Below are 56639 nucleotides of genomic sequence, written 5' to 3' on the forward strand. Positions count from 1 at the left end.
TCCCCCCCCCCCCCAAAACCCGCCCCCCTTTTTTTCCCCCCCCCCCCCCCCCCCGACCCACCGCCCCCCCCCCCCCCCCCCCCCCCCCCCCCCCCCCCCCCCCCGCCCGCGGCCCCCCCCCCCCCCCCCCCGGGCGGCGGGCCCCCCCCCCCCCCCCCCCCCCCCCCCCCCGCCCCCCCCCCCCACGGCGGAGTTTGTGGCACGAACGCCGAGATGTAGCTGGAAGGCCTGTCCACGTGGTCACCCATGCAAGAGTGCCGTCCTACTTCACCAACCAGCCCTGCTCGCCCGCGACCTGCTTGACGTGCTCGAGGTCCTCCTTGATGAACTTATCGAGCTCGGCGCCAGTCAGGAACGTGTCGACCTGGGAGGTTTTCTCGATGTAGTCCTTCCAGTCCGGCGTCGCCTGCACCTTCTTCATCAGGTCGACATAGAACGCGGCCTGGTCCTGCGTGACCTTGCCGGGGAGCCACACTGTCCGCGGCTGCTCATATTGCTTGATGTCGAGGCCCTGCTCGACGCAGGTCGGAACATCACCCCAACCTTCGGTCGCGGTGACCTTGGTGCCCTGCGGCAGCCGCTTCGGGCTGAAAACGCAAAGCGGTCGTTGCGTTCCACCGCGCCATTGCCCGAGACTTTCGCTGGGATTGTTGACGTGAGAGTCGAGGTGTCCGCCGGCGAGCTGCACGGCAGTCTCTGCGCCGCTCTTGAAGGGAATGTAGGTCAACTTAATGTGGCCGGCCTTCTCGATCATGCGGGTCAGCACCTCGTCGGTGTCCTTTGACTGCGCGCCGCCCATCTTGAATTCGCCCGATGCGGCTGCCTTCAGATAGTCGCCCGCCGTTTTGTAGGGCGCGTCCTGCTTGACCCAGAGCAGAAACTCGTCCTGCGCCATCGCCGCGATCGCAGTGAGATCGGTGTAGTTGAAGGCGACCTTGGAGACGAGCGGCTGCTGCCAGGCATTCGACGTGCCGAAGATCACCTTGTAGGGATCGCCGGCGGACGCCTTGCCGTAGACATAGCCTTCCGCGCCGCTGCCGCCACCCTTGTTGACGACGACGATCGGCTGCTCCACCAGCTTGTGCTTGGTGATGATGTTCTGCACGGCACGCGCGAGATTATCGGTGCCGCCGCCGGGCCCGGCGGTCGCCACGAACTCGATCGGCTTTTGCGGTTGCCAGGCGCTGAGCGCCGGCATCGTGCCGGCGAGCACGGTTGCGGCTGCGGAGAGCAGAAGTGTTGACGTCCGACCCATGATGTCCTCCAGCTGATTTTTGTCTCTTGTTCTTGTTTTTCTCGACGTCCGGTCAGGCGACGCGTTCCTCGCGTCTTCCTGAGGCCGTGACGATCGCGCCTTCTTTTTCGAGCGCTTCGATCTGCTTCTGGTCGAACCCGTGCTCGACCAGCACCTCGCTTGTATGCTCACCGTAGACCGGCGCGCCGGTGCGCACTTTGCCTGGGGTCTCCGAAAACTTGACCGGCAAGCCGATGGTCTTCACCGGACCGAGCGTGGAATGCTCGACCTCGACCACCATCTCGCGCGCCAGCGTCTGCGGATCGCGAAGCGCCTCCAGCATGTCGTGCACGGGTCCGCACGGCACGCCCTTCTCGTCCAGCGCCGCGAGCCAGTGCGCCCGCGTGCGGGTGCGGAAGCGCTCGCTCAGGACGGCTTCGAGCTCCTTCAGATTGGCCATGCGGTCGGCCCCGGTGACGAAGCGCGGATCGGAGGCGAGCTCACTCGCGCCGAGCGCCTCCAGCATCAACAGCCAGTGCTTCTTGTTGGCGCCGCCGACCACCAGCCAGCCGTCGGAGGCCTCGAAGGCCTGATATGGCGCGTTGAGGGGATGGGCCGAACCCATGGCGCGCGGCGCGGTGCCCGCGGCCAGCGCGATGGTCGACTGCCAGTAGGTCTGCACCAGCGCGGCCTCGTAGAGCGAGGTCTCGACCCACTGCCCTTCGCCGGTCTTGAGACGGTGCGTGTAGGCCGCGAGGATGCCCATGCTCGCCAGCAGGCCGGCGGTGATGTCGGACAGCGGCGGGCCGCATTTGACGGGCGGACCATCGGGACGTTCGCCCGTGAAGCTCATGATGCCGCTCATGGCCTGGGCGACCAGATCGAAGCCGCGGCGGTGCTTGTAGGGGCCGGTGCGGCCGAAGCCCGACAGCGAGCAGTAGATCAGCGCTGGATGCTGCTTGTGCAGATCGTCGTAGCCGAAGCCAAGGCGCTCCATGGCGCCCGGCGCAAAGTTCTCGACCAGCACGTCGGCGCCCGCGATCAGCCGCCGCAAGACCTGCTTGCCGCCATCGGTCTTCAGATCCAGCACGATGCCGCGCTTGTTGCGGTTCATCATCAGGAAGGAGGCCGCCTCGTCGCCAATCTTCGGCGGCACCGAATGGCGGGTGTCGTCGCCGTTCGGCGATTTCTCGATCTTGATGACGTCGGCGCCCATGTCGGCCAGCATCAAGGTGCAGGTCGGCCCCGCCATGACATGGGTGAGATCGATGACCTTGAGGCCGGCGAGCGGCCCCGAACGGCGGGAGGTTGATTGCGGGCGATCGCTTTGCATCGGGGCGTCCTATTGGCCGCGCCATTTCGGCGCGCGCTTGGTGAGGAAAGCATCGAGCCCTTCGCGAAAATCCTGGCTCGTGTAGCACATCAGGATGAGGTCCTCGCCTTCGTCCGGCGTCAGCCGCCTTTGCAGGCGCGCAACGGCCTGCTTGGTCGCATTCAGCGTCAGCGGCGCGTGACTGGCGAGCAATCGCGCAACTTCGTCCGCGCGCCTGTCGAGCGCGGCAATATCCTCGACGACTTCCCCGAGCAGCCCGACACTCGCGGCCTCCGTCGCGTCAACCAGCCGCGCGGTGAAGATCAGATCCTTGACGCGGGCAGCGCCGATCAGTGCGGTGAGACGACTGACATTGGACATCGACAGGCAATTGCCGAGCGTGCGGGCGATGGGAAAGCCGATTTTCGCGCTTAGGGTGCCGATGCGGAGGTCGCAGGCCGCGGCGATGCCCGCGCCGCCGCCGGTGCAGAACCCGTTAATCGCGGCGATCGTCGGCACGCGGCACTGTTCGAGCGTGGTCAGCACCCGATCGATGCGGTTCTCGTAGTCGATCGCGTCCTGCGGTGACTTGAAATCGCGGAACTGATTGATGTCGGTGCCCGCGGCAAACGCCTTGTCGCCGGCACCGCGCAGCACCAGCACCTTGACCGCGTGATCGTCGTTGATCTCCTCGCAGATCGCGGCAAGCCGCTCGTACATCGCGAAGGTGAAGGCGTTGCGGGCCTGCGGACGGTTGAAGGTGATCCGTCCGATACCGTCCTGACGCTCGAAAACGAGGTCTTCCGCCACCACCTGCTGGTCCATTTCCTCAATGTCCTTCTGCTTTTTTACATTTTTGAATGCAAAATAATCGATTTACAAGCTGGAACTTGCATTAATTCGCATCTAGCTTCTATTTTTGCATTCAAATGGACTTCAGACCCATGCTTCATGAGGAAGTCGTCGGCCGCATCCGGACCATCCTGCTCGACGGCGAAATTCCACCGGGCGCGCGGATTCCCGAGCGCGAGCTGTGCGAGCGGCTTCAGATATCGCGCACGCCGCTCCGCGAGGCGCTAAAGGTGCTTGCCGCCGAAGGGCTCGTGCAGCTCCTGCCGCATCGCGGTTCGCGTGCGGCAAAACTGACCGACAAGGACATGCGCGACCTGTTCGAGGTCTGCCAGGGTCTCGAGGCACTCGCCGGAGAACTCGCCTGCGAGCGCATCACGGACGCCGAGATCGACGCGATCGCCGGCGCGCACGCGGACATGGTGCATCATCATCGCGAGGGCGACCTGATCCAGTACTATCGCGGCAACCGCGCCATTCACGAAGGCATCGTCGCTGCGGCCGGAAACCCGGTGCTTGCGGGGCTGTATGCGTCGGTGACCGCGCGCATCCGCCGCGCGCGTTATGTCACGCCGATGACGCCCGAGCGCTGGGCGGTCGCTGTGAAGGAGCACGACGCCATCCTGAATGCACTGCAGAGGCGCGACGGCGTCGGCCTCGCCCATATCCTGCGCGCGCATTTGCGCCACAAGCGCGAAGAGGTTTTACAGGCGGGCTTTGCCGAAACGGAAGGCAGTGACCTGGTGCCGCGGATTGCGTGAGACGGCATTCGCGACGCGGAAAGAAACTTGCGGCCCCGCGACAACGCGCGGTCAAGAGGACACAATCGCGACACAATCATTGATTGCATTCAGCTGTACGGTCGGATCGTGCTGACGCGAGGCGATCGGCGCAGGCCGAAATAACGCGCAAACAATTGCGCAAAACAAAAGACAAAAGCGGAGGAAACGCATGACAATCGATGTCTCACGTCGCGCCTTGTTCGCCCTCGGGGCTGGCCTTGGTGCCAGCGCAATGCTCGGCAGCAGCGCGATAGCGCGCGCTCCCAAGCTCGGCACCCAGACGCCTTACTGGCACCGCTTCGTTCTCGGCGATGCCGAAGTCACCATCGTCTCCGACGGCCCGCTGCCGCTCGGCGATCCCTCCGGCACCTTCACCGGCGTTCCCAAGGAAGAGGTGAAGAAGATGCTGGCAGACAACTTCCTGTCGCCGGACAATGTCGTGCTCGAACAGAACTCGCCGATCGTCAACACCGGAGACAAGCTCATCCTGTTCGATACCGGCATGGGCAGTTCCAAGCTGTTCGGCGCCACCACCGGACGGCAACAGAAGAGCATGACCGAAGCAGGCATCAAGCCCGGCGACATCGATGCGGTGGTCTGTTCGCATGCCCATATCGACCACATCGGGGGCATCGTGGACGACGGCGGCAAGCCGCTGTTTCCGAACGCGCAGATCTACATCTCGCAGACCGATTTCGACTTCTGGACCGACGAAGGCAAGCTCGGCAGCCCGGCCAAGGATTTCGTCGTTCACGCCCGCAAGAACCTGCTGCCGGTGCGCGACCGCATCGTGTTCTTCAAGGACGGCCAGGAATTCCTGCCGGGCGTGCAGGCGATCTCGGCCCCCGGTCATACCGTCGGCCACACCATCTTCATGGTCTCGTCGGCCGGCAAGTCCTTCGCCTTCATGGGCGACCTCTCGCACCATTCGGTGCTGCTGCTGGAGCGGCCCCGGATGGAATTCTCCTACGACACCGATCCCAAGCAGGCGGCCGAGTCGCGCGTCAAACTGCTGACCATGCTCGCGGCGAACAAGGTGCCGGTGATGTCCTATCACTTCGCCTGGCCGGGCTACGGCCATGTCGCCAAGGCCGGTGAGGGATTCCACTATTATCCCGAACCGATGCAGATGACTTTGTAGATCGTCGAGGTCCGGGCAGCGCCCACTGCCCGGACTATTTGCCTCCCGCCCAACGCGCTTTTTTATATCCAATATTCCGATTTAATCGGCCAATATTATTCGTTTGTCAAAATCGTCCTCCTGCGTAGCCTAGGCAGCGCGGCTATCGCCCGCGGCCGAACGGCCGCCACCAAGAATGGCGAAGCACGAGGAGGATGAAGATGACGACGACGCTCGACGCATCGGGAATGCCTGCACGCTCGCTACTGCGGTTTCTCGATCGCGAGCATACGATCGCAAGGCCGGGCTACAGCCGATGGATGGTGCCGCCCGCGGCGCTTTGCGTGCACCTCTGCATCGGGCAGGCCTATGCCTTCAGCGTCTTCAACCTGCCGATGACCAAGCTGATCGGCGTCACGCAATCGGCGCCCGGCGACTGGAAACTGACCGAGCTCGGCTGGATCTTTTCCATTGCGATGGTGTTCCTCGGACTGTCGGCCGCGGTGTTCGGACGCTGGGTCGAGGAAGGCGGCCCGCGGCGCGCGATGTTCACCGCCGGCGTCGCCTGGGCGAGCGCCTTCCTGATCTCGGCACTCGGCGTGTATCTCCACAATCTCTGGATCATCTATCTCGGCTACGGCGTGGTCGGCGGCTGCGCGCTTGGCATCGGCTACATCTCTCCAGTTTCGACGCTGATGAAGTGGTTTCCCGACCGGCCGGGCATGGCGACGGGCATGGCGATCATGGGCTTTGGCGGCGGCGCACTGATCGCCTCCCCCTTCTCGGTCTGGCTGATGAGCAAGTTCGCCAGCGCGACCGACGTCGGCGTGCTCGGCGCCTTCATCACGCTCGGCTGCGTCTATTTCGTCTTCATGATGGTCGGGTCCGCAATCGTGCGCGTGCCCGCGCCGGGCTGGAAACCGGACGGTTACGTGCCGCCGACAACCGCGACCAAGCTGATGACGAAGAATGACGTGTTCGTCTACCAGGCAATCAGGACGCCGCAGTTCTGGCTGATCTGGATCGTCTTGTTCTGCAACACCACGGCCGGCATCGGCGTGCTCGGCCAAGCCTCGGCGATGAGCCAGGAGATGTTCCCGGGGCACATCACCGCGGTCGCGGCCGCCGGTCTCGTCGGCCTGATGAGCCTGTTCAACATGGGCGGACGCTTCAGCTGGGCCTCATTGTCCGACTTCATCGGACGCAAGAACACCTATTTCGTCTACATGGTACTCGGCTTCGCGCTTTACGTGACCGTGCCGTATGCCGGCGCGAGCGGCAATGTCGTGCTGTTCGTGCTGTGCTTCCTGATCATCGTCAGCATGTATGGCGGCGGATTCTCGACGGTGCCGGCCTATCTGCGCGACATGTTCGGCACCCGCTATGTCGGAGCCATCCACGGCATCCTGCTCACGGCCTGGTCCATGGCCGGCATCGCCGGACCGGTACTGATCAATTACATCCGCGAATACAACGTCACCCACGGGGTGCCGAAGGCGCAGGCCTACAACACCACCATGTACATCATGGCTGGACTGCTCGTGGTCGGCTTCCTCGCCAACCTCTGCGTCCGCGCCGTCGACAAGCGCCATCACATGAAAGACGACAACGCAGGTTTCGAGCCGGCGCGCGCTTGAGCCGCGGTGGAACAGAAGGAGCGACCATGACAACGACATCGCGAAGCGAAGCGTCATTCTCCCAGCTGCTGCTGAGCTGGATCACCCATCGTGTGTCCCCGATGACGGCGATCGAGCCGTCCCATCGCGCCAGCGAGATCGCTGCCGCCGCCGCGGCGAGCAACAATCCCTCGGGAGCATGACGTCATCATGCATCATGCCAACACCGTAAAAACCACGCCGCTGCAATTGGCGCTGGCCTGGAGCTTCGCAGGCATCCCCTTGCTTGCGGGCGTCATCCAGACCCTGCTCAACGCGATGAAGCTGTTCCAGTAGGCACGAACCCATGCGCTCGACGGACAAGCCCGCAACGCGCGTCAGCGGCGCGCGGCAATTGATCGCCGATGAGGGCTTTACCTTCTGCATGCTGGCCGCGGTGTTCGGCGCTGCGGCTTTTGCGTTCGGCTTCGACGCGACCCCGGACATCGTCATCGCCATGCTCGCGATCGGCGTGGTCACGGCCGTCGCCGAAACCCGCTTGCACCGCCGCCGCTAGTACCCTCCGCCCGCTGCGAGCCTGCCGTCAGTGGCGTTTGCGCACGCTCCGCGCCGGCGTTTCCGTCACGCGCCGCGCTTGCTCGGCGGCGAGGTCGCGCATGATCACAATGGCGCTCTGTACATGGTCGTCCGACTGGTCGACCGAATAGACGACATAGGCCGGCATGGAGAACTTCGGCGCGCCGGCCACCAGGTGCAGGCGCCGCGCCTTCAGCAGCGGCTCGACGATCCGGTGCGCGAAGTAGCCGGAGCCGCCGTTTGCCAGAACATGCTGAAGCCCAAGCCAGCCGATATTGGCAGTCAGCGCGGGCCCCGCAAAATTGGGGAAGACGGCGCTGTGGCGGGCATAGAATTCCGGCCCCCAGTCGACATAGACGTAGCCTTCCTGCGGCTCGGGTTCGCTTTTGGGATTGGTCGAGACCAGCACCAATTGCTCCTCCATCAGCAGCTCGACTTTCAGGCCGGGCCGGCTTTGCGGCGTGTACATCACGCCGATGTCGATGCGGCCTTCGACCAGCCCCTGCATCAACTCGGGCTCGAGCGCGCTCTCGGCGCGGATGGAGATTTGCGGATTGGCCTCCTGCATGCGCGGCAGCCAGAGCAGCAGAAACTCCTCCCACAGCCCGATGCGGCCGCCAATCACCAACGCCCCGCTAAAGCCCTTGGGAACGCCGACATCATGCCGGGCCTGCTCGACGGTGCGCACCAGGGTCGAGGCGTGACGCTGGAATTGGCGCCCGGCTGCCGTCAGCGTCGCCCCGGCCTTGTTGCGCACGAACAGCGTGCAGCCAAGCAGGTCTTCGAGGCTCTGGATCCGCGTGCTGACGGTGGATTGACTGACGTGAAGCCGCTCGGCGGCCGTAATGAAATTGCCCGTCGCGACCACGGTCAGGAATGTACGCGCAAGCTCGGTATCCAAGGGCGGGCCTCACATCGACATAGTCGATATGAAAGGCGCTCTCTTGAGGGATGTCAAACCGTAGAAAGGCTGCCTAGCACCCCGAGCTTGTCCGCCATTCAGCCAAGATCCTTAGCAGGGTGTCCCGATTGCCGGATGCCTCGATCAACCCTCTGGAGCGGACCGTATTCGATCGGCCTTACCCATGAAAGCGGTCAACCCGATCTTCTGCGCGGCGGCGAAATCGCCGATGCGCACCGTCTCGCCGGACGATGTCCTGATCGACCCCGGATCTGAGCCGTCAGCGCGAGCGCTCCTGGAGGGAGTGCAACAGCCTGCTGGCCTCCGGACGATCGCCGCCGTCCGGCTGACCGACAAAAAATTGCAGTTCGTGATGCAGGAGCGTCCGGGCGCGCTCGGTCTCTCCTTTGGCGGCGAGCAGGCGCGCAAGACTCTCCGCGGCACGTAGGCCAAATCCGTGCTGGCCACGACGATTGGCAAGCGCGAGCGCCAGCTCGAAGTTCCGCTCGGCCAGCGAAGTGTCGTTGATCTGCGCATGTGCGGCAAATCGCCCTTCGATGCGCAGGCACTCGGCCTCATACCAGTAATTGCCACCCCGCCCGAAGACGTTGCGCGCCTGATCGAGACAACGCCGTGCGTCTGCCAGACGGTCGGCGCGGACATAGGCCTCAGCCAACCAGCAGAGGTAAGTGGGCAGCCAATAGACGAGGTGCGCCGTCTGCAGAAAATCGCGCTGCTTCTCAAGCAGATCGATGCCTTCCGCGAGGCGGCCGCTTTCAACGTCGGCCCAACCGAGAAATGTCCGTGCCACCGAGACCCAGAGCGGAAGCTCCCGTCTGATCGCCCCATCGAGCGTCTGCTGGGCGAGCGCCCGCACCGTCTGCACGTCCCGCTCCAGCGTGTAGAGCATGCAGGCGTGGGCATAGGCGTAACCGAGGGTATGGGCATGCGACAATTGCTGCGCGTGTCGAAGTGCCTCTCGGCCGTGCGTGACCGCGTCGGCAACTCGGCCCACCAGCCAGTAGCAGATGCACAGGTTGGACAGGCTCGTGATCTGCACGTCAGTGCCGTATGTCACGCCCGTCGCGCGGTCGGCGGCAGCATCGTAGAGTTTGGCGGCCCGATCGAGATGGACGCACGCCTGCTCGGTCTCCCCATCGAGCAGCGACGTGCCGAGCAGGCGGTGGCCCACCATCCGATCGGCCCTCGTTCCCTTTTGCTCGGCGAGCGTCAGAAAATCCCGCGCCAGCGTGCCGGCCTCCCGCACGTTGCTTGCAACACGCAAATAAGACCATCTTGCGTACAGCGCCGGAAAGATGCGCGGATCGTTGTCGAGGGCACGGCAGAGCTCGATGGCGCGGCTGCTGACGTCAGCGACCGCATCGGCGCCGAATCCCTGCAGCGCGATCGTGGGTCCGATCAGCGCGATCTGGGCGTTCAGCTCCAGATTGTCCCGTTCAAGTCCCGCCGGAAGCTTCCTGATCTCCTCCAGCGCCATATTGAGCTCGGCGACGGCTTCCAGATTAGCCGAACGTTCTGCTGCCTGCTGGGCCGCTTTGAGCCGCATCTGTGCCGCCCGGGAGGTGCGCCCGGCCTCGGACAGATGCTGCGCAAGATAGCCGGGTTCGGTGATGGCAACCTCCGGCAGATGGAGCTCGATCTCTGCAGCCACGCGGTCGTGAAGCTCTCGTCTCTGCCGTTTGAGAAGCGAATAATAGGCAACGTCCCGGACCAGCGCATGCTTGAAGGAGTAGACCTTTTCGTCGTCGTTGCGCTCAAGTCCTATCAGTCCAGACGCTCGCAGCCGCTCGAGGGCCGCTTCGAGGCCATCTTCAAGCTCGCCGGCGACGGCAGCAAGAAGCCGATGCGGAAAGCTTCGGCCAATCACCGACGCGAGCTGCGCGACCGCCTTGGCATTGCCAAGGCGCTCGAGACGCAGCATCAGGGAGTCGTAGAGCGCCGATGGCACTTCTGAAGGTCCGCTGCCGCCGGCCGTTCGGACGCCCGGATCGACTTGGCCAGTTTCCAGGGCCGCCGCCGCCAGCTCTTCCACGAACAGCGGCACACCGTCCGATCGCGCAACAATCTGCTGGATCAGCTGGTTTGATAGCTGTTTGTCGCGCACGACCGATCCGGCAAGATAGCGGCAGTGCTCATCGTCGAGACGCTGAAGCACTATACGCAGGATCGTGGGCGACACGTGACCAAGCACGGATGCCCGGCTGGTGACCACTAGGAGATTCCGCGTACCGCCGATCTGGCCGGCAATTCGCTCGACGATCTCGATTGTCGATGGATCGGCCCAGTGAAAATCCTCAATCAGGATCAGGCCGGATTCGCCGCGCGTTTGCGAGATCAACAGCCGCACTGCCGCATCACGCGTCTTTCGACGCTGCTCCTGAGCGTCGGGAATCATCGGGCCTGACGCCGCCGGCACCGCCAAGCCGAGCATCTGGCCGATCAGCGTCAACTGCTCCTCGTCGCCGCCGGACGTCGCGGCCACGAAATCACGCAGACGCGCCAAATTCGCCTCGGCGTCTCCATCCCTGCCGATGCCGACGCGCTGCTCGAGCGCCCTCATGATCGGGTATAGCGGCGTGTTCTGATGCGGGGCGGAGGCCTGGATCACCAGCATCAGGTCGTCCGGCAGCGCGGCCCTTTCGATCAGCTCCAATGCCAGGCGCGATTTTCCGATCCCGGGCTCCCCGGTGATCTCCACCGTACGCCCCTGCCCGGTCCGCACCAGCTCCCACGCTTGCAGCAGCTGGTCCATTTCAGCGACCCTGCCCACCAGGCGCGAGGCATTGCGACGGCGTGCACGATGGCCGCCGCCATCTTCCAACGCCTCGCTCACGACGAGAAAGACCTCGACTTTTCGCGACAATCCCTTGAGCGAACGCATACCGAGCGGTTGCAGGGCGAATTTGCCGCGGAGGAGACGCCTGGTCTCACCGCTGATCACGAGTGAATTGGGCTCGCCCATTTCCAGCAACCGGAATGCGACGTTAGGCGTTTCGCCGACGATCTCCGTCGCATCGTGCACATGGCCCGGCCCCGCCTTGCCGATCACCGCAACGCCCGTATGGACCCCGATCCGAACGCGAAGCGGTTCCTGGATCGCCGCGATGGCGCGCTCGCTCAATTCGTGAAGTGCCCGCAACAACACAAGGCCGGCGCGTACCGCGCTCTCGGCCTCGTTCTCCGATGCGAGGGGATAGCCGAATTCCGCACGGATGCCGTCGCCGATGTAGTTGACGACGCTACCTCCGGCATTGCTGATGCATTGCGAGCTTATCGCCTGGAATTCCAGCAATATTTCGCGCAGATCCTCAATGTCGCAACGCTCGGAGAGGCCCGTTGAATCAACGACGTCGCAGAACAGAACGGTGAGCTGCCGGCGTTCGGGTACTCTGTCGTGAGGGTCGTCCATTACTCATCCCGGAATTCTGACAATGTTCCGCGGTTCGATTGGCGCCGCTACCGTTTCCTGAGCGCGCAGAGATTGCGCCATTCTCTTGAGAGAAGTCCACCTCTTGAGAGAAGTCTACGCCGCCGTGGGTGACAATCAATCAGCCACACTGTCCGACCACGTCGCACGAAATTTCCGGTCCAGGTCGGATATTGCAGGCACGTCAACTTCCGTATCACGGCTCCAGGCTGGCCATAACCGGCTCAGAGCAGATTGGCAAAAAACGGGTTCAGCATACGCCCGTGCGGATCCTCCAGCCTGACTTGCGCAGAAAACTGCGTCCATCGCGCTCCATACGCGGCCGTGACATGCTGCCGCGTGACGAACGGACTCTGATTCAGCAAAGGAATGCCATTCCTCTTGTGCGCGAACTCATTGAACTCCTCCAAAAACCCGTCCCACGCCGGCCTGTCCGTAAAAGCGTGAATGGGGTCGACCGAAAAAACGTCTCCGTCATGCGAGTAGGACAACAACGAATGCTCGTCTTTCCGGATGAAGTAGGAGCCAAGCGCCATGTTGCAGCGAAAGTCATGATCCTCGAAATATTTTTCGCTGAAGTCCACGTAGTCGCGCAGCACACTCAGCCATTCAGAGCGCGGAAATGCCCAGAATGTAAATGCATATCGCGCCGACGGCGGCGTCTTGCTGTAGTCGATGGTCTTGTCGGGATTGTACAGCGTCGCCCCGCCGACCAAGTGCAGGAATGACATCAACAACCGGCTGCCAACGAACCACGTGTCGAGCGACGCATCCCGGAGAGGCTTGGTCGGGATGCTGCTGTCGATAAACCTGCCAACGCGGGCTTCCGTATGGTTCCAGAGGGTACGGCGGCCGGCGGCGAACAGCGACCCTAACGGCCCAACCCTGTCGACAGGATGCCGCGTCTGGAAATGCGCCTTTCGACCGACCGTCCAACAGATCAGGCCTCGCGATGCATCGATGATTCCATCCACTTCCTTCTCGGTCAGCTCTCCGATCGGGCGCGGCAAATATCTAAAGTGGACCGCTTCCAGCGCCTTGATGCGAAACGTCACCTCGTAGATGACGCCGCACAGGCCGTAACTCGAGCGCATCAAGTACATCAGTTGCGGGTTTTTATCCTCCGATGCTTCCGCCAACCCGCCGCTGGGCGTCACCCATTTCATCGCTGTGATGTACGAGCCGACCTGCCCAAACTCGCCGCCGTCCAGGCCGTCCTTGGTGTGGCAGCAGGCCGCCGCACCGAGCGTCATGTTCCCGATTTCGATATTGGTCAGAAACTGGAGGTTCATCGCCCGCAATAGCCGCGATGCAGCAATGAACTGGAGACCGGCCTCGGCCGTGAACGTCATGCTGTGTGGATCGATCTTGTGGATGCGGCTCATCCCGGACATGTCGATGATCGTCCCGTCCGAGGACGCGCAAGGCGTCAAGGAATGATAGCTGCCCATCGCCCGAACAGGGCTTGGGTAGCGATCGGCATCCCTGAGGATCGATTGAATCTCGTCGACGGAGCGCGGTGACACCAGCTGCGCGGGAGAGCTTGTGATCCCGCCGTCGTAATTGCGAACCATGATGCCCATCTGCGTCACCCCCTTGACGGCGAAACACGCAACTTAAGATGGCTTTTCGGCCTTGCCGGCGCCGGTGCCAGCCTGGTTCTCACGAGGTGAAGCGCGTTGTCGCGCAGCTTCGCCCCGCTCACGGAAATTCAGCCGGGGCGCCCGATGCACCCACGGCTGTACGCCATCCTATCCGAGCAAACATTTAGCGGACAGCGGAAATCGAACGACCGGGCGACCGCGGCCTCCGGAAAGCCACGTTGGCAAACGGGCATTTTGGTGCTATTGAACTGCATTTACTAGTTGCAAGTTGACTTTATTTCACGCGATTGCGTTTGGGAGCGTCAATGTCCCGCGAGAACGATGGTTTTGGCTTCCATCGTGACCTGCTCCAGGCAATCCTGGATGTTGTCTATCGGGCCATTAACTTCCTTGTGAGATGGGACCACCTGCCGACCCTGCTCGGAGCTGCCAATCTTTCGGTGTTCCGCGACCGGCTGCGCGAGCACAATCTCCACCATACCGGCTACGGCCCGACATCGCCCGGCTGGAGCACCGGCAATGACAGGTGGCGTTCCGCCGACGGCTCGTTCAACAGCCTCGACCATCCGCGCATGGGCATGGCGGGCGCCCGGTTCGGACGCAATTTCCCGCTGCCGGAATGCGTGCCGGACGGCGTCGACGATCTGCTCGAACCCAGTCCGCGCGAAATTTCGACGGAATTGCTGGCGCGCGACCAATTTATTCCCGCGACCAGCCTCAATGTGCTGGCCGCCGCCTGGATTCAGTTCGAAACGCATAATTGGTTCAGTCATGGGGTGCCCGAGCCGGGAAACGAGTTCAAAATCCCGCTAAAAGCGGGCGACCAATGGCCCAAGAATGAGCGGCTCGACGACTGCATGAAGATCCGTCGCACGGTTTGCGACCAGACATCGCGTGAATCGTGGCTCGGCGCCACACCGACATTTCGCAATTTCAACTCGCACTGGTGGGACGCCGGGCAGATCTACGGCAGCGATCGCGCGAGGCAGATGCAGATCCGATCCGGCGTCGATGGGAAGATCAGGGTCGGCGATGATGGGATGCTCCCAGCCGATCCGGTCCATCCGGGTGCCGATCTCACCGGCTTCAATGACAATTGGTGGGTCGGGCTCAGCCTGCTGCACAATCTCTTCGCGCGTGAGCACAATTTCATCTGCGATGGCTTGAAGACCCGGTATCCGGACTGGAATGACGAAGAACTATTCCAGCGTGCGCGCCTGATCAACGCGGCCCTGATCGCCAAGATCCACACCGTCGAATGGACGCCAGGCATCCTCGGCCATCCTGCGCTGGATTTCAGCATGCACGCCAACTGGTCGGGGATACCATACCGGGTGCTGCGCGCAGTGCTCGGCAAGAACAGCGAGGCCGCCTATGGCATCATCGGCTCTCCGACGGACCAGCACAGCGCGCCCTACGCGATGACCGAGGAATTCACCGCTGTCTACCGCCTCCACCCGTTGCTCCCCGACAAGATGGATGTGCGGCGGCTCGATACCACAGAGCCAAAATCTTGCGACTTGGTCAACATGCAGGGGCGCGTCTCCCGCAAGTTCGTTCAGTCTCACGGCTTCGCCAACCTGATGTACTCCTTCGGCACCGCTCATCCCGGCGCCATTCGCCTCCACAATTACCCCAACTTCCTGCGCCAGTTCACTAAAGACGGCCAGCCGCTGCTGGACGTGGCCGCGATAGATATCATGCGCGATCGCGAGCGCGGCGTGCCGCGCTACAATCGTTTCCGCGAGCTGGTCGGCAAGAAGCGCGTCAAGACATTCGAGGAAATCACCAGCATCCCCGGTGCCGCCAAGAAGATGCGCACGATCTACAAGGGCGACGTCGACCGCGTTGATCTGATGGTGGGGCTGTTAGCCGAGGACCTGCCGGACGGTTTTGGCTTCAGCGATACCGCCTTTCGCATCTTCATCCTGATGGCATCGCGGCGTCTCAAGAGCGACCGCTTTTTCACCGACGACTACCGGGCGGAAGTTTACACGAACTTCGGTCTGGACTGGATCCAGAACAACGGAATGAAATCGGTCCTGCTGCGGCATGTGCCGCAACTCGGATCGGCGCTCGAGGGCGTCAACAACGCCTTTGCCCCCTGGAACGTGCTGCGAGGCTGACCCATGGCCCTCATCCTCAGCATTCCGGGCCTCGTCCGCCTCGCTGTCGTCCGCGATCCCGACGAACTGCTCCGCGTCAACAACGCGGGTACCGTCGCCCGCCCACTCTCCGGCCGCGGAGGCCTGTTCAATCGCTCGGTCGCGGCAAAGCTCGCCGTTTTCCGTACGCCCGATGGCGACATCTGGCCGGCGTTTCGCGACCGGCACGATCCATTGCGCGTGGCCCATCAAGCGACCCTCGAATCCGCGCTTTCGAATGTCGAGCCACTGTTGCAACGGATCGCGCCGGAGATCGCCGAGCTCGGCAATTACATCCGCGACGGGCACGCAGATCGCAGCATGGGCGTCGTTGTTCAACAAGCGATAGGCCGGCTCTTCTTCGCCGACTATGTTGCGAGCGAGGAGTCCTACGCCGCCGCGCGCACGTTGCAGGCCTGGCTGTCGGCCTGGCCGCTGCGTGCACACTGGATCAGATGCAGCGGCGCGTTGAAGGCTGCGCTCGATCGAATTGAGGCAGCCTCGCGCGGCGATATGGCTTGCGCGCATGCAACTGCGCTTGCGATGGACAACATCGTGAAGTCGATCGATCTGATGCGCGAGCTGGTGCTTCGCGGCGACAATCTGGCGAAGATCGAACCGCAGGATGCTCTGCTTCGCACGTTGCGCGCGCCCGCGCGCGTGATCCGCGAAGCGCGCGATGGAGACTGTGTTGGTTTGATCCGGCTGCGGTCACGGACGTTGGTGCTGCTAGCGGTCGAGGGCGCCCGACAGCAACGTGCCTCCGACCCGGGATTCGCATTCTTTGCCGATGCGTGGAATCGTTGCCCCGCGCACGGCATTGTCCCCGCGTTGCTCATCGAGGTCTGGCAGGCGGCAAGGACCAACAAGAAGCACAGCGCGACGGGAACGCCACCGCAAGGTGGAGTGCCAACGTCGCGACCGGCCTAGCACCCGAGCTTGTCGGCGATTCCGCCAAAACCCTTGGCGACGATGTCCCAATTGCCGGTGGCCTCGAAATCGACCTTCTGGAGCGGACCGTATTCCGTCGGCCGCGCCACGAAGGCCGTCTTCAGCCCGTTCTTCTGCGCGGCGGCGAGATCGCCGTTGTGGGCGGCGACCATCATCACCTGCTCCGGCTTGAGGCCGAGCAGGCGCGCGGCGCCGAGATAGGTTTCGGGATCGGGCTTGTAGTGCTCGAACAGCTCGGCCGACATGATGAGGTCCCAGGGAAGCCCTGCGAACTTTGCCATGTTGGTCAGCAGCGCGACATTGCCGTTCGACAGCGGCGAGATCACGAATTTCGTCTTCAGCTGCGTCAGGCCCGCCACGCTGTCGGGCCACGGGTGCAGGCGGTGCCAACCCTTGGTGAGGTGATCGAGATCGGCTTCGGTCAGGCCTGGAATCGAAAATTGCGCGACCAGCTTTTCGAGCGAGCGGCGATGCAGATCATCTAACATGACATAGCCGCGCTCGGGATTTTTGCGCACGTCATCCATCGAGGCCATGTACATGCCGCGCCAGCCGTCGACCAAGGCGGTCCAGTCGGCGGAGATGCCGCGGCCCTTCGCCCACCACATGAAGTCCGTGATCAGGCTGGTGCGCCAGTCGACGACGGTGCCGAACACGTCGAAGACGAGGGCTTTGACGGCGGTGAGATCGGAGGTCGTGGTCATGTTTCGCTTCGCGGATTTTCCGCGCTCCGGGTGGCTTTGTCTCAGATGAAGGGCTTTAAAGCATGATCTTTTCCATGCAACAATAGCGCTAGTCCGCCACACCAGACACGCATAAGATGAACAAGGTTACGGGCCTCAACCAGTCGGGGTGCAGCGTATTTGTCATGACCAACCCTGTTGCATTTGTTTTATTAGAGAACGCCGGCCTTCCAGAAGAGAAGGTCCTGGTCGAGACGCTACGCCGCCGACATCCAGGCTTGCATTGGGAGATCAGCACGGCCGCAGCACCTGCGGAAGCCGACGATCTGCTCCTGATCCGCGTGGGCGATCATTTGGCGGGAGTCCTTTTGATGCGTGCGCCAACGCCGATCAATCCGTCGGCGTGGCAACAGGCCTCCTCGGAATGGCCGGAGGCATTGCAGGCGCTGGAGAACCACCGTGCGAACCTGGTCGTCTCAATGACGGGTTCTGCTGCGAAGGGTGCGGAAACCGGGAAGCCCAGTGTGATCGAAAGCACCCGCATCGTCACTGCCGTCGTCGGTAGCCTGATTGAGGCGCAGCCTGGCTGTCTGGCCATAGCCTGGAACGGACAATTCGGACGCTCTCCCGAACAGTGGCTAGAGCAGTCCCGCCGATCGTTCGATCCGTTTCCGGATCATCCATACAGCCTATGGATCGAGATTGTTCACTTCGTGAGCGGCAAGACGATTGGGGCTTACACGAAAGGACTATCCGCATTCATCGGACGCGAGATCGAATTTGAGGTGGACGGGCTCGATGAACGCACAGTCACGGCCCGCGTTGCCGGCCTTTCATCCTACCTGATCGCAAACGGCATTGAGGCCGGGCCCAAGAGCGGTGCCGTGTTCGAGGCCGACTCCGAGGTCGATCATCACGTTGCGGTGCTCCATCGCAATTCGCGCTTTCGGATCGGGCCGGTTATCTCGTTCTTTTCTCTTCAAGACCGAGCTGGAAGGCTCAAGACCTACCAGATCATTCCGTCATCTCTCGCGCGAAATCACCCGCTTCTGATCATGCTGGGCAAGGTCGGGCTTTTCGATCCGACGAAGTCCGAAAATCTCATAGAGCTGCGGCCAGATCACTACGTTTCGGAAACTCGCCTGGAGAGCCTCGATGGCGGCGTGTCGCAAGAGCTGTCCAAAATGCTCGCGACCGACGCCTATGCCGAGGCGGACACGAACGCGCGCCGCGCGCTCGCGAGCGGAGACATAGCGTCAGCGACGTCTTTTTTGCAGCCTTGGGCTGAGGAAGTTGGCCAGCTTCAAGAGGCGCTCCAACTCGCTCTGACCTTGTGCGACGCGTTCATGTTCATGCCGGCGGCGGCGCGCCACCCCTAGCGGACACGCGATGGATCAGGTCCGTCGAGGTGCCTACACGGCGGCGTCCGGCTGAACCGGCCGAACGAGCGCACGCGGGATGGTTGCGGACTTAGTCCAAATGGAACTTCGCCAGCTCGCGGTGCTCGGCCTTGATGTAGCGCACCGTGCCGGTGACCGAACGCATCACCACCGTCTCGGTCTCGATCACGCCGTCCTTGCGGAATTTGACGCCCGACAACAGCGAGCCCGTGGTGACGCCGGTGGCGGCGAACAGGCAGTCGCCGCGCGCCATGTCCTCGATGCCGTAGATCATCTTGGGATCGTTGACGCCCATCTTCGCCGCGCGCTCGCGCTTCTCCTCGGAGTCGAGGATGAGACGGCACTGCATTTGGCCGCCGATGCAGCGTAGCGCCACGGCCGCGAGCACGCCTTCCGGCGCGCCGCCGGTGCCGAGATACATGTCGACGCCGGTATTGTCAGGGTCGGCGCAGTGGATCACGCCGGCGACGTCGCCGTCGGTGATGAGGCGCACGGCGGCGCCGGTCGAGCGCACGCTCTCGATGATGCTGGCATGGCGTGGCCGGTCGAGCACGAGAACGGTGATGCCGTCCGGCTTGACGCCCTTGGCCTTGGCAAGGCGGCGGACGTTTTCGGCCGGCGTCGCATCGAGCTCGACGACGCCCTTGTCATAGCCGGGACCGATCGCGAGCTTCTGCATGTAGACGTCGGGCGCATGCAGCAGAGTACCGCCGTCGGCCATCGCCATGGTGGCGATCGACCCCGGCATGTTCTTCGCGCACAGCGTGGTGCCTTCGAGCGGGTCGACCGCGATGTCGACCTGCGGGCCGGCGTTCATGCCGACCTTCTCGCCGATGAAGAGCATCGGCGCTTCATCGCGCTCGCCCTCGCCGATGACGATTGTGCCCTCGATCGGCAGCTTGTTGAGCTCGCGCCGCATTGCATCCACCGCGGCCTGGTCGGCCGCCTTCTCGTTGCCGTGCCCGCGCAGACGCGCCGAAGACACCGCCGCCCGCTCCGTCACACGCACGATCTCCAGCGTGAGAATGCGCTCGAGCAACGCTTGCGGCGGGACTGAAATATGGGTCGACATCGGCTCACTCCTTCGAAACAGTTTTGGACGGACATCTCCGCCGCATCAACTCGTAACACCCACAGTTCGTTCGAACCGTGTCATTGCTAAGCATGCTCAGTTCTTCTCGATCCTGATGACCTGCGGCCGTCCGCTGATCACCTTGTCCTTCTGCACGGCCGCGAGCGCGCGGCGCACGGCGTCCTCGTGCGTGGCATAGGTTATGAGAATGACGGGCACCGGGACCGCCTTGCCGTCTGCCGGCGCAGCGCCGCCATTGGGATGGCGCTGCACGATGGACTCGATCGAAATCTTCTGCTCCGCGAGCCGTGTCGCGATCGCAGCCGCGGTGCCCGGGAAATCGCGTGCCAGAAGGCGGATGTAGTAGCCGCCCTCGTGGCGCTCCATCGGCGCCTTCTTGGTATCGCGCAGCTGTGAAACCGGCCGGCCGAACGGATTGGCGCGGATGCCGCGCGCGACGTCGGCGACGTCGGCGACGACGGCGGATGCGGTCGCAGCGCCGCCGGCACCGGGGCCGACCAGCGTGATCGGCGGGATGCCTTCGCCATCGATCGTGACAGCATTGGTGACACCCATCACCTGTGCGATCGATGAGGATTTTGGAACCATGGTCGGATGCACGCGCTGCTCGATGCCCTTGGCGGTGCGAACGGCGACGCCGAGCAGCTTGAGCCGGTAACCAAGATCGTCGGCGGCACGGAGATCTTCCGGCGCGATGGAGGAGATACCTTCGACATAGACCGCGCTTTGAGCAACTTTCGTGCCGAAAGCGAGGCTGGCGAGAATGGCGAGCTTTTGCGCAGTATCGTGGCCGTCGACGTCGAACGACGGATTGGCCTCGGCATAGCCGAGCCGTTGCGCGTCCTTCAGGCATTCGGCGAAGGACAGGCCCTCCTGCTCCATCCGGGTCAGGATGTAGTTGCAGGTGCCGTTGAGGATGCCGTAGACCCGGTTGATGCCGGTTCCGGCAAGACCTTCGCGTAACGTTTTGATGACAGGGATCGCAGCGCCGACGGCTGCCTCGAAATTCAGCGCGCCGCCGTGCTTTTCGGCGGCCTTTGCCAGCTTGAGACCGTGCTTTGCCAGCAACGCCTTGTTGGCGGTGACGACGGACTTGCCGGCGTTCAGCGCGGCTTCGACCGCCGCCAGCGCGGGATCGCCGGAGCCACCCATCAGCTCGACGAAGCAGTCGATGCCGGGATGCGTGGCGAGGGCGATTGGATCCTTGACCCATTCGACGCCCCGCAGATCGACGCCGCGCTTCTTCGCCTTCGAGCGCGCGGTGACGGCGACGACGCGGATGCCGCGGCCGCTGCGGCCGGCAAGCACGCGCGCCTGCGTTTCAATCAGACGGACAACTTCGGCGCCCACGGTGCCGAGCCCCGCTATGCCCACTTTCAGGGGTGCAACCATGATGCCTTGGAAAACCTGCGGAAGAGAACTTAACGCCGAGTGGCGAGCGGAACGACGTTGTGCAACGTTTCGATGCCGCTTTCAAGGAAGCGGCGCACGCCGCGCGCGGCCTGCCTGATCCGTTGCTCGTTTTCCACCATGGCGATGCGGACATATCCTTCACCATGTTCGCCGAAGCCGACGCCGGGCGAGACCGCGACACCGGATTTCTCCACCATCAGGGTCGCGAACTGCATGCTGCCGACGCTGCGGAAGGCTTCCGGCAGCGGCACCCAGGCGAACATCGATGCTTCCGGCGGCGGGATCTCCCAGCCGGCACGGCCGAACGATTCCACCAGCGCGTCGCGCCGCTTGCGGTAGGTGTCGCGCATCTCCTTGATGCAATCGTCCGGTCCGTTCAGCGCGGCGGTCGCCGCGACCTGGATCGGCGTGAACGCACCGTAGTCGAGATAGGATTTGACGCGGCCGAGTGCCGCAATCACGCGCTCGTTGCCGACCGCGAAGCCCATGCGCCAGCCAGCCATCGAATAGGTCTTCGACATCGAGGTGAACTCGACGGCGACGTCCATCGCGCCCGGCACCTGGAGCACCGAGGGCGGCGGGTTGCTTTCGTCGAAATAGACCTCGGCATAAGCGAGATCGGACAGGATCAGGATCTCGTGCTTCTTCGCGAACGCGACCAGGTCCTTGTAGAAGTCGAGGCTCGCAACATAGGCGGTCGGATTCGAGGGATAGCAGACGACGAGCGCCAGCGGCTTCGGGATCGAATGCACGATCGCCCGCTCGACCGCCTCGAAGAATTGCGGCGTCGGCTCCGAGGGCACCGAGCGGATCACGCCGCCCGCCATCAAGAAGCCGAAGGCGTGAATCGGGTAGCTCGGATTGGGACAAAGGATGACGTCGCCGGGCGCGGTGATCGCCTGCGCCACGTTGGCAAAGCCCTCCTTGGAGCCGAGCGTCGCCACCACCTGGGTGTCGGGATTGAGCTTCACGCCGAAGCGGCGGGCGTAGTAGCCGGCCTGGGCCCGGCGCAGCCCGGGGATGCCGCGGGAGGCCGAATAGCGGTCGGTGCGCGGCTTGCCCAACGTCTCCTTCAACTTCTCCAGCACATGCGCTGGCGCCGGGAGGTCCGGATTGCCCATGCCGAGGTCGATGATGTCGGCGCCGGCATTCCGCGCGGCTGCCTTGGCCCGGTTGACCTGTTCGAACACGTAAGGCGGAAGGCGGCGGATGCGGTAAAACTCTTCCATGGCTCTCTCGGCTCCGGGCAACCGGTCAGGACAGAATCGACAGGCCACAAAGACCAGGCGGACGGCGCCCGCGTCCCTCGCGAAAATTACTCAAGATCAAATACTTAGAGCAATCATCGACAACGGTGACTGAAGTCGTTCGCCCTGACTCTCGGCTGAACTAAGGTCTTTTAGCACGGCGAGCCGGAGGCGCCAGCGATTACCTTGCGGCGCCCTATTTCGCGTCCTTGGTGGCAACCGCCTGACGGTCGCGCGCGGCAGCAAGTTCGGCCTCGATCTTGGCGCGTTGGTCCGGCGGCATGACCGCCTGATCGCGATCCGGCGGCAGATCGTGCACCGGCAGATAGCTACCAGCCTCCCTGGGATGCGCTTGCGCATCGGAAGGCGTCATATCCGCGAGCTGGCTCGAGCAGCCGCCTAAGGCGAGCGTCGCCATCAGCAGCGCGCCACAGATCCGCCGCGACTTTTGCAGGTCCCTCAACGCCAACACTAGGGAAATCCCCACTTCGTCCCAAAGCACGGCCCCGGGGCAACCTTACCCAAGTCCGCGCCCAAGCTCAAACCATTGCTGCCCAAATGGTGCGAGCGAGAAAATAGCCCCAGTCCACCAAGCCGAGCGGTGCGGCTCGATTGTGACGGAACCAAGAAAATTTGTCGCACTGCAACACATCTTCGAGAGTGTTTAACGCCAAACATGCGAGCTTCGCGGTGACGAATACGGAATGAATCGTTACTGTTCGCCTCATGAGTATGGCCACGACCGATACGCCCAAACCCGAGACGAAGTTCGATGCGGAAGCCTTCGCGATGAATGTCGCGCGGGCAATGGAAAGCGGCGGCAAGGCGCTCGCCGCGTACCTGAAGCCGCGCGAGAGCGGCGAGGTGCAGGATCGTCCGCCGGCGGAGCTTACGGAGGTCGTCAAGACCTTCACCGCCGTCGCGGAATACTGGCTGTCGGATACGTCGCGGGCCTCCGAGCTCCAAACCAAGCTCGCCAAGGACTATCTCGACCTCTGGGGCTCGGCGGCGCGCCGCATGGCCGGTCAGGACGCACCGCCTGCGATCGCGCCCTCGCCGCGCGACAAGCGCTTTGCCGATCCGGAATGGAAGTCGAACCAGTTCTTCGATTTCATGATGCAGCTCTACCTGCTCACGACCAAATTTGCGCAGGAGCTTGTGCGGGACGCCGAGGGGCTCGATCCGCAGACCCGCCGCAAGGCCGAATTCTACGTCCAGCAGGTCACCAACGCGATATCGCCGTCCAATTTCGTGCTGACCAATCCGGAAGTGCTGCGCGCGACGGTAGCCAGCAGCGGCGAAAATCTGGCGCGCGGCCTGAAGATGCTGGCCGAGGACATTGCCGCCGGCAAGGGCACGTTGAAGATCCGTCAGTCCGATCCGGACAATCTCGTCGTCGGCGTGAACATGGCGACGACGCCGGGCAAGGTGATCTACCAGAATGAGATGATGCAGCTGATCCAGTATGCGCCGGCGACGGAGAAGGTGCTGCGCACGCCGCTCCTGATCATCCCGCCCTGGATCAACAAGTTCTACATCCTCGATCTCAAGCCGGAGAAATCCTACATCAAGTGGTGCGTCGATCAGGGCATCACCGTGTTCGTGATCTCATGGGTCAATCCCGACAAGCGTCTCGGAGCCAAAAGCTGGGAAGACTACATGAAGGAAGGCCCGCTCACGGCGATGGACGTGATCGAGAAGGTTACCGGCGAGATGAAGGTGCACACCGCCGGCTATTGCGTCGGCGGCACCATGCTCGCGACCACGCTGGCCTGGCTCGCCGAGAAGCGCCGCCAGCGCGTGGCATCCGCGACGTTCTTCGCGGCACAGGTCGACTTCACCCATGCCGGTGATTTGCTCGTGTTCGTCGACGAGGAGCAGATCGCATCGCTCGAGCAGGACATGAAGGCGGCGGGCGTGCTCGAAGGCTCGAAGATGGCGATGGCCTTCAACATGCTGCGCTCCAACGATTTGATCTGGTCCTATGTCGTCAGCAATTACCTCAAGGGCCAGCAGCCGAGCGCGTTCGACCTGCTGCACTGGAATTCGGACGCGACGCGCATGACGGCGTCGAACCATTCGTACTATCTGCGCAATTGCTATCTCGAGAACCGGCTCTCGACCGGCACGTTGGTGCTGGACAACACCCTGCTCGATCTCTCCAAGGTCATGGTGCCGATCTACAATCTCGCAACGCGCGAGGACCACATCGCGCCGGCGGAATCGGTGCTGTACGGCTCCCAGTTCTTCGGCGGTCCGGTGAAATACGTGCTGTCCGGCTCGGGCCATATCGCCGGCGTGGTCAATCCGCCCGCCTCGAACAAATACCAGTACTGGACCAACGACAACCTGAAGTCCGCCAACGTCACCGAGTGGATGAAGGGCGCGGTCGAGCACAAGGGCTCGTGGTGGCCGGACTGGCGGCAATGGCTGGGCGCACTCGATCCCGAGGAAGTCCCGGCCCGCACGGTCGGCAGCGAGGCGTTTCCCCCGATCGAGGACGCGCCCGGCAGCTATGTCAGGGTTCGCGCATAGCAGAATCTTCCGCGCTTTCGTATAAGCTCCACGCCTGCAGCAGAATTTGATGAGGGGACCGGGTTATGACGCGTGAATTGTTCTGGCTGACACTGACGGTGGTCCTGACCGGAATCCTCTGGATTCCCTACACCATCAACCGCTGCCAGATTCGCGGTCTCGGTGGCGCGATGGCCAATCCCTCGCGCACCGACAAGCCGCAATCGGAATGGGCGAACCGGCTGATGTTCGCGCACGACAACGCCGTCGAGAACCTCGTCCTGTTCGCGCCGCTGGTGCTGATCCTGAACGCGATCGACTACTCCTCGAAATGGACGGTGCTTGCTTGCGCCGTCTATTTCTGGTCGCGCGTTGCGCATCTGATCGTCTATGCGCTCGGGATCCCGGTATTCCGCACGTTGGCCTTCACCGTCGGCTTCATCGCGCAGGCCGTGCTGGCCGTCGCGATCTTCAAGGTGGTTTGATCGCATCTCCGATGGCTCAGCGCCTGCAACCAAGGAGTGAAATCCTCGAAAGCCTGCCCGGCTGCTGGTGTTGCCAAAGGATGACAGTGCGACAAAAACAGGGATGCCATCGGTAGACTGACACGAAGGATCGCCCATCCACAGGTATATTTGGTCATCTCATTGATGATTCGGGGCAGATATGAATTGGAAGATTGCATCCGCGCTCGCCGGACTCTCGCTCGCAGCCGTCACCACCCAGGCCAGTGCCGCCGATCTCGCCGCACGTCCCTACACCAAGGCGCCGCCGATGATCGCGGCGATCTATGATTGGAGCGGCTTCTACATTGGCGCCAACGGCGGCTATGGCTCGTCACGCAATTGCTGGGACCAGACCGTTGGTTTCGCCGCCGGCGTTGCGGAAGGCTGCCATGACGCGACGGGCGCCGTCGCCGGCGGCCAGATCGGATATCGCTGGCAGAGCAGCGCCTTCGTATTCGGCCTCGAAGCGCAGGGCGACTGGGCGGACCTCTCCGGCCGGAACGCCAGCACCGTGCTCGGCGTCGCGAACCGCACCCGTGTCGATGCTTTCGGCCTGTTCACCGGCCAGGTCGGCTACGCCTGGAACAGCGCACTGCTTTACGTGAAGGGCGGCGCCGCCGTCACCCGCAACCGCTACCGCGGCATCGGAACGGGCGGTCTGGCCGGAGCCGAGTTCGACGGTGCCGACGATACCCGCTGGGGCGGCACGGTCGGCGTCGGCATCGAATACGGCTTTGCGCCGAACTGGTCGGTCGGCGTCGAATACGACCATCTGTTCATGGGCCGCCACGACGTCACGCTTACCTCCAACGGCGCGCTGGCACCCGTCGGTACGTTCTCACGTACCGACCGCATTGGCCAGGACGTCGACTTGATCACCGCCCGCATCAACTACAGGTTCGGCGGCCCGATCATCGCGAAGTATTGAGGTCTGGTGTCCCGGACGCGGCGCAGCGTGTAGCGCTGCTCCGCAGAGCCGGAACCCAGAAAGCTTAAGCAGGACAATAGGCGCGGGCCCCGGCTCTGCAGCGCATCGCCGAGAGGCGCTGCGCCGCGTCCGGGGCACGAGATTGCTCCTACTCCTCCGGCAATCCGAGCATCAGCCGCATGTTCTGCACGGCCGCGCCGGACGCGCCCTTGCCGAGATTGTCGAGCCGCGCGACCAGCACCGCCTGATGGTACTTGTCGCTGGCGAAGACGTAGAGCTCGAGCGTGTTGGTCTCGTTGAGCGCTTCCGGCTCGAGCTTGCCGCCCTTGGCCGCCTCGTTCTGAAGCGGCATCGCCGAGACGTATTTCGAGCCGGCGTAGCGCTTTGCCAGCGCGGCCTGGAGATCGGCGCCGCTGGGCTTGCCGGGCAGCGTGTCGAGCTGGAGCGGCACCGACACCAGCATGCCCTGCCGGTAGTTGCCGACGGACGGGATGAAGATCGGCCGCCGCGTCAGGTTCGAATAGAGCTGCATCTCCGGCAGATGCTTGTGCTCGAAGCCGAGGCCGTAGAGTTCGAAGGACGGCGCGCCGCCGTCCTCGAAACTCGCGATCATCGACTTGCCGCCGCCAGAATAGCCGCTCACCGCATTGACGGTGACGGGATAGTCCGCAGGCAGCAAGCCGGCATCGACGATCGGTCGCAGCAGTGCGATCGCGCCGGTCGGATAGCAGCCGGGATTGGAGACCTTCTTCGCAGCCTTGATCTTGCCGGCCTGATCCGGCGTCAGTTCCGGAAAACCATAGGCCCAGTCGGGCGCGACCCGGTACGCGGTCGAGGCATCCAGCACCTTCGGGCCCGACTGCCCCATGCTGTCGATGAGCGCAACCGTTTCCCTGGCAGCATCGTCGGGCAGACAGAGGATGACGAGATCAACCTCCTCCATCAGCGCCTTCTTGGCCGCGGGATCCTTGCGCTTGTCCTCGGCAATCGTCTTCACGACCACGTCGCTCTGCAGCTTCAGCCGCTCGTTGATGCCGAGGCCGGTGGTGCCGGAGCCGCCGTCGACGAAGACGGTGGCGGGCTTTGTCGCAGCGCCCGTCTTCGGGGCATTTTTGGTGTCAACGAGACTGGCTTCAGAAAAGGTCATGGCGCGCTCCTTTCGAGCATGTTGGTTTCGGATGCGAAGGCCTCGGGCCTTACGTCCTGCATCAGTTGTGCGATCTCCCTGGCGTCGGCATGGACTTGCGCGCCAAGCGCATTGGCGATCGCCGTATAGTCGGCGTCGGACTTGTGCTGGTTGAGCTTGAAGCTGGCTTCGACCTCCTCAACCGTCATGACCAGACCCACGATCGCCTTCTTCATCGCCTCGAGCCGCCCGGCCGTCATCTTGCCCGACGTCCACGGCTTCTTCGGCAACAGCCAGTTCTCGAACTTGTTGCTGAGCGTATCGATTTGCACGGCCAGTTCACCATCCGACAACAACCGCACCGGCCCGGTCAGATGGACCGACTGGTACAGCCAGGTCGGCACCTGATCCGGCGAGACGTACCAGTCCGGCGACACGTAGGCATCGGGGCCGTTGACCGCGAGCAGCCAGGAGGTCGTCCCGTCGGCAAGCTTTAGCAGCGGATTGTGACGGGCTACGTGAAAGGCGGCCTGCGGCGTGCCGTCCGCGGCATAGGTCAAATAGAACGGCAGCGGCGAGGCCACGGGCTTGTGGCCGTCGAAGGCGCACATGGTGCCGAAGCCCCGCATGTCGGCGAATTTCAGGCTCGCGGCGCGGTCCTGCTTGAAAAAGGGTGGCGTATACATCGTAGTCTCCTGCTGGCCTCCTTGGGGGCCGCCGGATCAGATCGCACTGACAGGAGAGAGAATGCCGCGGACCGGATCCAGCGGCAAAGACGATGATCTCAAACGCGATCGACCGCCCAAACCGCAAAGCTGCGGCGGCGGCGACGGGCGAACAGGATGGTCGCGGCGTTGATCATGGCGCGGGGCTATAAGGCCAGATGCGGTTCGCGTCAAGGTTCGGACGTCACACCACGCGCCAGATCCATTCCATGATCTTCGCGATCACGTCGCCGAACAGCAGCAGCGCCGCCGACCAGACCAGCGCCGAGACGAAATTTGCGGCCTGAAAACTCCAATAAGGCATCTCGAAAATGCCGGCTGCAAGCGGCACGGAGGCGCGCAACGGGCCGAAGAAGCGGCCGATGAAGATGCTCGGCACGCCCCAGCTGCGCACGAAAGCCTCACCCCTGGGCAGGAGTTCCGGATAGCGCGAGAGCGGCCACATCTGGGCGACCTTCTCCTTGTAGCGATAGCCGAACCAGTAGGAGACCCAGTCGCCCAGCGCCGCGCCGATGCCGCCGGCGATCCAGACCGGATAGAAACTGATGCCGCTGGCACCGATCAGCGCGCCGATAGCGACCAACGCGCCCCAGGCCGGGATCAGCAGCGAGATGAAGGCGAGCGACTCCCCGAAGGCGAGCGCAAACACGATGGGAGCTGCCCAAGTCTGGTGAGCGCGCACGAAATCGGCCAGCGCGTGCGCAAACTGCTCCATTCAAAATAGCCTTTCCGCCCTGCCCGAAGGTGCTGCTCGATGAAAAGGACTGGTAAGCCAAGGACTTGTGTGACATCAAGTCACAAAGTCCGATCCAGACCGGACCGGAACGTCACATTGCCGGGAATTGATGGGGCTGCGGCGTAAAATCGCCGGGATTGGCTCCCAACCACACCGCCCGGCCCGCCCTGCGATAACCTTTCCAGGTCAGAAGTGGCATAGTCGGCTCAACCGATTCGCCGTTCATGCGGCCCTCAAAACGCATAAAGATATATGTCCAAGCAGTTGAAGCCCAAAGCAAAAGACGATTTTTTCGGTGGCGATGAGCCGAAGCCTCGTCCCGGCAAAGCAGCCGCGCGCGCGGGCGGCGCCGAAGCCGACTACACCGCAGCCGACATCGAGGTGCTCGAAGGTCTGGAACCGGTGCGCCGCCGGCCCGGCATGTATATCGGCGGCACCGACGAGAAGGCGCTGCATCACCTCTTCGCCGAAGTCATCGACAACTCGATGGACGAGGCGCTCGCGGGGCATGCGACCTTCATCGGAGTCGAGTTGAGCGCGGACGGCTTTTTGACCGTCACAGACAACGGCCGCGGCATCCCGATCGATCCGCATCCAAAATTCCCGAAGAAGTCGGCGCTCGAAGTCATCATGTGCACGCTGCACTCGGGCGGCAAGTTCGACTCCAAGGTCTACGAGACCTCGGGCGGCCTGCACGGCGTCGGCATCTCCGTGGTGAACGCCCTCTCTTCGCTGCTCGAGGTCGAGGTCGCGCGCAGCCAGAAACTCTATCGCATGACCTTCGAGCGCGGGCACCCGAAGGGCAAGCTCGAGGATCTCGGCAAGATCAACAACCGCCGCGGAACCCGCGTGCGCTTCAAGCCCGACACCGACATCTTCGGTGCCAAGGCCGCGTTCAAGCCGCAGCGCCTGTTCAAGATGACGCGTTCGAAGGCGTATCTGTTCGGCGGTGTCGAGATCCGCTGGAATTGCGCGCCCGAACTGCTCAAGGGCATCGACGACGTGCCGGCGGAAGCGACGTTCCACTTTCCTGGCGGCCTCAAGGATTATCTGGCGGCGGCGATCCATGCCGACACGCTGGTGCACCCCGACATCTTCTCCGGCAAGTCGGGCCGCAACGGCGCGCATGGCGCCTGCGAATGGGCGGTCGCCTGGACCGCGGATGCCGACGGCTTCCTGTCCTCCTACACCAACACCGTGCCGACGCCCGACGGCGGCACGCACGAATCCGGCCTGCGCAGCGCGCTGCTGCGCGGCCTGAAAGACCACGCCGAACGCGTCGGCCAAGGCAAGCGCGCGTCGTCCATTACGTCTGAAGACGTGATGGTGGGTGCAGCCGTGATGCTCTCGGTGTTCGTGCGCGAACCTGAATTCCAGGGCCAGACCAAGGACCGTCTCGCCACCGCCGAAGCGCAGCGCATCGTCGAACAGGCGATGAAGGATCCGTTCGACCATTGGCTGTCGGGCAATCCGAACCAGGCCAACAGGCTGCTCGACTTCGTGGTCGACCGCGCCGAGGAGCGGCTGCGCCGCCGGCAAGAGAAGGAGACCGCGCGCAAGACGGCAGGCAAGAAGCTGCGCCTGCCCGGGAAGCTCGCCGATTGCAGCGATGCCGGTCTGGACGGCTCGGAACTCTTCATCGTCGAGGGAGACTCGGCCGGCGGCAGCGCCAAGCAGGCGCGTGACCGCAAGACCCAGGCCGTGCTGCCGCTGCGCGGCAAGATCCTCAACGTCGCGTCCGCCGGCAAGGACAAGCTGACGGCAAACACGCAGCTCGCCGACCTCGTGCAGGCGATCGGCTGCGGGATGCTCGCACAATATCGCGAAGAGGATCTGCGCTATCAGCGCATCATCATCATGACCGACGCCGATGTCGACGGTGCCCACATCGCTTCGCTGCTGATCACCTTCTTCTACCGGCAGATGCCGCGGCTGATCGACGAAGGCCACCTCTTCCTCGCCGTGCCGCCGCTCTACAAGCTGACCAATGGCACGAAATCAGTCTACGCCCGCGATGACGCGCACAAGGAAGCGCTGATCAAGAGCGAATTCAACGCCAACGCCAAGGTCGAGGTCAATCGCTTCAAAGGCCTCGGCGAAATGATGCCGGCGCAGCTCAAGGAAACCACCATGGATCCGGCCAAGCGAACCATGCTGAAAGTGGTTCTGCTCGCCGACGACCGCGACACCACGGCGGATTCGGTGGAGCGCCTGATGGGCACCAAGGCCGAAGCGCGCTTCGCGTTCATCTCGGACAAGGCGGAATTCGCCAATGACGACCTGCTGGACGTCTGATCCGCGGGCGCTGCCTGGTCGGATCCCATCAAGAGCCCCGGCACGAAGCCCGGGGCTCTTTTGTTTTTGGGGACGGCAACCTCCCTACCCCGCCTCATCTCCACTGATTCTCCGCCTTGTCGCGTCGCGACTCGGCCAACGACTCATCGAGCCAGGCCGATGCAGGATTGCCTCCATTTCGGACAAAGCCGGATTCACTAACGAGAAGCTACCAAAAAACAGATCGCAAAATTCGACGTACTGCATTGATAATACGTACTTATTTTGCATTCCAACGACGACGCTCAGAATCCCTGCCGTGCGGCGTTTCCCGGCGACTGTGCCTGCTCTGCAACAGCATTTCGGAGAGAAGTAGCTATAGTCCGGGACATCAGATCACACGGACTTCAGTGCGCTCGCGCCTTCCAGACAGACCAAAGCTTGGGGAATTTAAGATGAAGAAGATTTTGCTCGCACTGACCGCGGTTGCCGCGATGACCGGTTCGGCCTCGGCCGCTGACCTTGGCGCCCGCCCCTACGTGAAGGCCCCGATGGCTGCTCCCGTCGCCAGCTGGACCGGCTTCTACCTCTTCGGCGGCGCCGGCGGCGGTCTCTCGGCCTCTGACCAGCGCGTGCAGACCACGGTCGGCGCAGTTCCCCTGACGATCGATCAGCGCCAGGGTGGCTCGGGCTGGTTTGGCACCGTCGGTCTCGGCTACGACTGGCAGTTCAGCGGCACCTGGGTCGCCGGTGTGTTCGCTGACGGTCAGTTCGGCAGCATCCGTGCTACGATTCAAGATCCCCTGCTCTTCGGCGGCATCACCGGCAACCAGAAGCTGGAAGACTCCTGGGCTGCGGGCGTGCGCCTCGGCTGGCTGGTTGCTCCGAACGTTCTCTCCTACGTTAACGGCGGTTACTCGGGCGCCCACTTCGGCAGCACGAACTTCATGACCTTGGCTGGCGTTCCCGCCGGTGTTCATCTCAACGGTTACAATCGCAACGGTTGGTTCGTCGGCGGCGGCGTCGAGAACAACCTGAACATCTTCGGCATCCAGTCGCCCGGCTGGTTCATGAAGACCGAATATCGTTCGTCCTTCTACAACGCCAAGACCCAGGACATCCTGACCGATGTCGGCAACGTCGCGGTCGGTCAGAGCATCCGCGCCAACACCTGGAACCAGACGATCTCGACTTCGCTGGTTTACCGCTTCAACTGGACCGGTCCGGTCGTCGCGAAGTACTGATCCGATCTGACCTAATCTTCAGACGTCAAAGCCCCGGCATGGTCCGGGGCTTTTTCGTTTGGGGTTATCGAGCGCCCAAGCTGGCCTTCAGCAATCCGAGCGCTCACCTCCGTCCTTGTCCCAAACCATTGTATCTAAATCGAAGCCGGCTACTGTGTAGGCCAAGCTTTCGTGAGCGCAGACGTCATTGATGGACCGCGTCACGACAGAAGCGGACCCATGGGGAGGAATGCATGCGCAGATTTCTGCTTGTAGCAGGCCTGTTTGCCCTCGCCGTCGGGCTGCTCTGGATCGGACAGGGCACGGGCACCGTCGCGTGGCCGCGATCGAGCTTCATGGTCAACCAGTTGCAATGGGCCGGCTATGGCGCAGCCATGGCCGGCTTCGGGCTGGTGCTGATCTGGCAGAGCAACCAATAGAAGAAACCAGGGAATAGCAGCATGACATCCAGTCGGTTCGATCTCCGCGGCAAGGTCGCGATTGTCACGGGAGGCAATGGCGGCATCGGGCTCGGCATGGCCCGTGGCCTCGCCGATGCCGGCGCCAACATCGCCGTGGTCGGACGCAATGAAACCAAATCCGCCGCCGCCGTCGCCAATCTGGCTCAACGCGGCGTGAAGGCAATCTCTGTTCCCACCGACGTCACCGACAAGGCGGGCATCGCCGCGATGGTCGATCGCGTCGTCAGGGATCTCGGCCGCATCGACATCCTCATCAACAATGCCGGCATGAGCATCCGCAAGCCGCCGCACGAGCTCGAGCTCGACGAGTGGAATACGGTGATCAACACCAACCTCACCAGCGCCTTCCTGTGCTCGAAGCTGGCCTATCCGGCGCTGAAGGCGTCCGGCAACGGCAAGGTGATCAACATCGGCTCGATGATGTCGATCTTCGGCGCGAGCTTCGCGACGGCCTACGCGGCGAGCAAGGGCGGCATCGTTCAGTACACGCGCGCCTGCGCCAATGCGTGGGCGCCCGACAACATCCAGGTCAATGCCATCCTCCCGGGCTGGATCGACACCGACTTGACTCGCGGCGCGCGGCAGCAGGTATCAGGATTGCACGAGCGGGTGCTGGCACGCACGCCTGCGGGGCGGTGGGGCGACATCGACGATTTCGCCGGCATCACCGTGTTTCTTGCCTCGTCCGCCTCCAACTTCGTCACCGGCACCGCGATCCCCGTCGACGGCGGGTTCTCGGTAATGGCGTAGGCCGTACGCGATAATCTGCACACAAAAAAGAAGCCCCGGACAATGCCGGGGCTTTTAAATTTGGGCAGTGATCGTCTTTTATGGCTGCTTGGTCGTTCGTTGACCCACTCAGTAGCGGGCGATGACCGGCGCGTCGAACTTGTAGCTGGCGCGCACGACGGCCCACTGGAGATCGCGCGGCTTGGCATCGAAGCTGTAGTTGCCCGACGTGCCGCCAAGTTGATAGGTCTGGCTGGCGAAGGCGGCGTAGTTGTATTCGAGGCCGACGATCCAGTTGCGGGTGATGCCGTATTCCCAGCCGGCACCGACGGTCCAGCCGTTGGCCCAATGGGTCTGACCGCCAGAACCGGTGGCCACGCCGACCGTGTCGGTGACCGAGAGACGGTTGTTCACGCCGGCATAGCCGCCCTTGATGTAGAACAGGTTGTTCTGCACGGCGAAGCCCGCGCGACCGACGACGGTGGCAAGCACATTGGCGCGCCAGGAGAACACGTCGTCACCCGCGCCAAACGCGGTGTTCAAGAACGAGCCCTTGTTGTCGAGGCCCGAGATCGTGCCTTCCATACCGAACACGTAGTTGTTGGCCTGCCAGTTGTAGCCGATCTGGGCGCCGCCCAGGATGCCGGAGTTGCGCTGACGGTAGCCCTGCCCCGGGGTCAGATCGCCGAACGGTGCGCCGGTCCCGTTGTTGATGAACTGCTCGTTGGTCCATGCGCCGCCGATGTGGCCGCCGACATAGAAGCCGGTCCAGTTGAACATCGACTCCATATAGGCCGGCGCCTTTGTGTAGGGCCGTGCACCGAGATCGGCGGCGGAAGCGGCGCCGGTCGAAATCAGAGCGGTCGTGCAGGCGAAGGCGGCAATCAACTTGTTACGCATGGTACACCCCGTGTCCTTTGATGGGTGCACGCTCACACGCAGGTCTTACTCAAATTTGAATCAAGACAGTTAAGACGTTGGATTGGCAAGCAGCGCGCCTTTAATCCGTTTGCGCTGTTGCACGCGGGCAACGCGCCGAGCGCGATTTAACGCCGCGTTATCCCTACCGGGTCCTTGCGCTACCGTGCCGGCGCAGCCTTCGACTGCACGTGCTCGGGCCGGACGCCAAGGGCGAGCAGGCGCGCCGGTATGCCCTGGAGCCACGGCAGCGCGGTGATGAGGCGCAGGACCAGCGGCACTTTCAGCGGCCGGTCGTCGCCCTGCAAAGCGCTGCTGATGATGTTGTTCTGCACGATCATCTGCATTCGCTGCGTCATCTTCACCGGGAATTCGCGGCGACGGCGCACGGCATCGAGCTCGTTCTCCGACGGGCAGCCGCGCTGCAGCTTGTCCGCCAGCAGGTTTGCGGTCGCGACCGCATCCTGCACAGCGAGATTGACGCCGACGCCGCCGACCGGCGACATCGCATGTGCGGCGTCGCCGATCAGAAGCAGGCCCGGCCGCGTCCAGCGCGGCAGGCGGTTGATCGCGACGGTGAGCAGCTTGAAATCGTCGAAGCTCTTCACATCCGCGATGCCGCTCTTCAGGACCGGCGCCATGCGAACGACGTCGTCGAGCAGCGCCTGCAATCCCCTCGCCTTCACCGCGTCGTATCGTCCCTTGGCGATGACATAGGCGCATTGCCAATAGTCGCCGCGGTCGAAGGTGATCATCATCTTGCCGGGCTCGACGCGCGCGAACAGGTTTTCGGTCTCGTTCGCGTTGCGGCCGACGCGGAACCACAGCACGTCCATTGGCGCGCCGATCTCCTCGACCTCGAGGCCGGAACGCTGGCGCACGGTCGAATGCCGGCCGTCACAGGCGATGGTGAGATCGGCTTCGATGTCCACGATACCGTCCGGCGTATTCGCCCGCACGCCGGCGATGGTCTCGCCGTGGCGGATCAGATCGACCGCCTCCGTGTTCATCATCACCTTCAGCGAGGCGAAGCGCTGGCCGGCCTCGCGCAGGAAATTCAGGAAATCCCATTGCGGCATGAAGGCGATGAAGGGGAACTTGGTGCGGAGGCGGCTGAGATCGGCGATGCGAACGGGGGTACCGCCGAACAGGCCGTCCATCTTCTGCAGGCGCTGATGCGGCAGCTTCAGGAATCCGTCGATCAGACCGAGCTCGTCCATCACCTGGAGGGTCGAGGGATGCACGGTGTCGCCGCGGAAGTCGCGGAAGAAATCCGCATGCTTCTCCAGCACCACGACATCGATGCCGGCGCGCCCCAAGAGATAGCCGAGCATCATGCCCGCCGGTCCGCCGCCGACGATGCAACACCGGACCTTCAACGAAGAGCCCTGGGGATTCTGCGACGTATCGGGTTTCACGGCCGGGTCCTCATTTACGGGTCAAGGTTTGCGTGCAGTGCAGCAAGCAAGATTCATTTGCCGCAGTTGTGAATGGCCGTTAGCCTTGCCGTCAATTCCGACTCATTCAGGAAATTGCAGTGCAGACAATCCTCATACTGCTCGGCGTCTGGATCCTGATCAACGTGCTTTTCGTCTTGATCATGATCGCACCGCGCAGGCCGCCGCTTGCGCCGGTGCGCATCGAACACAACGGTTATCCCTACGAGGAGTAGGACAAGCTCAAGCGCTTCATCAGGAATCGGGTAGCAAAAGCGTGCGCGACGCCTTCGCCCGCGTCATCAGTTGTTGCTGCGGTTCGCGCTGCGGAAGCTCTTGATCTCCGACACGCTGCCGTCGCGATAGGTCAGCTCCACCGAGATGAACTGCGTTGCCGGCGCGAGCTTCATGTAGAGCGGCATGCCGGCGCTGATCGCGCTGGGATCGCGCATGTCGCAGCCCGGCATCTTCAACAGCTGGTTCGGAACGGCGGTGTCGATGCCGATGCGCACCTCGCGGATGGCGCAGCGGTAGGACACGAGGTGCGTGTAGTAGACCAGCAGCCCGTTGAACTCGCGGAATGACAGCCAGCTCGTCGCGGTCATGTCGAGGATCTTGCGCTGGTCGCGGATCAGCGCGGCTTCGGGATCGAACCTGATCGGGAATGGGCCCTGCATGTCACCGGACTGGTCGACATAGCGGACCTCGATGGTGCCGGCCTGCGCGTCCGGCGGCAATTCGATCGACGGGTTCGGCATTCTCTTGCGCGTACGCGGGTCGAGCGTATCGATGAATCCGGTTTCGCGGAAATCGCCATTCCCGGCCATGCGCCAGGAAACGCCGAGGGTCGGATCTGCAAAGGAGAACACCACGCTCCAGCCGCCATTGTGGCGCGAGAAGCTCGCGATCGGCGCGTTGGTGGTCTCCTCCTTCGGCACGCGCGGCACCGACACCGGTGGCAGCGCCGCGAGCTTCTGCGCCGGCGGATCGGCTGGGCGCGCGGCGGCGTCCTTGGCGATGCCGCTGAGGAAGACGTCGTCGACCATCTGATCGAAATAGACCGGCACCTGCCTGTGCTTGACGGTGTCGGCCATCTCGCTGACGAGACGGCGCGTACGCTGCGCCACTTGCACCAGGTTCTCGCCGGGCTGGAGCAACTCCTTGGCGAAGGTGCGCGTGAACACCGAATTGGGATTGGCGTCGTCGTTGGAGAGCCGGTCGAGCGCGGTCTGGCGCGGGCCCGCGGAGAAGACCGAGAACACGCCTTCGGGCAGTTGCACCATCGGGGCAAGCCCGCCGCCACCGGCGACGGCGCGGGTACCTTTGCGCTCGAACGGGTTGTTGCGGCAGGCGTCGAACACCAGGATAGAGGTTCGCGCCTTCTTGTTCTGGAGGCGCTCGACGATGCGATCGGCCAGGATGGAGGCGTCACGCACCAGCTCTTCCTGCCCTTCCGTCGCCGCCGGCACGTCCGTCGGCAGCAGATAGTTCTGGCCTGCGATTTCGAAGCCGTGGCCGGCATAGAAGAAGAACGCGGTGTCGCCGGGCTCGATCGTCCGATCGAACGCGAGCAGCGTCTCCGAAAATTGCTGCCGGCTCTGGTTTTCGGCGACCATCACCGAGAAGCCGAGCTGCTTCAGCGTATCGCCCATGGTGCGGGCGTCGTTGACCGCCTTGAGCAGTTTCGGAACGTTCCTGTAGTCGTTGTTGCCGACGACGAGCGCAACGCGCTTCTCGGCACAGGCGGGAAGCGCGAAACCGCTGAGGCCGGCCGCGAGGCCAAGCGCTGCCAGTACTCTGAAAAGCCGACGCGTCATCGAAAATCCCTCAAGAACGGCCCACGCCGGTTCCTTCGAACAGCGGTTCATGGGAACCGCGTCGTTGATGTGATAGTCGGCCCAGCCACATCGCTGGTTCAACAGCCCTGAGGAGTCAGGTCTGTCGTCTAGCCTATGGTAGATGCCACCGGAATCTGCTTTTTCTCGGTGAATTCTTGTGGGCAATTCCGCCGGAAGTGGGGGCCGCCGTGTATCGCTGGTGCACCGACGAGGTCGAGCCGCACGACCGCTTCGACTTTTGGCGCGAGGTACGCGCCAAGGGCCTGTTCGGCGTCACCGTCGAACTCGAACGCGAACGCCGCGCGGACTTCTTCGGCGAATTCTCGCTGCGCCAGCTTGGCGGAGCCGGCCTGGTCGAGCTGAAGGCCTCCCATTACACGGTCGAGCGCAGCACGACCGACATCGCTCACGCGCCGGGCGACAGCCTCTGCGTCTATCAGCAGCTCGGCAGCGGCGCCTGGTTCGGCGGCATGCGCGGCAGCGACTTCACGATCGCCAATGGCAGCTTCGCCACCAGCCATACCGACCAGCCCTATCGCGCGGAGCCGCTGGGCACGGGAGGCTTCCACCTGCGAATCCTGAAGGTACCGCTGAGCGGCCTCTCCACACAGCACAAGCGCATGCGCGAGCTTGCGCCCCGGACGTTCGACGATTCCACCCTGACGCCTCTGCTCGGCGCCTGCTTTGCCGATCTCGGCCAGGTTGCCGCGGGTGATGACGGCGCCGCCGATGCCGCTTCCCTCGTCCAGGCTTTAGCCCATCTGGCGCTGATCGAGCGCGGCATCCTGCGGCCCGGCAGCCGCCTCGGGCAGGCCGCACTGCGGACCGCCCGGCTCTCGCACGCACGGCGCCTGATCGCGCGTCACCTGCAAGACCCAAATCTGGCGCCGACGATGGTGGCCGACCTGCTCGGCGTCTCCGTGCGTCACCTGCATATGTTGTTCGAAAGCGTGGCCAGGAGTTTTTCGCAAACCGTGACGGACGAACGCCTGAACCAGAGCCGCCGCTTGATGCGCGAAGCCCCGGAGCGGCTGATCGCCGACATCGCGACCTCCTGCGGGTTCGACAGCCTCGCGACCTATTACCGGGTCTTCAATGCCGCTTACGGGATGGCGCCCGGCGACTTCCGCGCGCAGGGGCCGGAGGGGGGCTAGCCGACGTTTGGGCCGTTCCGGCCGATCGGCGGATTGGGCGGAAAACCGCAGCCGCGCCCGCTATTTGGGCGAAAACCTCAGGTTTTTTAGGGCCTTCCCGCGCCTGCTCCATTGACTTTGGCCGATTCCGCCCTATGTTCCGTGGCGACGCGGTTCAGATCGAAGAGCGATTCCTGAGCCTGGCGCTTTGTTCGCGTGAGTCAGCACCCCCAGCTTCTTTGAGAGCGCGCCGTTTCGGGGTGGAACGCGACAGCCTTATTACCCTCGATTCCGAACGGCGGTTTCGACCAGAGGCTCAATGTCTTTTACCCATCTCGGACTATCCGAAAAAGTCCTCGCCGCAGTGGCGGCCACCGGTTACACCACCCCCACCCCCATTCAGGAACAGGCGATCCCTCACGTCCTCGCTCGCAAGGACGTGCTCGGCATCGCCCAGACCGGCACCGGCAAGACCGCAGCCTTCGTGCTGCCGATGCTCACCATCCTCGAAAAGGGTCGCGCCCGGGCGCGCATGCCGCGCACCCTGATCCTCGAGCCGACCCGCGAACTCGCGGCGCAGGTGAAGGAAAACTTCGACCGCTACGGCGCGGGTCAGAAACTCAACGTCGCCCTCCTGATCGGCGGCGTTTCCTTCGGCGACCAGGATGCCAAGCTGACGCGCGGCGTCGACGTGCTGATCGCTACTCCCGGCCGCCTGCTCGACCACACGGAGCGCGGCGGCCTGCTGCTCACCGGCGTCGAGCTGCTCGTCATCGACGAAGCCGACCGCATGCTGGACATGGGCTTCATTCCCGACATCGAGCGCGTCTGCAAGCTCGTCCCGTTCACGCGGCAGACCTTGTTCTTCACCGCGACCATGCCGCCGGAGATACGGCGCATCACCGAAACCTTCCTGCACAATCCGCAGAAAGTCGAGGTATCGAAGCCCGCCACGACCGCTGTCACCGTTACGCAGTGTCAGGTCCCGGCCGGGCGCGAGGCGCATGAGAAGCGCGATCTGCTTCGCCGATTGCTGCGCGAGGCCAAGGATCTCCAGAACGCGATCATCTTCTGCAATCGCAAGCGCGACGTCGCCGTCGTTCACAAATCGCTGCAAAAGCACGGCTTCAGCGTCGGCGCGCTGCACGGCGACATGGACCAGTCGGCCCGCACGGCGGCACTCGAGCAGTTCCGCAAGGGCGAGCTGCCCCTCCTCGTCGCATCCGACGTCGCCGCCCGCGGCCTCGACATCCCCGAGGTCAGCCACGTCTTCAATTTCGATGTTCCCCACCATCCCGACGACTACGTCCACCGCGTCGGCCGCACCGGTCGCGCAGGCCGGTCCGGCATGGCGATCTCGCTCGTCACGCCGCTCGACCAGAAGTCGATGGTGGCCATCGAAAAGCTGATCGGCCAGAGCATTCCGCGCGCCGAAGGCGATTTCGAAGTCCGCACGGATGCTTCCGATGCTGGCGAGCGTCCGCGCGAGCAGCGCGGCCGTGAACGTTCACGCGGCGCTCGCGGCAAGCCGCAACGCGGCCGTGATCGTGAGCGCAGCCACGAGCCGCGCGAACCACGTGGCGAGGCACAGCCTTCAGCCGAAGCACGACCCGCTCCCGAAGCAAGGCCCGTTTCCGAAGCGAGGCCCGCGCGCGAGGCAAGGCCTCCGCGTGAAGCCAGACCTCCCCGTGAAGGTAGACCTGCGCGTGAAGGCAAGCCATCATCCGAGCCGCGTGACGGGGCGCGCCAGCAGGCCAATCCGTCGCATGTGCCGTCGATCGGCCGTCCCGAGCCGCGTCGGCAACGCGAGGCCGACAGCGAGCCGGGCGACCACTCGCATCTGCCGGCATTTCTGCTGCGTCCGGTTCGCTCCCCCGCCGGGGCCTGAAGCACGATGTGCTCCGGCTTTGGTTGAAACCAAGCCGGCGCGCACTTTTTCGGATGCATTCGTGGACGTATATTTACGGGGCGTTCACGATCGTCCGTTAGCCTACGAACATAATTTAAGTATTGCTGCGGTCGACGGCGCGCCGATCGTTGTGGGGTATGTTCCGTGGTCAAGGTGCTCGACGAACACGAACGCACGATGGCGTTCGCCGAGGTAGCGCTCGGTCAGATCCGGTCGCTACGGCAGACGGCAATTCCCCGCAATTACGAGATCTGGTACGTCTACGCCACCGGCTACAACGCCCCGCTCAACAAGATCATCAACGAGACGCTGGCGCGGAGCGGCAAGCTGACCGAAGCCGATCTCGATCAGATCTACGAGACCTACCTCTCCCACATCAAGACCACCGACCGCATCGACAAGGTCGGCGCGCGCGTCATCGGCGAGATCGACGACGTGATGAAGGTCCTGGGCGACGCGCTCGGGATGACCGGCTCCTACGATGCCAGCCTGTCGGGCGCGACCGAGAAGCTGTCATCGGCCAAGAGCCGCGAACAGATCAAGTCGATCGTCGAGACGCTGCTGCGTTCCACCAGCGAGATGCGTGAGACCAACAAGGCACTGGAAGACCGGCTGACACTCTCGAAGAGCGAGATCAGCAACCTCCAGCAGAGCCTGGAGGCGATCCGCGCCGAGAGCCTGACCGATCCGCTGACGGGGCTCGGCAACCGCAAATATTTCGATCGCATGATCGACATGGCCGTGCAAGGCGCGCTCGCCTCCGGCGAGCCGCTGTCGCTGCTGCTGGTCGACATCGATCACTTCAAGTCGTTCAACGATTCCTACGGCCATCTCACCGGCGACCAGGTGCTCCGGCTGGTCGGCCTGTCGCTGAAGCAGACCATCAAGGGCCAGGACATCACCGCCCGGTATGGCGGCGAGGAATTCGCGGTCGTGCTGCCCAACACCGCGCTGCGCCAGGCCCTTACGGTGGCCGATCACATCCGCCGCGCGGTGATGGCCAAGGAATTGAAGAAGAAGTCGACCGGCGAAATCCTCGGCCGCGTCACCATCTCCGTCGGAGTCTCCATGCTCAAGCAGGGCGACGACACCGAGGCGCTGATCGAACGCGCGGATGCCTGCCTTTACGCAGCCAAACGCAACGGCCGCAACCGCGTGATCTGCGAGGCCGATCCGGAATTCGCGGTCGAGACGCACAACCGGGTGGCGTGACGCCGAAGCCGCGCACCGCCACCCGCGCTTGACATTCTGACCTGACGAACGACATCTCCCTCGCCGCCTTGAGGTGTCCGCCCGCGCGCATCCGGAGGACTTGTCGTCTTGCCCAATCCGCATGATTTTCACTCACCGCACCGTCCTACACCAGGGACGAGCTGCTGAGATCGAGCGAGGGCGGCTATTTCGGCCCAGACAATGCGCAATTGCCGGCGCCGCCGATGCTGATGATGGACCGCATCACGGAAATCAGCCTGGACGGCGGCGAGTTCGGCAAGGGCCACATCGTCGGCGAACTGGACATCGCGCCCGGCCATTGGTTCTTCGATTGCCACTTTCGCGGCGATGCCACGATGCCGGCGTCTCTGGGGCTGGATGCCATGTGGCAGATGGTCGGCTACTGGCTGGGATGGTCGGGCTCCCCGGGCAAGGGCCGCGCCATCGGCGTCGGCGAGGTCGCGTGCACGGGCGAGGTCACACCGAACGCGCAACGCGTGCGCTACGAAGTCTCCATGAGGATGGTCCGGCGCGGCAAGCTGGTGCTCGGTATTGCCGACGGTCGCGTGCTGGCCGACGGCATCTGCGTCTTCACCGCCAAGGACATGCGGGTTGGTCTGACCAAAGCCGTGGAGTGAACCTCAAGCCCTTCGCGTGGCGCGCTTGCGGGCCGGGCTCTTCTTGCCGACTTTCTTCGCCGCTTTCGCAGGCTTGGCGACCTTCTTCGCCGGCTTGTTCGCTGGCTTCTTTACCGCCTCCTTCGCCTTGGGTCGCTTCTTCACGTTGGCGCGCTGGGCGGCGGCGAGAGCCGCCCTCGCCCATTGCGCGAGTTCCGCGGAATCGTCGAACAACCGCGCGGGCAGCTCCCAATAGGAGTTCACCACCACGGTCTTGGCGCGGGTCGCGTATTGGAACGGCTTCGAGCCCTCCGCTTCAAAATCCGGGATGGTCACCTCGTCGGCGCGGAAAAACAGGCCGGCGCGCAAGGCAAGCGCGAAGTTGATGCCGTCGGCGGAAATGCCGTAGCCGGAGAACATTTTCCGGATGGCGACGGGGCCGAAATCGGCGAACAGGTCGATCAGGAATCCGCGGTCCATGGGCAGGCTCTCTCGTGCCCCGGACGCAGCGCAGCGTGAAACGGTGCGCTGCTGAGCCGGGGCCCAGCGTCTTGTACTGGTGACCATAGCGTGGGTCCCGTCTCTGCGCAGCAACGCAAGCGCACTGCAGCGCGTCCGGGATACGAGAGCAACGTGAGAAAACTACCCGTCGATCTGCGCCGGACGCAGCTCGACCGACTCGCCGCAGCCGCAGGCGGAGATCTGGTTGGGGTTGTTGAAGACGAACTGGGCCTGCATCTTGTCGGCCTTGTAGTCCATCTCGGTGCCGAGCAGGAACAGTACGGCCTTCGGATCGACCAGGATCTTGACGCCCTTGTCCTCGACGACCTCGTCGGTCGGACGAACATCATGGGCGTACTCGACGGTGTAGGACTGACCGGCACAGCCGCCGTTCTTGACGCCGACGCGCAGGCCAACGATCTCGGAATCGGCGCGCTGGGTCAGCTCGTTGATGCGCTGGGCAGCAGCGTCCGTCAGCCGCATCACCTGCGGGCGGGGCCGCCGCGGCTTTGGAGTGGATGCTGGTGTCGAGCCCGACGATATCTGTGTCATGTCAGTGATGTGGTCCGTTGCCGAGCGAATTCAATGCCAAGGATCGAAAGCAGGTTACGCGTCACCACATATTGAGCACGAGGCGAGCCTCGTCACTCATGCGCTCCGGCGTCCAGGCCGGCTCCCAGACCACCTTGACGTCGACCACGCCGACGCCGGGAACGCTGGCGACCGCGTTCTCGACCATCGTCGGAAGCTCGCCGGCGGCCGGACAATTCGGTGTCGTCAGGGTCATCTGCACGTCGACCGAGCGATCGTCCTTGATCTCGACCTTGTAGATCAGGCCGAGCTCGTAGATGTCGGCCGGGATTTCCGGATCGAACACGGTCTTGAGCCCGGCGATGATCTCGGTGGTCAAACGCTCGGTCTCCTCAGGCGGCAGCGCCGACTGGGTCTCCATCGGATTGGCTTTGATTTCGGCCGTGTCACTCATGCGAACAAATCCCGCGCCTTCAACAGCGCCTGTGCCAGATGATCGACTTCTTCCCGCGTATTATACATGCCGAACGACGCCCGGCATGTGGCCGTGACGTTGAACCGCTCTAAAAGCGGCATCACGCAATGGGTGCCGGCGCGCACGGCGATGCCCTGGCGGTCGATCACGGTGGCGACGTCATGGGCGTGCGCGCCCTTGAGCTCGAAGGAGATGACCGGGCCCTTGCCCCGCGCCGTCCCGATCAGCCGCAACGAGTTGATCTCGCGCAGCTTGTCCTGGGCGTAGGTGACGAGATCGTGCTCATGCGCCGCGATCCGCTCCTTGCCGATCGAATTGACGTAGTCGATGGCGGCGCCAAGTCCGACGGCCTCGACGATCGCCGGCGTGCCGGCCTCGAATTTGTGCGGGGGATCGCCATAGGTGACGACATCGCGCGAGACCTCGCGGATCATCTCGCCGCCGCCGTTGAACGGGCGCATCGCGACCAGGTGGTCGTACTTGGCCCAGAGCACGCCGATGCCGGTCGGACCGTAGACCTTGTGGCCGGTGAAGACGTAGAAGTCGCAGCCGAGGTCCTGGACGTCGACGGGCAGATGCACGGCGCCCTGGCTGCCGTCGACCAGCACGGGAATGCCGCGGGCGTGGGCGATCTTAACGACGTCCTTGACCGGAACGATGGTGCCGAGCGCGTTCGACATCTGCGTGATCGCGACCAGCTTGGTCTTCGATGTCAGCAGCTTTTCGAATTCGTCGATGAGGAAATTGCCCTCGTCGTCGACCGGCGCCCATTTGATCACGGCACCATGGCGCTCCCTGAGGAAATGCCAGGGCACGATGTTGGAGTGGTGCTCCATGATCGAGATGACGATCTCGTCGCCTTCTTTGATGTTCGGTTCACCCCAGGAGGAGGCGACGAGGTTGATCGCCTCGGTCGCGTTGCGGGTGAAGATCACTTCCTCGGTCCGGGCAGCGTTGATGAACTGCGCCACCTTGGTGCGGCCGCCCTCATAGGCTTCGGTCGCGGCATTGGCGAGGTAATGCAGGCCGCGATGCACGTTGGCGTATTCGGAGGTGTAGGCCTGCGTCATGCGATCGAGCACAGCGCTCGGCTTCTGTGCCGAGGCGGCGTTGTCGAGATAGACCAGCGGCTTGCCATAGATCTGCATGGCCAGCGCCGGAAAATCCTGGCGCACGCGCGCGACGTCGTAGGCGCCGTTCTTGACTGCCGGATGCGTGCTCATTGGCGCCGCTCCAGCCAGCGCTCGGCAATGCCGATCACGTGCTCGCGCAGATCATCGTCGGCGATCTGCTCGATCGCCTCGCCCACGAAAGCCTGGATCAGCAGGGCCTGGGCCTGCTTCTCCGGCAGGCCGCGCGCCTTCAGATAGAACAGCAGGCTTTCGTCGAGCGCACCGGCGGTTGCGCCGTGACCGCAGGAGACATCGTCAGCGAAGATCTCGAGCTCGGGCTTGTTGTCGGCCTCGGCTTCGTCCGAGAGCAGCAGCGCACGGATCATCATCTTGCCGTCGGTCTTCTGCGCATCGGGACGAACGATGATGCGGCCCTGAAACACCGAATGGGCGCGATCGTCGATCACGGCACGGAAGACTTCGCGGCTGACGCAATTCGGCACGGCGTGGTCGACGACCAGCGTGGTGTCGCCATGTTCGGTCTTCTGCAACAGGTTCACGCCGTTGACGGAGAGCTCACTGCCCTCGCCTGCCAGCGTGATGAAGCCTTGCAGGCGGCTGACGGCCGCACCGGTGGTCATGTTGAAGAAATTGAGTTTTGTATTCGCGCCAACCGTGACGAATTGCGAGGTGATGTTCACCGCATCCGGTGAATCATCCATCAGGCGGATATGCGCGACGTCGGCGTTGTCGCCGACCGAGAGGATGACGGCATCGCTGACCTGGTAAGCCTTGGCGCCGGCCGCGACAAAGGTCTCGATGATGGTGGCACGAGCGGCCTTCCCGACGGCGACCTGCGAGCGGGTGAAAGCCGTCGCGGAAGACGCAGCCGCGATGTGAATGATCTGAATCGGCGCGGACAGCTGCACGCCGTCGGCGATATCAACCACGACACCGTCGGTCGCCATCGCCGCGTTCAGCGCGATCACAGCATCGGTAGCTGCAGTCTTCAGCAGCCCGGAATCCTTCTCCAGCGTCTCCCGGAATGTCTCGAAGCTCGCCTCGGAGGCGAGCGCCTTGACGTCGGAGAGATCGGGAGCGAACACGCCATCGACCAGCACCAGCTTGCGGGCGCCAGCGATCGCATGCGCCTTCACCGCGTCTGCGGCCCGCTTCAACGCAGCCGCATCGGGCGCAGCCGCGAGCGGCAGCACCTCGCCGACCAGCGCGCGCAGATCGGTGTACTTCCACTCCTCGATCCGGCGGTGCGGCAGGCCGAGACGCTCGTAGGTCTCGAACGCCTCGCGGCGCGCCGCGATCACGGAAGGCGAACCCGGCAGACGGCCTTCGGCGCTGGCGAACAGATCGCTCACCGCGCGGCCGTTTCCGGTCTTTGCCACAGCAACGTTCATCGCAAAATTCCTTACGCGGCATCCTCGAACTGGGCGTAGCCGGACGCTTCCAACTCCAGCGCCAGTTCCTTGCCGCCGCTCTTCACGACACGCCCCTTCGACATCACGTGCACGATGTCGGGAACGATGTAGTTCAGCAGCCGCTGATAATGGGTGATGACGACCATCGCGCGCTTGGGCGAATGCAACGCGTTGACGCCGTCGGCTGCGATGCGCAGCGCGTCGATGTCGAGACCGGAATCCATCTCGTCGAGGATGCACAGGCTCGGCTCGAACAGCGCCATCTGCAGCACCTCGTTGCGCTTCTTCTCGCCGCCGGAGAAGCCGACATTGACACCGCGCTTGAGCATGTCCTGCGGGATGTTCAGCGACTTCGAGACTTCGCGAACCTTCTTCAGGAAGTCGGGCGTCGAATACTCGCTCTCACCGCGCGCCTTGCGCTGCGCGTTCAGCGCGGTGCGCAGGAAATTCATGGTGGAGACGCCGGGAATCTCCACCGGATACTGGAACGCCAGGAACACGCCCTTGGCGGCGCGCTCGTTCGGGGCCATCGCGAGCAGGTCTTCGCCCTTGAACAGGATCTCGCCGTCGGTGACCTCGTAGCCGGGCTTGCCGGCGATGACGTGGGACAGCGTCGACTTGCCGGAGCCGTTCGGCCCCATGATCGCGTGGATCTCGCCTTCGTTCACGGTCAGCGTCAGCCCGTGGAGGATCTCACGCTCCTCGACACGAACCTTGAGGTCTTTCACTTCGAGCAAAGCCATCTTGGTGTCCAGTTTATTCAAATGATGCATGGGCGCGCAACGCGCGCCGCGAGGGTCGACGCTAGCCGACCGATCCTTCAAGCGAGATCGAGATCAGCTTCTGCGCTTCCACCGCGAATTCCATTGGCAGTTGCTGCAGCACGTCCTTGACGAAGCCGTTGACGACGAGGCCGACGGCCTCCTCCTGCGTGAGGCCGCGCTGGATGCAGTAGAACAGCACGTCCTCGGAGATCTTGGACGTGGTGGCCTCATGCTCGAACGTCGCTGACGAGTTCTTGGCTTCGATGTAGGGTACGGTGTGCGCGCCGCATTTGTCGCCGATCAACAGCGAATCGCAGGCGGTGAAGTTGCGCGCGCCGGTCGCCTTGCGATGCGCCGTGACGAGGCCGCGATAGGTGTTCTGCGACCTGCCGGCGGCGATGCCCTTGGAGATGATGCGGCTCGACGTGTTCTTGCCGAGATGGATCATCTTGGTGCCCGAGTCGACCTGCTGATAGCCGTTCGAGATCGCGATCGAGTAGAATTCACCACGCGAATTGTCGCCGCGCAGGATGCAGCTCGGATACTTCCAGGTGATCGCCGAACCGGTCTCGACCTGGGTCCAGGAGATCTTGGAATTGTTGCCGCGGCAATCGCCACGCTTGGTGACGAAATTGTAGATGCCGCCCTTGCCTTCCGAATTGCCCGGGTACCAGTTCTGCACCGTCGAATATTTGATCTCGGCGTCGTCGTGGGTGACGAGCTCGACCACGGCCGCGTGCAGCTGGTTCTCGTCGCGCTGCGGCGCGGTGCAGCCCTCGAGATAGGAGACGTAGGAGCCCTTGTCGGCGATGATCAGCGTGCGCTCGAACTGGCCGGTGTTGCGCTCGTTGATGCGGAAATAGGTCGACAGCTCCATCGGGCAGCGCACGCCCGGCGGCACGTAAACGAACGAGCCGTCCGAGAACACCGCCGAGTTCAGCGTCGCATAGAAATTGTCCGACGTCGGCACCACGGATCCCAGATATTTCTGCACCAGCTCGGGATGCTCGCGGATCGCCTCCGAGATCGGCATGAAGATCACGCCAGCCTTCTTCAGCTCCGCCTTGAATGTGGTCGCAACCGAGACCGAATCGAACACCGCGTCGACCGCGATCTTGCGCCTGTTGGGGTCTTCCTCGCCGGGCTTCGGCTCGACGCCTTCGAGCATGGCGACTTCCCGCAAGGGGATGCCGAGCTTCTCGTAGGTCTTGAGGATCTCCGGATCGATCTCGTCGAGCGAGGTGATCGTCTTCTTCGGCTTCGGCGCCGAATAGTAATAGAGGTCCTGGAAGTCGATCTTGGGATAATCGACGCGAGCCCAGGTCGGCTCGGTCATGGTCAGCCAGCGCCGATAGGCCTCGAGCCGCCACTGGAGCATCCAGGCGGGTTCGTTCTTCTTCTCGGAAATGAACTTGACGGTCTCTTCCGACAGCCCCTTGGGGGCCTTGTCGGACTCGATCAGGGTCTCAAACCCATAACGATACTGATCGACGTCGATGCGCTTCACGCGCTCGACCGTCTCTTGCACGGCTGGCATTCTATCCTCCGCTCGCGGTTTCAAGGACCGCGGTGGATCATCAAACTCGGACGACTATTACGATGTTTCTTGGCGGGACGCACGCGCTTAGAACCGTTCAAGCCGTGTTTCATCGCTTATCCCTTAAGTAGGGTATTACCGAGCTTTCGCCAAGCCTCTAACGCCCTGTTGATGTCATCCGGCTCCGTGGACCAGCCCAGACTGAGACGCACCGCTCCCTGGGCGACGGTGGGATCATACCCCATTGCCGACAAAACATGGGACGGCTGCACCTTGCCGGAGGAACAGGCGGAGCCTGAAGACACGGCGATGCCTTCGAGGTCAAAACCGATCACCGCGGTCTCGGCTTTCAGGCCGGGAGCGGTGAAAAGAACGGTATTGGGCAACCGCCTGACGTCACTTGAGAAGACCGTTGCGCCGGCCATGGAGCGAATGCTATTTTCCAAGCGATCTCTTAGGCTTGCCATGCGCTCCGCATCCTCCGGCAAAGCCTGAAGGGCGACCCGCACCGCTGCCCCGAAGCCGGCGATACCGGCGACATTCTCGGTCCCGGCGCGCCGGTTCAGCTCCTGCCCGCCGCCCCGCAGCAACGGCTCAAGTCCGGCCACGCCCTCGGCCACGACCAGCGCGCCGACCCCCTTGGGGCCGCCGATCTTGTGTGCAGAAAAGGTCGCAAGGTCTGCGCCGATAGCTTTGATATCGAAAGGAATTTTTCCAAGCACCTGGATTGCATCGACGTGCAGGAGGCCACCAGCCCCGTGAACGATTCCCGCGGCCTCGGCGATAGGCTGCAGCGCGCCGGTCTCGTTGTTGGCCGCCATGATAGAGACCAGCGCCGGCGAGCCGTCGCCGAGCAGCGCCTTCAAATGGCCGAGGTCGATCACGCCGGAGCGCGTGACCCGGATCTGGACGATCTTATCCGCTGGGAACCGGCCGCCCGCCAGCACCGAAGCATGCTCGACAGCCGAGACCAGAAGCCGCTCGACAGGCCCGCCAGAAGGCCCTCGAAGGCCCGGTGACAGCGCCAGCGCGTTGGCTTCGGTTCCCGCAGAGGTGAAAACCACGTTCCGCGGCAGCGCTCCTACGGCCACCGCGAGCGTGGTCCGTGCGTCCTCGACAAGCCGACGCGCCTTGCGCCCCTCGGCGTGCACCGAGGACGGATTGCCGATCAGCTCGTAGGCTGCGAGCATTGCGCTTCGCGCCTCGGCGCGAAGCGGCGTGGTCGCGTTCCAGTCGAGATAAACACGGCTCGGCATGACGTACTATATTACCATTATGGTCAGGGCTGTTTCGCGCGCTCTGGTACCCGACATGGGCCCGCAGGGAGCGCTTGGCAATCTCGATTCCCAATCGCGATCGCGCGATGACGGCCATCACACGCTAACGTCTTGAGCGGATTGCGGGATGTTCAAGATGCTTGCTTTTTGACCCTCGCCTCATGTTAGAACGCGCGCGTCAGTTCGCCGCGCGCCGCTCGCGCATCATCCGAGGGCGCCGCTCCACCCTTCCATTCGCGGTTTGATCGGCCAGCAGCCGATGAAATCCGCACAATCGGTTGATTGTTGAAGAGCGTCTTCAAGGGATCAATCAAGAGATCATCATGCCTGAAGTTATTTTCACCGGCCCCGCCGGCCGTCTCGAAGGCCGCTACCATCCGGCCAAGCAGAAGAACGCGCCGATCGCGATGGTCCTGCATCCGCATCCGCAGTTCCACGGCACGATGAATCATCAGATCATCTACCAGTGCTACTATGCGTTCGCGCATCGCGGCTTCTCGGTGCTGCGATTCAATTTCCGCGGCGTCGGCCGCAGCCAAGGCTCGTTCGACCACGGCACCGGCGAATTGTCGGACGCGGCCGCGGCGCTCGACTGGGCGCAGACCATCAATCCCGAAGCGCGCGCCTGCTGGGTTGCCGGCTTCTCCTTCGGCGCCTGGATCGGCATGCAGCTGCTGATGCGCCGCCCGGAGGTCGAGGGCTTCATCTCGATCGCGCCGCCCGCCAACCTCTATGACTTCTCGTTCCTCGCGCCCTGCCCGTCCTCAGGCCTGATCGTGCATGGCGAGAAGGACGCGGTGGTGCCGCCCAAGGACGTCAACACGCTGGTCGAGAAGCTGAAGACGCAGAAGGGCATCGTGATCGACCAGCAGGTCATCCCCGGCGCCAATCATTTCTTCGACGCCAAGCTCGAGCCGCTGATGGAAACCATCACCGCCTATCTCGACATGCGCCTCGCCAACGTGCGCTGAGGCGTCGTCGCTAAGCCCTGTAGCCCGGATGGAGCGAAGCGAAATCCGGGAAGCTCCATGCGCGGAGACAGGGCGCCGGATTGCGCTTCGCTCCATCCGGGTACGAAACTAAAGCTCGGCTTTAGGCTAGCTTGAGCGCAACGATCCCCATCACGACGAGCGCGATGCCCGCAAGCTTCATCGCGCTCAAGGTCTCGCCGAACAGCACGACGCCCATGACGAAGGTGCCGGCGGCGCCGATCCCGGTCCAGACCGAATAGGCGACGCCGACCTCGAGCACCTTCAAGGCACGCCCGAGCAGGACAACGAAGGCGGCGAGCAGCACGAGCGAGACGATGCTCCAGCCAGCCCGCGTATAGCCCTCCGCATATTTCATCGAGATCGCCCAACCGACATCGAGTGCTCCGGCGATCACCAGCATCAGCCAGGCCACGGACTGCGACATCCCGCGTGCTCAGGCCGCAAGCTTGAGCAGATGCGCGTCGTGGCGCACGAGGAAGGCGCGCAACAATTGCGGATAGTCTGCGCCGACGGCGGTACGGACGCTCGAACGCAGCGCCAGCTCGGCGCGCCACGCCCGCACCTTCGGCACATCGCGGAAAATGCCGTGCTCGGTCAGCTCGTCGAACAAATCGAAGTAGCGGAAGACGGGAGCGAACACGGCGTCGACCAGACTGAACGCTTCGCCAGCAAAATAAGGACCGGCACCGAGCGCCGCTTCGACCCGGGCGAATTTAGCGACGAGCGCCTGACGCTTGCTCTCGAAGGTCTCCGCATCGGTGGTGGTCTCCAGGCCCCAGAGGTCGCCGAGCACTGCCGAACCAAACTCCATCCACGCCCGGTGCTCGGCACGCTTCAAGGCATCCGCCGGATGCAGCTTCACACCGCCTTGCGTCTCCTCGATGTACTCGCAGATCACATTGCTCTCGAACAGCGCGACCTCGCCCTTCTCGCTCGTCACGACCAGCACCGGCACCTTGCCAAGCGGCGACAGTTTGAGAAACCAGTCCGGCTTGTTGGCGAGATCGATGTCGACCCGCTCGAACGGGACGCCCTTCTCCTTGAGCGCGATCACCGCGCGCTGCACGTATGGACAAAGCTTGTGACTGATCAGTTTGAGTGAAGCGGTCATGGCAAAGATCCCGGCAGTTGATGCAACTGCATCCAATATAGATGCATCTGCATGTACTCGTCAAGTTCAATGCATTTGCATCAACTGCCATCGATCTCAGGATTACCTCAAGGCCGCGCGATCACCCCGCCCGTCATCGGCATCGGCACGCCCGTGGTCGCGGGATACGACAGCGGCAGGCCCTTCAGGCCGCGCGCGGCCAGGAAGCCGAAGGCCTGCGCCTCGATGGCGTCGGAGGCCCAGCCGACTGTCTCCGCCGCCTCAACGGTGGCGGACCCGACGCGCTCCCGCAGCATCTGGAGCATGGTCCGGTTGCGGGCACCGCCGCCGCAGACGATCCAGCTTCGCGGCCTGCGTGGCAGCAGCGGGATGATGCGGGCGATGGCCGCTGCGGTGAAGGCGGTCAGAGTCGCGGCCCCGTCGGCCGGCTGCACCTCGCCGAGCTTCAGTGCGGCGAAATCGTTGCGGTCGAGCGATTTCGGCGGCGGGCTCGCGAAGAATGGCAACTGCAGCGCCCGCGCGATCCAGGCTTCGTCCGCCTTGCCGAGGGCTGCGAACTTTCCGTCCGCGTCGAACGCCTGATTCATGGTGCGGTACATGAAATCGTCGAGCAGCGCGTTGCCCGGACCGGTGTCGCAGGCGATCAGCGCATCGCTGCCGTCGATGTAGGTGATGTTGGAGACGCCGCCGATATTGACCACGACGATCGGCCCTTCGCGCTCCAGCGACTGGGCGAGCGCCCGATGATAGACCGGCACCAACGGCGCGCCCTGCCCGCCGGCCTCGACGTCGGCGGCACGGAAATCATGCATCACGGGGATGTGGATCGCCTTGGCCAGCGCCGGCGCGTCCCCGATCTGGACCGTCAGTCTCTTCTCGGGGCGGTGCAGCACGGTCTGGCCGTGGAAGCCGACGATGTCGATGTCTTCCGGCCTCATGCGGTTCTGGGCGACGAAGGCGGCGACCGCCTCAGCATGCGCCTGGGTCACCGCGCGCTCGGCGTCGGCCAAAATCCCCGGCCGGGCATCGCGCTGCGGCAGGTGCACCGCCTCGCTCAGCGCCTGGCGCAGCAGGTTGCGCTCCGCCGGGCTATAGGGCCGGTAGCCGGAGGGCCCGAATGCCTTCACCTGCTTTCCGTCGGTTTCGATCAGCGCGACATCCACCCCGTCCAGCGAGGTGCCGCTCATCAAACCGATTGCCGTCAACATCATGGATCAGCGTCCTCAAGAGACCCTTCCGGCAAGCCGATCTTGTGCCAGAGGGACACATCTTATAATGCCACAGGCCAAAGTGGCGGGCAGCAACCGAGTTCCCACGGAAGACCCTTAAATTGCTCCCGAAACAGTAAACCAAGAATTGTCAGGCGCGCCGACAAATGACTGCATTCAAATCGGATTTCCTCAACACGCTGCAGGAACGTGGATTCATCCACCAGTGCTCCGATTTCGAGGGGCTGGACGCACTCGCCGCCAAGGGTGAGGTGACCGGTTACGTCGGCTACGATTGCACCGCCCGCTCGCTGCACATCGGCAATTACCTGACCATGATGATGCTGCACTGGCTGCAGGACTCCGGCAACAAGCCGATCACGCTGATGGGCGGCGGCACCACCATGGTCGGCGATCCCTCCGGCAAGGACGAGACGCGCGCGATCCGTTCCGTCGCCGAGATCGAGGCGAACAAGGAATCGATCCGCGGCGTGTTCGCAAAAGTGCTGCGTTATGGCGACGGCAAGAGCGACGCCATCATGCTCGACAATGCCGAGTGGCTGACAAAGCTCAACTACATCGAGATGCTGCGCGACGTCGGCCGGCACTTCTCGGTCAACCGCATGCTGACCATGGACTCCGTGCGCCTACGCCTCGAGCGCGAGCAGGAGATGAGCTTCATCGAGTTCAACTACATGATCTGCCAGGCCTACGACTATGTCGAGCTCGCCAGGCGGACCGGCTGCAACTTGCAGATGGGCGGCTCCGACCAGTGGGGCAATATCATCATGGGCGTCGATCTCGGCCGCCGCATGGGCACCCATCAACTGTACGCGCTGACAACGCCCTTGCTGACGACGGCCTCGGGGGCCAAGATGGGCAAGACCGCGCAAGGCGCAGTCTGGCTCAACGCCGACCAGTTCTCCCCGTATGATTTCTGGCAGTACTGGCGCAACACCGAGGATGCCGACGTCGGCAAATTCCTCAAGCTGTTCACGACGCTGCCGATGAGCGAGATCAGGAAGCTCGAGGCGCTCGGAGGCTCCGAGATCAACGAGGCCAAGAAGGTGCTCGCCACCGAAGCGACCGCGCTGCTGCATGGCCGCGATGCCGCGAACGAGGCGGCCGAGACCGCGCGCCGCACCTTCGAGGAAGGCGCGCTGGCCGAGAGCCTGCCGACCGTGGAAATTCCGCGAGGCGAGTTCGACGCCGGCCTCGGCGTGCTCAATGCCTTCGTCAAGGCGGGCCTCGTTGCCTCCAATGGCGAAGCACGGCGCCAGATCAAGGGCGGCGGCCTACGCGTCAATGACGAGCCCGTCACTGACGAGAAGATGGCGTTGTCGGTAGCCGACCTGACGCCGGAAGGCGTGGTCAAGCTGTCGTTCGGCAAGAAGAAGCACATCCTCCTCAGGCCTGCATAGGCGTATGAGCTTTTCGCTGCTTGTCAGGGCGCGCTGAAGCGCGCTCCCTGATCGGCAATGGACCAGAACACGCTAGAGGAACAGTCCAAGCAAGCGACCAGGGATCGCGTCACGGCGACGCCGCAGGGCGTCGTTCGCACCGCACTGGTGGTGCTCGCGCTCTGCTTCACACTCGCCGTGCTCGGCCGCGGCCTCAGCGAAAGCTTCACGGTCTTCCTGAAGCCGATCTCGGAAAACTTTGGGTGGGATCGAGCCCAGGTGGTCTCGATCTATTCGCTAACCTGGCTCGTCAGCGGACTGATGGCGCCGTTGGTCGGGCGCCTGTTCGATCATTCCGGACCGCGCATCGTCTATGCACTGGGCCTTTTGCTGCTCGGCTCGGCCTTCCTGATCGCAAGCCACGCGCAGTCACTCTGGCAGTTCCAGCTCTCGATCGGACTCTGCGTCGGCATCGGCGTCGCCTTCATCGGCAATGTGCCGAATTCGATCCTGCTCGGCCGCTGGTTCGGCCCAAAGCTGCCGACCGCGATGGCGGTGGTCTACTCGGCCATGGGGGGCGGCGTGCTGGCGCTGCTGCCGGCCTCGCAGCTTTTGATCGATCATCTCGGCTGGCGCGAAACCTACCAGCTGTTCGGCTTCGCCGCGCTCGGCCTGCTGGTGCCGCTCATGCTTCTGCCATGGCGGCTGTTCGCCTCGGGCTCGCCGCATATCGCGAAGAAGACCGATCCGGATTTCGTCGATCACGGCTGGACCCTTCCGAGCGCGATGCGCCATCACGCCTTCTGGGCGCTGTTCTCGACATTCTTCTTCACCGCGGTCGGCATGTATGCGATCGCCGCCCAGATCGTGGCCTATCTGATCGATGCCGGCTTCCCGCCGCTGCAGGCCGCGACGGCCTGGGGCTTCTCCGGCGTCGTGCTGGTGTTCGGCATGTTAGGGGTGTCAGCGCTCGACGGCCTGATCGGACGCCGGCCCTCGGTGCTGCTCAGCTACGCGATCTCGATCCTCGGCATCTTCCTGCTGTGGCTGTTGCAATACTCCGCCAATCTCCTCCTGCTCACTGGATTCGTGGTCTGCTTCGGCAGCATGATGGGCTCACGTGGACCGCTGATCACGGCGACCGCGATGAAGATCTTTGGGGGCAAGCGCGTCGGCACCATCTACGGCACCATCTCGATCGGGAGCGGGCTCGGCTCGGCTTTCGGCTCCTGGAGCGGCGGCCTGATCCATGACGCGACCCATGGCTACAACGCGCTGCTCGCCTTCGCGCTTGCGAGCGTGGTGCTCGGGATGATCCCGTTCCTGGTCGTGCCCGCCTTGCGGCGCTAGGTCTCCTGAAGGTAACCTGCGGACATTCGCGTCACCGGGAAATTACGGATGGGCACGACGCGAATAGCTGCAAAAAAATGTGCATCGCGCGAGGCTGAAAGTCCCGGCTGCGGTGTTTTGTCCGACATGACAAAAATGTCAGCGCAAATTGCCCTTGGGTGGCTTGCAGGGCAGAACTGAATGCGGCTAGTCGCAAGCATTGGATGGAGGGCACAAACCAATGAACTTTCCCTATCTCGTTCGCTTTCAACCGGTTCTCTTGAGCCTGT

At 63.5% G+C, this 56639-nt stretch carries 52 protein-coding genes and 1 pseudogene (1 of these 53 running past the window's edge); 25 read left to right on the forward strand and 28 right to left on the reverse strand.

The genetic code is table 11. The features are described from left to right. Positions 1 to 262 precede the first annotated feature (262 nt). From AC0L21_RS00005 to AC0L21_RS00015, 3 genes are read right to left on the reverse strand one after another with little or no spacing between them, the layout of a single operon-like run. Positions 263 to 1255 carry a Bug family tripartite tricarboxylate transporter substrate binding protein gene (locus AC0L21_RS00005; RefSeq protein WP_473256918.1) on the reverse strand — a complete coding sequence of 331 codons (993 nt, stop codon included), beginning with the start codon at positions 1253 to 1255 and terminating at the stop codon, positions 263 to 265. Between the two features lie 52 nt (positions 1256 to 1307). Beyond that, on the reverse strand, positions 1308 to 2567 hold the full coding sequence (locus AC0L21_RS00010) for a CaiB/BaiF CoA transferase family protein (protein WP_473256919.1): 1260 nt from the start codon (positions 2565 to 2567) through the stop codon (positions 1308 to 1310). Positions 2568 to 2576: 9 nt separating this feature from the next. Beyond that, entirely contained in the window at positions 2577 to 3371 is a 795-nt protein-coding gene (locus AC0L21_RS00015) for an enoyl-CoA hydratase/isomerase family protein (RefSeq protein ID WP_473256920.1), read from the reverse strand. Between the two features lie 119 nt (positions 3372 to 3490). Between AC0L21_RS00015 and AC0L21_RS00020 the strand changes: the two genes are divergently transcribed. From AC0L21_RS00020 to AC0L21_RS00045, 6 genes are all read left to right on the forward strand, one after another. Continuing rightward, positions 3491 to 4156: a GntR family transcriptional regulator gene (locus AC0L21_RS00020; protein WP_473256921.1), complete on the forward strand. Its 666-nt coding sequence runs from the start codon at positions 3491 to 3493 to the stop codon at positions 4154 to 4156. A 190-nt stretch (positions 4157 to 4346) separates the two neighbouring features. After that, positions 4347 to 5318 (forward strand): MBL fold metallo-hydrolase, encoded by a 972-nt coding sequence (locus AC0L21_RS00025; protein WP_473256922.1) that lies wholly within the window; start codon positions 4347 to 4349, stop codon positions 5316 to 5318. 200 nt (positions 5319 to 5518) lie between these two features. Next, the gene (locus AC0L21_RS00030) at positions 5519 to 6934 is read left to right on the forward strand and encodes an L-lactate MFS transporter (RefSeq protein WP_473256923.1); all 1416 of its coding nucleotides are present in this window, start codon (positions 5519 to 5521) and stop codon (positions 6932 to 6934) included. A 26-nt stretch (positions 6935 to 6960) separates the two neighbouring features. Next, a complete protein-coding gene (locus AC0L21_RS00035) occupies positions 6961 to 7116 on the forward strand; it encodes a hypothetical protein (protein WP_473256924.1) in 156 nt (51 codons plus the stop codon). Between the two features lie 7 nt (positions 7117 to 7123). Further along, the gene (locus tag AC0L21_RS00040; protein ID WP_473256925.1) at positions 7124 to 7249 is read left to right on the forward strand and encodes an MFS transporter small subunit; all 126 of its coding nucleotides are present in this window, start codon (positions 7124 to 7126) and stop codon (positions 7247 to 7249) included. A gap of 10 nt (positions 7250 to 7259) precedes the next feature. After that, the gene (locus tag AC0L21_RS00045; RefSeq protein ID WP_473256926.1) at positions 7260 to 7469 is read left to right on the forward strand and encodes a hypothetical protein; all 210 of its coding nucleotides are present in this window, start codon (positions 7260 to 7262) and stop codon (positions 7467 to 7469) included. 27 nt (positions 7470 to 7496) lie between these two features. Here the strand turns inward: AC0L21_RS00045 and AC0L21_RS00050 are convergent, their stop codons facing one another. The 3 genes from AC0L21_RS00050 to AC0L21_RS00060 form a co-directional block, all read right to left on the reverse strand. Next, the gene (locus AC0L21_RS00050) at positions 7497 to 8390 is read right to left on the reverse strand and encodes a LysR family transcriptional regulator (RefSeq protein WP_473256927.1); all 894 of its coding nucleotides are present in this window, start codon (positions 8388 to 8390) and stop codon (positions 7497 to 7499) included. A 280-nt stretch (positions 8391 to 8670) separates the two neighbouring features. After that, positions 8671 to 11820, reverse strand: coding sequence for an ATP-binding protein (locus AC0L21_RS00055; RefSeq protein ID WP_473256928.1), 3150 nt, complete (start codon positions 11818 to 11820; stop codon positions 8671 to 8673). Between the two features lie 242 nt (positions 11821 to 12062). After that, positions 12063 to 13421: an FAD-binding protein gene (locus AC0L21_RS00060; protein ID WP_473256929.1), complete on the reverse strand. Its 1359-nt coding sequence runs from the start codon at positions 13419 to 13421 to the stop codon at positions 12063 to 12065. A gap of 599 nt (positions 13422 to 14020) precedes the next feature. On the opposite strand from AC0L21_RS00060, the gene AC0L21_RS00065 reads away from it, so the two are divergent. Continuing rightward, the gene (locus AC0L21_RS00065) at positions 14021 to 15568 is read left to right on the forward strand and encodes a peroxidase family protein (RefSeq protein ID WP_473258340.1); all 1548 of its coding nucleotides are present in this window, start codon (positions 14021 to 14023) and stop codon (positions 15566 to 15568) included. A gap of 3 nt (positions 15569 to 15571) precedes the next feature. Continuing rightward, on the forward strand, positions 15572 to 16516 hold the full coding sequence (locus AC0L21_RS00070) for a hypothetical protein (RefSeq protein ID WP_473256930.1): 945 nt from the start codon (positions 15572 to 15574) through the stop codon (positions 16514 to 16516). Here the strand turns inward: AC0L21_RS00070 and AC0L21_RS00075 are convergent. Next, on the reverse strand, positions 16513 to 17241 hold the full coding sequence (locus AC0L21_RS00075) for a haloacid dehalogenase type II (protein ID WP_473256931.1): 729 nt from the start codon (positions 17239 to 17241) through the stop codon (positions 16513 to 16515). The genes AC0L21_RS00070 and AC0L21_RS00075 overlap by 4 nt on opposite strands. 116 nt (positions 17242 to 17357) lie before the next feature. Here AC0L21_RS00075 and AC0L21_RS00080 point away from each other — a divergent pair, with 116 nt between their 5' ends. Then, entirely contained in the window at positions 17358 to 18599 is a 1242-nt protein-coding gene (locus AC0L21_RS00080) for a hypothetical protein (RefSeq protein WP_473256932.1), read from the forward strand. Between the two features lie 91 nt (positions 18600 to 18690). On the opposite strand, the gene glpX is transcribed toward AC0L21_RS00080, so the two are convergent. From glpX to AC0L21_RS00100, 4 genes are all read right to left on the reverse strand, one after another. Then, positions 18691 to 19692, reverse strand: coding sequence for a class II fructose-bisphosphatase (glpX, locus tag AC0L21_RS00085; RefSeq protein ID WP_473256933.1), 1002 nt, complete (start codon positions 19690 to 19692; stop codon positions 18691 to 18693). A 96-nt stretch (positions 19693 to 19788) separates the two neighbouring features. After that, positions 19789 to 21105, reverse strand: a complete 1317-nt coding sequence (locus AC0L21_RS00090) for a homoserine dehydrogenase (protein ID WP_473256934.1) — start codon at positions 21103 to 21105, stop codon at positions 19789 to 19791. Between the two features lie 29 nt (positions 21106 to 21134). Next, entirely contained in the window at positions 21135 to 22355 is a 1221-nt protein-coding gene (locus tag AC0L21_RS00095) for an LL-diaminopimelate aminotransferase (RefSeq protein ID WP_018454429.1), read from the reverse strand. Between the two features lie 214 nt (positions 22356 to 22569). After that, entirely contained in the window at positions 22570 to 22845 is a 276-nt protein-coding gene (locus AC0L21_RS00100) for a hypothetical protein (RefSeq protein WP_027517741.1), read from the reverse strand. Positions 22846 to 23099: 254 nt separating this feature from the next. Between AC0L21_RS00100 and AC0L21_RS00105 the strand changes: the two genes are divergently transcribed. From AC0L21_RS00105 to AC0L21_RS00115, 3 genes are all read left to right on the forward strand, one after another. After that, positions 23100 to 24908, forward strand: a complete 1809-nt coding sequence (locus AC0L21_RS00105) for a PHA/PHB synthase family protein (RefSeq protein ID WP_473256935.1) — start codon at positions 23100 to 23102, stop codon at positions 24906 to 24908. Between the two features lie 65 nt (positions 24909 to 24973). Beyond that, positions 24974 to 25372, forward strand: coding sequence for an MAPEG family protein (locus AC0L21_RS00110; RefSeq protein ID WP_007591527.1), 399 nt, complete (start codon positions 24974 to 24976; stop codon positions 25370 to 25372). Between the two features lie 181 nt (positions 25373 to 25553). After that, positions 25554 to 26321: an outer membrane protein gene (locus AC0L21_RS00115; RefSeq protein WP_473256936.1), complete on the forward strand. Its 768-nt coding sequence runs from the start codon at positions 25554 to 25556 to the stop codon at positions 26319 to 26321. A 148-nt stretch (positions 26322 to 26469) separates the two neighbouring features. Here AC0L21_RS00115 and argC read toward each other — a convergent pair whose 3' ends face one another. The 3 genes from argC to AC0L21_RS00130 all read right to left on the reverse strand — a co-directional run bounded on the left by argC (position 26470) and on the right by AC0L21_RS00130 (position 28887). After that, positions 26470 to 27468 (reverse strand): N-acetyl-gamma-glutamyl-phosphate reductase, encoded by a 999-nt coding sequence (gene argC, locus AC0L21_RS00120; protein ID WP_473256937.1) that lies wholly within the window; start codon positions 27466 to 27468, stop codon positions 26470 to 26472. Further along, positions 27465 to 28133, reverse strand: coding sequence for an FMN-binding negative transcriptional regulator (locus tag AC0L21_RS00125; protein WP_473256938.1), 669 nt, complete (start codon positions 28131 to 28133; stop codon positions 27465 to 27467). The genes argC and AC0L21_RS00125 overlap by 4 nt, the downstream gene beginning before the upstream one ends. 223 nt (positions 28134 to 28356) lie before the next feature. Continuing rightward, positions 28357 to 28887, reverse strand: a complete 531-nt coding sequence (locus tag AC0L21_RS00130) for a DedA family protein (protein WP_473256939.1) — start codon at positions 28885 to 28887, stop codon at positions 28357 to 28359. A 273-nt stretch (positions 28888 to 29160) separates the two neighbouring features. Here AC0L21_RS00130 and parE point away from each other — a divergent pair, with 273 nt between their 5' ends. The 4 genes from parE to AC0L21_RS00150 all read left to right on the forward strand — a co-directional run bounded on the left by parE (position 29161) and on the right by AC0L21_RS00150 (position 33637). Beyond that, positions 29161 to 31203, forward strand: a complete 2043-nt coding sequence (gene parE / locus AC0L21_RS00135; RefSeq protein ID WP_473256940.1) for a DNA topoisomerase IV subunit B — start codon at positions 29161 to 29163, stop codon at positions 31201 to 31203. A gap of 434 nt (positions 31204 to 31637) precedes the next feature. Next, positions 31638 to 32426: an outer membrane protein gene (locus tag AC0L21_RS00140; protein ID WP_473256941.1), complete on the forward strand. Its 789-nt coding sequence runs from the start codon at positions 31638 to 31640 to the stop codon at positions 32424 to 32426. Between the two features lie 233 nt (positions 32427 to 32659). After that, entirely contained in the window at positions 32660 to 32845 is a 186-nt protein-coding gene (locus AC0L21_RS00145) for a hypothetical protein (RefSeq protein WP_007591540.1), read from the forward strand. A 21-nt stretch (positions 32846 to 32866) separates the two neighbouring features. After that, entirely contained in the window at positions 32867 to 33637 is a 771-nt protein-coding gene (locus tag AC0L21_RS00150; RefSeq protein ID WP_473256942.1) for an SDR family NAD(P)-dependent oxidoreductase, read from the forward strand. A 108-nt stretch (positions 33638 to 33745) separates the two neighbouring features. On the opposite strand, the gene AC0L21_RS00155 is transcribed toward AC0L21_RS00150, so the two are convergent. Next, a complete protein-coding gene (locus AC0L21_RS00155) occupies positions 33746 to 34516 on the reverse strand; it encodes an outer membrane protein (protein ID WP_473256943.1) in 771 nt (256 codons plus the stop codon). Between the two features lie 179 nt (positions 34517 to 34695). Further along, on the reverse strand, positions 34696 to 35952 hold the full coding sequence (locus AC0L21_RS00160; RefSeq protein WP_473256944.1) for an FAD-dependent oxidoreductase: 1257 nt from the start codon (positions 35950 to 35952) through the stop codon (positions 34696 to 34698). 119 nt (positions 35953 to 36071) lie between these two features. On the opposite strand from AC0L21_RS00160, the gene AC0L21_RS00165 reads away from it, so the two are divergent. After that, positions 36072 to 36206 carry a hypothetical protein gene (locus AC0L21_RS00165; protein WP_456764490.1) on the forward strand — a complete coding sequence of 45 codons (135 nt, stop codon included), beginning with the start codon at positions 36072 to 36074 and terminating at the stop codon, positions 36204 to 36206. Between the two features lie 66 nt (positions 36207 to 36272). Here the strand turns inward: AC0L21_RS00165 and AC0L21_RS00170 are convergent, their stop codons facing one another. Continuing rightward, positions 36273 to 37787 carry a caspase family protein gene (locus AC0L21_RS00170; RefSeq protein ID WP_473256945.1) on the reverse strand — a complete coding sequence of 505 codons (1515 nt, stop codon included), beginning with the start codon at positions 37785 to 37787 and terminating at the stop codon, positions 36273 to 36275. Positions 37788 to 37996: 209 nt separating this feature from the next. Between AC0L21_RS00170 and AC0L21_RS00175 the strand changes: the two genes are divergently transcribed. The 4 genes and pseudogenes from AC0L21_RS00175 (at position 37997) to fabA (ending at position 42700) form a co-directional block, all read left to right on the forward strand. Continuing rightward, positions 37997 to 38962, forward strand: a complete 966-nt coding sequence (locus tag AC0L21_RS00175) for a helix-turn-helix transcriptional regulator (protein WP_473256946.1) — start codon at positions 37997 to 37999, stop codon at positions 38960 to 38962. A 298-nt stretch (positions 38963 to 39260) separates the two neighbouring features. Continuing rightward, positions 39261 to 40829, forward strand: coding sequence for a DEAD/DEAH box helicase (locus tag AC0L21_RS00180; RefSeq protein WP_473256947.1), 1569 nt, complete (start codon positions 39261 to 39263; stop codon positions 40827 to 40829). A 165-nt stretch (positions 40830 to 40994) separates the two neighbouring features. Next, a complete protein-coding gene (locus tag AC0L21_RS00185) occupies positions 40995 to 42062 on the forward strand; it encodes a GGDEF domain-containing protein (RefSeq protein WP_473256948.1) in 1068 nt (355 codons plus the stop codon). A gap of 108 nt (positions 42063 to 42170) precedes the next feature. Continuing rightward, positions 42171 to 42700: pseudogene (fabA, locus tag AC0L21_RS00190) on the forward strand (bifunctional 3-hydroxydecanoyl-ACP dehydratase/trans-2-decenoyl-ACP isomerase). Between the two features lie 3 nt (positions 42701 to 42703). Here fabA and AC0L21_RS00195 read toward each other — a convergent pair. From AC0L21_RS00195 to AC0L21_RS00230, 8 genes are all read right to left on the reverse strand, one after another. Then, positions 42704 to 43159 carry a TfoX/Sxy family protein gene (locus AC0L21_RS00195; RefSeq protein ID WP_473256949.1) on the reverse strand — a complete coding sequence of 152 codons (456 nt, stop codon included), beginning with the start codon at positions 43157 to 43159 and terminating at the stop codon, positions 42704 to 42706. A gap of 162 nt (positions 43160 to 43321) precedes the next feature. Beyond that, positions 43322 to 43732: a HesB/IscA family protein gene (locus tag AC0L21_RS00200; protein ID WP_081747958.1), complete on the reverse strand. Its 411-nt coding sequence runs from the start codon at positions 43730 to 43732 to the stop codon at positions 43322 to 43324. Between the two features lie 61 nt (positions 43733 to 43793). Next, on the reverse strand, positions 43794 to 44165 hold the full coding sequence (locus AC0L21_RS00205; RefSeq protein ID WP_007591551.1) for an SUF system Fe-S cluster assembly protein: 372 nt from the start codon (positions 44163 to 44165) through the stop codon (positions 43794 to 43796). Then, a complete protein-coding gene (locus tag AC0L21_RS00210; RefSeq protein WP_473256950.1) occupies positions 44162 to 45409 on the reverse strand; it encodes a cysteine desulfurase in 1248 nt (415 codons plus the stop codon). The genes AC0L21_RS00205 and AC0L21_RS00210 overlap by 4 nt, the downstream gene beginning before the upstream one ends. Next, positions 45406 to 46710: a Fe-S cluster assembly protein SufD gene (sufD, locus tag AC0L21_RS00215; RefSeq protein WP_473256951.1), complete on the reverse strand. Its 1305-nt coding sequence runs from the start codon at positions 46708 to 46710 to the stop codon at positions 45406 to 45408. Before sufD ends, AC0L21_RS00210 begins: the two co-directional genes overlap by 4 nt. 11 nt (positions 46711 to 46721) lie before the next feature. Next, complete coding sequence (sufC, locus tag AC0L21_RS00220; protein WP_007591556.1) at positions 46722 to 47474, reverse strand: Fe-S cluster assembly ATPase SufC; 753 nt, start codon at positions 47472 to 47474, stop codon at positions 46722 to 46724. Between the two features lie 61 nt (positions 47475 to 47535). Beyond that, the gene (sufB, locus tag AC0L21_RS00225) at positions 47536 to 49032 is read right to left on the reverse strand and encodes a Fe-S cluster assembly protein SufB (protein ID WP_007609805.1); all 1497 of its coding nucleotides are present in this window, start codon (positions 49030 to 49032) and stop codon (positions 47536 to 47538) included. A gap of 116 nt (positions 49033 to 49148) precedes the next feature. After that, complete coding sequence (locus tag AC0L21_RS00230) at positions 49149 to 50288, reverse strand: cysteine desulfurase family protein (protein ID WP_473256952.1); 1140 nt, start codon at positions 50286 to 50288, stop codon at positions 49149 to 49151. Positions 50289 to 50632: 344 nt separating this feature from the next. On the opposite strand from AC0L21_RS00230, the gene AC0L21_RS00235 reads away from it, so the two are divergent. Continuing rightward, on the forward strand, positions 50633 to 51280 hold the full coding sequence (locus AC0L21_RS00235; protein ID WP_007591562.1) for an alpha/beta hydrolase: 648 nt from the start codon (positions 50633 to 50635) through the stop codon (positions 51278 to 51280). Positions 51281 to 51401: 121 nt separating this feature from the next. Here AC0L21_RS00235 and AC0L21_RS00240 read toward each other — a convergent pair whose 3' ends face one another. The 3 genes from AC0L21_RS00240 to AC0L21_RS00250 all read right to left on the reverse strand — a co-directional run bounded on the left by AC0L21_RS00240 (position 51402) and on the right by AC0L21_RS00250 (position 53623). Then, positions 51402 to 51725: a DMT family transporter gene (locus tag AC0L21_RS00240; RefSeq protein WP_473256953.1), complete on the reverse strand. Its 324-nt coding sequence runs from the start codon at positions 51723 to 51725 to the stop codon at positions 51402 to 51404. A gap of 9 nt (positions 51726 to 51734) precedes the next feature. Further along, on the reverse strand, positions 51735 to 52412 hold the full coding sequence (locus tag AC0L21_RS00245) for a glutathione S-transferase family protein (protein WP_473256954.1): 678 nt from the start codon (positions 52410 to 52412) through the stop codon (positions 51735 to 51737). Between the two features lie 107 nt (positions 52413 to 52519). After that, a complete protein-coding gene (locus AC0L21_RS00250; RefSeq protein ID WP_473256955.1) occupies positions 52520 to 53623 on the reverse strand; it encodes an anhydro-N-acetylmuramic acid kinase in 1104 nt (367 codons plus the stop codon). 164 nt (positions 53624 to 53787) lie between these two features. Here AC0L21_RS00250 and tyrS point away from each other — a divergent pair, with 164 nt between their 5' ends. The 3 genes from tyrS to AC0L21_RS00265 all read left to right on the forward strand — a co-directional run. Next, the gene (gene tyrS, locus AC0L21_RS00255) at positions 53788 to 55041 is read left to right on the forward strand and encodes a tyrosine--tRNA ligase (RefSeq protein ID WP_473256956.1); all 1254 of its coding nucleotides are present in this window, start codon (positions 53788 to 53790) and stop codon (positions 55039 to 55041) included. Positions 55042 to 55098: 57 nt separating this feature from the next. Next, complete coding sequence (locus AC0L21_RS00260; RefSeq protein ID WP_473256957.1) at positions 55099 to 56370, forward strand: MFS transporter; 1272 nt, start codon at positions 55099 to 55101, stop codon at positions 56368 to 56370. Positions 56371 to 56590: 220 nt separating this feature from the next. After that, positions 56591 to 56639: the start of a DoxX family protein gene (locus tag AC0L21_RS00265; protein WP_007609771.1), read on the forward strand. Its footprint extends 356 nt past the window's final position; 49 of the gene's 405 nt are visible here — the first part of the coding sequence; its start codon is at positions 56591 to 56593; the stop codon falls past the right edge of the window.

It is taken from the genome of Bradyrhizobium sp. WSM4873 (assembly GCF_055811355.1).

Coding starts and splice junctions, on each gene's coding strand:
- AC0L21_RS00005 (WP_473256918.1), bottom strand. CDS start 1,255: ATGGGTCGGACGTCAACACTTCTGCTCTCCGCAGCCGCAACCGTGCTC.
- AC0L21_RS00055 (WP_473256928.1), bottom strand. CDS start 11,820: ATGGACGACCCTCACGACAGAGTACCCGAACGCCGGCAGCTCACCGTT.
- parE (WP_473256940.1), top strand. CDS start 29,161: ATGTCCAAGCAGTTGAAGCCCAAAGCAAAAGACGATTTTTTCGGTGGC.
- AC0L21_RS00065 (WP_473258340.1), top strand. CDS start 14,021: ATGGCGGGCGCCCGGTTCGGACGCAATTTCCCGCTGCCGGAATGCGTG.
- AC0L21_RS00130 (WP_473256939.1), bottom strand. CDS start 28,887: ATGGAGCAGTTTGCGCACGCGCTGGCCGATTTCGTGCGCGCTCACCAG.
- AC0L21_RS00210 (WP_473256950.1), bottom strand. CDS start 45,409: ATGAGCACGCATCCGGCAGTCAAGAACGGCGCCTACGACGTCGCGCGC.
- AC0L21_RS00150 (WP_473256942.1), top strand. CDS start 32,867: ATGACATCCAGTCGGTTCGATCTCCGCGGCAAGGTCGCGATTGTCACG.
- AC0L21_RS00110 (WP_007591527.1), top strand. CDS start 24,974: ATGACGCGTGAATTGTTCTGGCTGACACTGACGGTGGTCCTGACCGGA.
- sufD (WP_473256951.1), bottom strand. CDS start 46,710: ATGAACGTTGCTGTGGCAAAGACCGGAAACGGCCGCGCGGTGAGCGAT.
- AC0L21_RS00180 (WP_473256947.1), top strand. CDS start 39,261: ATGTCTTTTACCCATCTCGGACTATCCGAAAAAGTCCTCGCCGCAGTG.
- AC0L21_RS00230 (WP_473256952.1), bottom strand. CDS start 50,288: ATGCCGAGCCGTGTTTATCTCGACTGGAACGCGACCACGCCGCTTCGC.
- AC0L21_RS00080 (WP_473256932.1), top strand. CDS start 17,358: ATGAACAAGGTTACGGGCCTCAACCAGTCGGGGTGCAGCGTATTTGTC.
- AC0L21_RS00125 (WP_473256938.1), bottom strand. CDS start 28,133: ATGTATACGCCACCCTTTTTCAAGCAGGACCGCGCCGCGAGCCTGAAA.
- AC0L21_RS00075 (WP_473256931.1), bottom strand. CDS start 17,241: ATGACCACGACCTCCGATCTCACCGCCGTCAAAGCCCTCGTCTTCGAC.
- AC0L21_RS00090 (WP_473256934.1), bottom strand. CDS start 21,105: ATGGTTGCACCCCTGAAAGTGGGCATAGCGGGGCTCGGCACCGTGGGC.
- glpX (WP_473256933.1), bottom strand. CDS start 19,692: ATGTCGACCCATATTTCAGTCCCGCCGCAAGCGTTGCTCGAGCGCATT.
- sufB (WP_007609805.1), bottom strand. CDS start 49,032: ATGCCAGCCGTGCAAGAGACGGTCGAGCGCGTGAAGCGCATCGACGTC.
- sufC (WP_007591556.1), bottom strand. CDS start 47,474: ATGGCTTTGCTCGAAGTGAAAGACCTCAAGGTTCGTGTCGAGGAGCGT.
- AC0L21_RS00025 (WP_473256922.1), top strand. CDS start 4,347: ATGACAATCGATGTCTCACGTCGCGCCTTGTTCGCCCTCGGGGCTGGC.
- AC0L21_RS00140 (WP_473256941.1), top strand. CDS start 31,638: ATGAAGAAGATTTTGCTCGCACTGACCGCGGTTGCCGCGATGACCGGT.
- AC0L21_RS00170 (WP_473256945.1), bottom strand. CDS start 37,787: ATGACGCGTCGGCTTTTCAGAGTACTGGCAGCGCTTGGCCTCGCGGCC.
- AC0L21_RS00020 (WP_473256921.1), top strand. CDS start 3,491: ATGCTTCATGAGGAAGTCGTCGGCCGCATCCGGACCATCCTGCTCGAC.
- AC0L21_RS00015 (WP_473256920.1), bottom strand. CDS start 3,371: ATGGACCAGCAGGTGGTGGCGGAAGACCTCGTTTTCGAGCGTCAGGAC.
- AC0L21_RS00010 (WP_473256919.1), bottom strand. CDS start 2,567: ATGCAAAGCGATCGCCCGCAATCAACCTCCCGCCGTTCGGGGCCGCTC.
- AC0L21_RS00145 (WP_007591540.1), top strand. CDS start 32,660: ATGCGCAGATTTCTGCTTGTAGCAGGCCTGTTTGCCCTCGCCGTCGGG.
- AC0L21_RS00200 (WP_081747958.1), bottom strand. CDS start 43,732: ATGACACAGATATCGTCGGGCTCGACACCAGCATCCACTCCAAAGCCG.
- AC0L21_RS00030 (WP_473256923.1), top strand. CDS start 5,519: ATGACGACGACGCTCGACGCATCGGGAATGCCTGCACGCTCGCTACTG.
- AC0L21_RS00070 (WP_473256930.1), top strand. CDS start 15,572: ATGGCCCTCATCCTCAGCATTCCGGGCCTCGTCCGCCTCGCTGTCGTC.
- AC0L21_RS00095 (WP_018454429.1), bottom strand. CDS start 22,355: ATGGAAGAGTTTTACCGCATCCGCCGCCTTCCGCCTTACGTGTTCGAA.
- AC0L21_RS00205 (WP_007591551.1), bottom strand. CDS start 44,165: ATGAGTGACACGGCCGAAATCAAAGCCAATCCGATGGAGACCCAGTCG.
- AC0L21_RS00040 (WP_473256925.1), top strand. CDS start 7,124: ATGCATCATGCCAACACCGTAAAAACCACGCCGCTGCAATTGGCGCTG.
- AC0L21_RS00155 (WP_473256943.1), bottom strand. CDS start 34,516: ATGCGTAACAAGTTGATTGCCGCCTTCGCCTGCACGACCGCTCTGATT.
- AC0L21_RS00245 (WP_473256954.1), bottom strand. CDS start 52,412: ATGACCGCTTCACTCAAACTGATCAGTCACAAGCTTTGTCCATACGTG.
- argC (WP_473256937.1), bottom strand. CDS start 27,468: ATGACCTTTTCTGAAGCCAGTCTCGTTGACACCAAAAATGCCCCGAAG.
- AC0L21_RS00035 (WP_473256924.1), top strand. CDS start 6,961: ATGACAACGACATCGCGAAGCGAAGCGTCATTCTCCCAGCTGCTGCTG.
- AC0L21_RS00060 (WP_473256929.1), bottom strand. CDS start 13,421: ATGGGCATCATGGTTCGCAATTACGACGGCGGGATCACAAGCTCTCCC.
- AC0L21_RS00195 (WP_473256949.1), bottom strand. CDS start 43,159: ATGGACCGCGGATTCCTGATCGACCTGTTCGCCGATTTCGGCCCCGTC.
- AC0L21_RS00105 (WP_473256935.1), top strand. CDS start 23,100: ATGAGTATGGCCACGACCGATACGCCCAAACCCGAGACGAAGTTCGAT.
- AC0L21_RS00045 (WP_473256926.1), top strand. CDS start 7,260: ATGCGCTCGACGGACAAGCCCGCAACGCGCGTCAGCGGCGCGCGGCAA.
- AC0L21_RS00240 (WP_473256953.1), bottom strand. CDS start 51,725: ATGTCGCAGTCCGTGGCCTGGCTGATGCTGGTGATCGCCGGAGCACTC.
- AC0L21_RS00250 (WP_473256955.1), bottom strand. CDS start 53,623: ATGATGTTGACGGCAATCGGTTTGATGAGCGGCACCTCGCTGGACGGG.
- AC0L21_RS00115 (WP_473256936.1), top strand. CDS start 25,554: ATGAATTGGAAGATTGCATCCGCGCTCGCCGGACTCTCGCTCGCAGCC.
- AC0L21_RS00260 (WP_473256957.1), top strand. CDS start 55,099: ATGGACCAGAACACGCTAGAGGAACAGTCCAAGCAAGCGACCAGGGAT.
- AC0L21_RS00235 (WP_007591562.1), top strand. CDS start 50,633: ATGCCTGAAGTTATTTTCACCGGCCCCGCCGGCCGTCTCGAAGGCCGC.
- tyrS (WP_473256956.1), top strand. CDS start 53,788: ATGACTGCATTCAAATCGGATTTCCTCAACACGCTGCAGGAACGTGGA.